A 46,478-nucleotide genomic window follows, 5' to 3' on the forward strand; every position below is an offset into this window, starting at 1 on the left:
CCCCTGCCACCGCGCCACCGCCGCAGACAGTTGCAGGGGTCGACGATCGTCACAGACGAGATCGGTCGACCGACGTCGCCCTGGGCGCTCGAGCGGGCCATCCGCACGGCCCGGGTCAAGGTCGAGGGTCTGCCGGCCGGCTTTCGGTTCCACGACCTGCGGCACTACTTCGCCTCGCTGCTGATCGCGAGCGGCGCGGACGTGAAGGTGGTCCAGCGCCGCCTCAGGCACGCGAGCGCCATGACAACGCTCAACACCTACGGCCATATGTGGCCTGATGCAGACGAGTCCGCACGCGCTGCCGTGGGAGTGGTGCTGGCAACACGCGCGGACTCGTTGACCAAAAGCCAACGACTTGCGGACTAGGTGCGGACTAAGCCGCCCCTCAGATCGCAAAAGCGCAGGTCAAACGGCATCTGACCGTCAGATGTCGTAGTACATCTCGAACTCGTGGGGGTGCGGGCGGAAGCGGATCGGGTCGACCTCGTTGAGGGTCTTCCACTCGATCCATGTCTCGATGAGGTCCGACGTGAACACGCCGCCCTCGAGCAGGTAGTCGTGGTCCTCGGCGAGCGCCTTGAGCACCTCGGGCAAGGAACCGGGGACCTGCCCGATGGCCTCGTGCTCCTCCGGCGGGAGCTCGTAGAGGTCCTTGTCCACCGGCTCCGGGGGCTCGATGCGGTTCTTGATGCCGTCGAGACCGGCCATCATCTGCGCCGCGAAGGCGAGGTAGGGGTTGCATGACGGGTCCGGCACTCGGAACTCGATGCGCTTGGCCTTGGGCGAGGTCCCGGTGATCGGGATGCGCACGCAGGCCGAGCGGTTGCGGGCGGAGTAGACGAGGTTGACCGGCGCCTCGTATCCCGGGACCAGGCGGTGGTAGGAGTTGACCGTCGGGTTGGTGAAGGCCAGCAGCGACGGGGCGTGCTTGAGCAGGCCGCCGATGTACCAGCGGGCCAGGTCCGACAGGCCGCCGTAGCCGCTCTCGTCGTAGAAGAGCGGCTTGCCGTCCTTCCAGAGCGACTGGTGGGTGTGCATGCCCGAGCCGTTGTCACCGAAGATCGGCTTGGGCATGAAGGTGGCCGTCTGGCCGCCCTGCCACACCGTGTTCTTGACGACGTACTTGAACTTCATGATGTCGTCGCCGGACTGCAGCAGGGTGTTGAACTGGTAGTTGATCTCCTGCTGACCGGCAGTGCCGACCTCGTGGTGGGAGCGCTCGACGGTGAGGCCGACGTCCTTGAGGTTGAGACAGATCTTGTCGCGGACGTCGGCGAAGTGGTCGACCGGCGGGACGGGGAAGTAACCACCCTTGTACCGCGTCTTGTAGCCGCGGTTGCCACCCTCCTCGACGCGACCGGTGTTCCAGGCCGCCTCGATGGAGTCGATGTAGTAGTAGCTGGCGTTCTGCTTGGTCTCGAAGCGGATGTCGTCGAAGACGTAGAACTCCGCCTCGGCGCCGAAGTAAGCGGTGTCGGCGATGCCTGTCGACGTCAGATAGGCCTCGGCCTTCGCCGCGACGTTGCGCGGGTCGCGGCTGTAGGGCTCGTCGGTGAAGGGGTCGACGATCGAGAAGTTCATGATGAGGGTCTTCTCGACGCGGAACGGGTCGAGGTAGGCCGACTTCGGGTCCGGGATGAGCTTCATGTCGGACTCGTGGATCGCCTGGAAGCCACGGATGGACGACCCGTCGAACATCTGGCCGTTCTGGAAGAAGTCCAGCTCGATGCTCTCGGCAGGAACGTTGAAGTGCTGCATGACGCCGGGCAGGTCGCAGAACCTGATGTCGACGAACTTGACGTCCTCGTCCTTGATGAACTTCAGGACCTCTTCGGCTTTGGTGAACATCCAACCTCCTGTGGTGTGGGCGGTCGTGGGCGGCTGCGTGCCGACGACCGCTCCTGCGCGTTCAGGTGAGAGACTAGGGGGGCGGCATTTCTCGCCCGTGACCCGTATGTTTCGCCGGTGTTACAGACCGGGCCCTCCGACACTGTCAAGGACCAGATCCCGTGGTAGACCGCAAGGACGTCGGTTCCTGGCTCCAGGGGCCCGAGGCGCAGCGCCGCGACGCGCACAGGAGCCACCCCGGACAACGACTCGGTATGCCGCGCAGCGGGCCAGGCTCGGTGGCCCGCTTCGGGCGTCGGCTGGCTGCCATCTTCATCGACTGGACGATGTGTCAGCTGCTGGCGTTCCTGCTCTTGCGCATCACCCTCGGTGAGGGCGGCCCGGGCAGTTTCGTGGTGCTCGGCATCTTCGCGGTGGAGAACCTGCTCCTGTTGGCCACGCTCGGCTCCACCTTCGGTCAGCGACTCCTCGGGATCGGGCTGGTCTCGTTGGGCGGGGGCCGCGCCACGCCGGTGCAGGTCCTCGTCCGCACGGGCCTGCTCGTGCTCGCGGTGCCGGCCCTGATCTGGGACCGCGACGGCCGGGGCCTGCACGACAAGGGCGCTGCCACCGTCCTCGTGCGACTCCGGGCGTGAGCCGGCCTTGCGTTGCCCTCGTCACCTCGAACGACCCGCGCTACGTCGACCCCGAGGTGAGCGTCGTCGCCGACGGCCTGCGCGCCGCGGGCATGGCCACCGACGTCGTCTCATGGGACGACGAGCTCGACTGGGCGGCATACGCGCTCGTCGTCGTGCGCTCGACCTGGGACTACTTCGACCGGGTCGTGGAGTTCTGCGACTGGGCGGCGGGCGTCGAGCGGGTCACCCGCCTGGTCAACCCGGCAGATGTCATCCGGTGGAACTCGCACAAGGGCTACCTGATCGAGCTCGCGGCCAAGGGGGTGGCGACGGTGCCGACCCGGCTCATCCCGGGAGGCTCCGTGGACGTCGACCTGCAGCTGAGCGAGTGCCCGTGGGAGGAGGTCGTCGTCAAGCCGGCGATCGACGGTGGCGCGAGGCAGACCCTGCGGGCCCGCCGCGACAGCGTCGAGGCGCGTCGCCACGCGGAATCGCTGGCGGCCAACGGGGACGTCGTCATCCAGCCCTTCGTCCCGGGGATCCACGCGGGTGAGCGGTCACTCATCTTCCTCGGCGGCCGGTTCTCGCACGCGGTCCGCAAGGTGCCGGCCGAGGGTGACTACCGGACCCAGTACTTCTACGGCGGCGCCGAGTTCGAGCACGAGCCGGACTCCCTCGAGCTGCGGATCGCCCTCTCGGCGATCGACAACGCGCCGGGCCGGCTGACCTACGCCCGCGTGGATCTGGTCGACTGGGAGGGGGCCCCCAGTCTCATCGAGCTCGAGGCGATCGAGCCTGACCTCTTCCTGCGGCGCTCACCGCAACGGCTCGACCGGTTCGTCGCGACGATCCGGGCCGAGCTGGGTGGCGACGTCGGCCAGGAACCGGCTCAGGCTGCTCGCTGACCCGTCGCCGCGGTCAGGCCGCCGAGACCGATGTAGGTCAGGCCGACGGCGATCCGGCCGCGCCGCACGCCCGTCACCCGCCGCGTCAGCCGCGTCCGGACGAGGCCCCCGAAGACGCCGTAGCTGACGTCGAGGACGGTCCCGATCGCGACCATGACCGCACCGAGGACGAGCACCTGGCTCGCCACCGCACCGGCCTCGGGGTGGATGAACTGAGGGAAGAACGCAAGGAAGAAGAGCGCGACCTTGGGGTTCGAGATGCCAACGAGAAACCCCTGGCGCCAGCTGCCCCAGATGCTCGGCGCCGCAGCCGGGACCGTCGGGACATCGAGGTCGCGCCGGTCGAGGATGGTGCGGACCCCGAGGACAACGAGGTATGCCGCGCCGGCATACCTCACGACGGCGAAGGCCAGCGCCGAGGCGGCGAGCACGGCGGTCAGTCCGAGAGCGGTGGCGATGACGTAGACCGTCGTCGCGGCCTCGATCCCGAGCGCCGAGAGGGCACCGACCCGTCGGCCACCGGCGACCCCCCGGGCGACGAGGAAGAGCATGGCGGGGCCGGGGAGCAGGATGAGCAGGAGCGAGCTCACCGCGAAGGCGACGAGGGTCGACGGGCTCGGCATCAGTCAGCGGCCGCGCATCGAGCGGCGGTCCATCCGTGCCTTCGTCGGGTCGACGCCCTTCGGGACGGGGGTGCGCATGCCGCCGAGGGCCTTGAGCCGCTTGTTGACCACGGAGACCTCGTCCTTGGTCAGGACCGGTTTGAGCCGCTGGACCCTGGTGGTCAGCTTGCGGATGCCGACCTCACCCTCGGCGTCGCCGTCGCCGACGCGCAGCAGGAGCACCGGGACCCCCGGCGCGACCCGCTCGACCCGCTTGCGCTCGGCGGCGAGGAGCTTCTGCGCGCGAGCGGGCGGGCCCTCGCCGATGAGGACGATGCCGGGCCGGCCGACGGCGCGGTAGACCATGGCGGCCGAGGCCATGTCGTTGGCGCGCGCGGCATCCGCGGCGACGGGCTGCTGGTCGAAGAACCACCCGCGGCGCAGTGACGACAAGGTGGCGCCGACGGCGCCGGGCTGTCCCTCGATCTGCCGGTAGGCGGCCCGTTCGGCACGCCGGCTGAGGACGATGGTCGCCGCCAGGGCCGCGAACGCGATGCCGATGATGATCGCGAAGACGAGGAAGTGGGTCAGGACCCCGATGACGACGGCGACGAGCAGGACGCCGAGAAAGGCCAGGGCCATCCACCAGCCGATCTGGGGGTCGACGGCCCTGGCCGCGGTGAACACCTGGCGGACCTGCGCCACCCGCCCGGGCTTCTTGGGGGTCGCGTCCTTGGGTGCGGGGTCCTTGGCCATACGGGTCAGGATACGGGGGTGGCGGCGCGGGCGACCAGCGTGGCCGCCTCCTGGCGGGCGGGGGAGTCGGCAGCGGCCGCAAGGTGGCTCAGGTGCTCGGGGATCGGCCGGCCCCACTTCGTCATCGCGGTCGCCCACAGGCGCCCGGCGCGGTAGGACGAGCGCACCAGCGGGCCGGCCATGACGCCCTTGAAACCGAGGTCTGAGGCGACGACGGACCAGTGGACGAACTCCTCCGGCTTGACCCAACGGTCGATCGGGTGGTGCAGCTTCGACGGGCGCAGGTACTGCGTGATCGTCAGGATGTCGCAGCCGGCGTCGTGCAGGTCGCCGATGGCCGCCTCGATCTCGTGGTCCTCCTCGCCCATCCCGAGGATGAGGTTAGACTTCGTCACCAGCTCCGCCTCGCGGGCCATGCTGAGCACCCGCAGCGACTTCTCGTAGGTGAACGCCGGTCTGATCCGCTTGAAGATCCGCGGCACCGTCTCGAGGTTGTGGGCGAAGACCTCGGGGCGGGCGTCGAAGACCCGACCCACGAGCTGCGGCACAGCTCCGAAGTCGGGCGGGAGGATCTCGACGCCGGTGGTGGGGTTGAGCAGGTGGATCTGGCGGATCGTCTCGGCGTAGAGGCCGGCGGCCCCGTCGGCCTGGTCGTCACGGGCGACACCCGTGACGGTCGAGTAGCGCAGACCCATCTGGCGCACCGACTCGGCGACCCGCCGCGGTTCGTCGAGGTCGAGGGCCTGGGGTCGCCCGGTCGCGATGTCGCAGAAGTCGCATCGCCGCGTGCAGGTGTCACCCCCGATGAGGAAGGTGGCCTCCTTGTCCTCCCAGCACTCGAAGATGTTGGGGCAGGCCGCCTCCTGGCAGACGGTGTGCAGCCCCTCGCTCTTGACCAGGGAGTGCAGCGCTGTGTATTCCGGGCCCATCCTCGCCGTCGTCCGGATCCACTCCGGCTTGCGCTCGATGGGGGTCTCCGCGTTGCGCGCCTCGACGCGCAGCATGCGACGCCCTTCGGGTGCCACGGTCACAGGGTGCTCCTCGCGTCGGTGTTCTGTAATGCTTCCAGCGTTCGTCCCGGCCCGTTCATTCCGCGGCCACGGGTCGAGGCACGGCCACCGCATCGAGGAGGTCGCCAAGGTGCTTCTCGACGTGCGGGAGGACCTCCTGCACGGAGACGTCGCGGCCGAGCTCACGGGACAGCGACGTGACGCCGGCGTCGGGGATGCCGCACGGGACGATGACGTCGGCCCAGCCGAGGTCGGGGTCGCAGTTGAGCGCGAAGCCATGCATCGTCACCTGCCGACTGACCCGGATGCCGATGGCGCCCACCTTGCGGTTGGGGCCGCGGGCGTCGGCGAGCACCCAGGTGCCGCTCTGCCCCTGGACCCGCCCGGTCTCGACGCCGAGGTCCGCGCAGACCCGGATCATCATCTCCTCCAGGCGCCGGACGTGGGCCACGACGTCGATCGGCGCAGCGAGGCGCACGATGGGGTAGCCGACGAGCTGGCCCGGTCCGTGCCAGGTGATCTTGCCGCCGCGGTCAACGTCGATGACCGGCGTGCCGTCCCAAGGGCGTTCGTGGGGCTGGGTGCGCCGGCCGGCCGTGAACACCGCGCGGTGTTCCAGGAGCAGGACGGTGTCCGGCTCCTCTCCCGTGACGACCTTGGCGTGCAGCTGGCGCTGCAGGTCCCACGCCCGCTGGTAGTCGACGAGGTCGGGATCGAACCCTAGATGGACAAAGCGCATGCCAACGAGCGTACGCGCGCCGATGCGGTGTGCCGGGCGCGGCCCGGTGTGCCGGGCGCGGTCCGGTATGCCGGCGGGCACCCGTGAGGCCGCAGTTGCGACCCGTCATGATCAGTCCATGACGCCGGTCGACCAGCACTCGGAGGGACCGCCGCGTGCGGGACGTCACCGCGCCACCCGGGCGCCCCACCGACAGCGCACTGTGCGCCTCGCGGCGCTGGGTGTCGTGTTGGCCTGGCTGGCGGTCGCGGGCGTCGGCGGGCCGCTCATCGGCCGACTCTCCGAGGTGCAGCAGAACAACAACGCCGGCTTCCTCCCGAAGTCCGCCGAGTCGACCGCGGTGAACACCTTCACCGAGAAGGCCACCGCCACCCGGGCGCTGCCCTATCTCGTCGTCATCGAGCGGCCGTCCGGCCTGCAGCCCGCGGACGCCGCGGCCGTGCAGTCCTGGGTCGCCGGCATACCGCGCCTGCCGTTGCCGGCCGACCCGACGCGCACACTCGGGGAGTTCCTCGTCAGCCCACCGCTCGGCGGGCTGCCCAGCGAGGACAAGCAGGCGGTGCTGGTGCCCGTGCAGCTCGTGGGCAGCAGGGCCTCGGAGACCATCGCCGGCACGTCCGTGCTCTTCGAGGTCGCGCAGGCCCTGCGGGCGTCGGGGGAGGCGTCCCTCGGGTCAACCGGCCTCAGCGTCCACGTCACCGGCCCCGGCGGGTTCTTCGCGGACTTCGTCACGGCCTTCGGCGGCATCGACGGGATCCTGCTGCTCGTCGCCCTCGGTGTGGTGTTCGTCATCCTCCTGGTCGTCTACCGCAGCCCCTTCCTGCCCTTCGCCGTGCTCGTCACATCGGTGTTCGGGCTGTCGACGGCGGCGCTCTTCGTCTTCCCGCTGGCCAAGAACGGCGCCATCGCCCTCAGCGGGCAGAGCCAGGGGATCCTGTTGATCCTCGTCGTGGGGGCGGCGACGGACTACGCGCTGCTGCTCGTGGCCCGCTACCGCGAGGAGCTGCACGACCGCCAGACACCGTGGCAGGCCATGAAGGTCGCCTGGCGGGCGGCCGTCGAGCCGATCGCCGCCAGTGCCGCCACCGTCATCATCGGGCTGCTCTGCCTGCGCCTGTCCGAGCTGGGGAGCACCCGGGGGCTCGGGCCGGTCGGCGCCTTCGGCATCCTCGGCGCCTTCGTCGCCGCGCTGACGTTCCTGCCCGGGGTGCTGCTGCTGGCCGGACGCCGGATCTTCTGGCCACGCATCCCGCGGGTCGACCACGTCCACGCGGAGGATGCCCTCGGTCGCTCGGGGGTCTGGGGCCGGGTCGCAGGGCTCGTCGGCACCCACCCGCGCCGGACCTGGGTCCTGACGTTCGCGGCGCTCGCGGTCTGCGCGGCCTTCGTGCCCACCTACGCCGCGAAGGGGGTCACCCAGTCGGACCTCTTCCTCACGCGCGTCGACTCGGTCACCGGTCAGGAGGTCCTGGCCAGGCACTTCCCAGCCGGGTCGGGGTCGCCGGTGCAGATCGTCACCCCGGTGGCCGAGGTGGACCGGGTCGTCGCCCTGGTGGGCACCGTCGCCGGAGTGCGTGACCCGTTCGTGGGAGAGGCCCCCGGGCAGCCGCCGAAGGTCGTCGACGGGTCGGTGCGGGTGCAGGCCACCCTCGTCGCCCCGGCCGACAGCGTCGAGGCCGAAGGGACCGTCGAGACGCTGCGCACGACGCTGGACCAGGTGGGCACGGACGTGCTCGTCGGCGGCAGCACGGCCGTCAACCTCGACGTCCGGGAGGCGAGCCAGCGCGACCTCAGGGTCATCATCCCGACGATCCTCGCCGTGATCTTCGTCGTGCTCGCGCTGCTGCTGCGCTCGCTCGTCGCCCCGGTCCTGCTGGTCGCGGCCAACGTGCTGTCCTTCGCGGCGACCATCGGGGTCGCGTCCCTGGTGTTCAACCACGTCTTCGACTTCCCGGGCTCCGACCCGGCGACGCCGCTCTACGGCTTCGTCTTCCTCGTTGCGCTCGGCATCGACTACTCGATCTTCCTGATGACCCGGGTGCGGGAGGAGACCCGGGCGCGGGGCACCAGACCGGGCATCCTCGTCGGGCTGGCCGTCACCGGAGGCGTGATCACCAGCGCCGGCATCGTGCTCGCGTCGACGTTCTCCGCGCTCGCGGTGCTGCCGATCCTCTTCCTCGTCCAGATCGCCTTCATCGTCGCCTTCGGTGTCCTGCTCGACACCATCGTCGTCCGGAGCCTGCTCGTGCCGGCCCTGGCCCACGACCTGGGCGACCTGGTGTGGTGGCCGTCGAGGCTGTGGCGCCACCCCACGACGTCGGAGCCTGAGGCCACCACGTCCTCGAGGCCCGGGGGAGGCTAGGTTGGGCGCCATGACTCGCGTCGGACTCGTCGGCTACGGGTCGTCGGGCCGGACCTTTCACGCGCCGCTCGTCGCGGCCGCCGGACTCGAGCTCGTCGCGGTGGCGACCGGCAACCCGGAGCGGGTCGCGCAGGTGGGCGCGGACAGCCCGTCCGCGCTGGTCGTCCCGGACCTGGCCGGGTTGCTCGAGGTCGCCGACCTCGACCTCGTCGTCCTCGCGTCGCCGACCGGGGTGCACGCCGCGCAGGTCGCGCAGGTGGTGGCGAGCGGCCCGGCCGTCGTGGTCGACAAGCCGTTGGCCGTCGACGCCTCGGCGGCACTGGAGGCGGTGGACGTCGCGGCCCACGAGGGCGTCCCCCTCACGGTGTTCCAGAACCGGCGCTACGACCCCGAGTTCCGCACCATGCAACGGGTCCTCGCCTCGGGCGAGCTCGGGCAGGTGCTGCGGGCCGAGCTGCGGTGGGAGCGGTGGCGACCCGTGCCCAAGGACCGGTGGCGCGAGAACGCTGCCCCGGGCGAGGGTGGCGGCATCCTGCTCGACCTCTTCAGCCACCTCGTGGACCAGGCCGTCCTGATGTTCGGCCCGGTCGGGACCGTCTACGCCGAGCTGGCGGCCCACACCACCACGGCCGAGGACACCGCCTTCCTCAGCTGCCGGCACGGGTCGGGCGTGGTCTCGCACCTCGGCGCCACGTCGGTCTCTGCCGCCCCCGGGCCGCGGGTGCGCCTCCTCGGTGACCGGGCGGCATACCTCATCGGGGCACAGCGTGACGAGGAGACCGCCTTCACCGAGTGGCAGCCCGCAGACGCCGACCACATCGGGTGGCTCGTCAGGGGGAGCGAGCGCGAGCCGGTGCGGGGGGAGCCGGGGGACCAGGCCGACTTCTACCGGGAGGTGGCTGAGGCGCTGCGGCAGGACGACCCGCAGGCGGCGATGCCCGTCGACCCCCACGACGCCGTCCACGTCCTCGCGGTCCTCGACGCGGCCCGGGTCAGCGCCACGGGGGGTCGCGTCGTGGAGGTCATCACCCCCGGGGACGCCCCGTGAGCACCCCGTGAGCGCCGCTGCCCGGATCGTCGTGACCGGCGGCGCCGGGTTCATCGGCGCCAGTGTCGTCCGACAGCTCGTCGACGGTGGCCACGACGTCAGCGTCCTCGACTCGTTGCGGCCGGACGTCCACCGGGACGGGGGAGCGGCTGCCCGTGAGCGGCTGGGCGCGCTTGCGGTGACGCTCACGCGGGCCGATGTGCGGGACCTCGACGCCGTGCTCGCCGCGGTCCGCGACGCCGACGCCGTCGTCCACCTCGCCGCCAAGGTCGGGCTCGGCGTGGACCTCGCCGACATGGACGACTACGTGTCGAGCAACGACCTCGGGACCGCCGTCGTGCTGCGGGCGGCCGGGGCCGCGGGCGTCGCGCGGTTCGTCCAGGCCAGCTCGATGGTGGTCTACGGCGAGGGGCGCTACACCTGCGCCGACCACGGGGTGGTGCCGCCGGCTCCTCGAAGGCTGGATTCGTTGCAGGACAGGCAGTTCGAGCCGCCGTGCCCCGAATGCGGTCGCGCGCTGGAGGCTGGTCTCGTCGACGAGTCCGCACCGCTCGACCCTCGCAACACGTATGCCGTGACCAAGGTCGCGCAGGAGCACCTCGCCGCCGTCTGGGCGCGCGAGACCGGTGGGGCGGCCGTCTCGCTGCGGCTGCACAACGTCTACGGCGCCGGGATGCCGAGGGACACTCCCTACGCCGGGGTCGCCGCGATCTTCTCCTCGTCGCTGGACCGGGGCGAGGCGCCCACGGTGTTCGAGGACGGTTGCCAGCGGCGCGACTTCGTGCACGTCGACGACATCGGGGCGGCCTTCAGGGCGTCGGTCGAGGCCGCCACCGTCGGGCACATCGCCCTCAACGTCGGGTCGGGGGTGGTCAGCACCGTCGGGGACATGGCCCGGGCGCTGGCCGGGGCCCGGGGTGGTCCCGAGCCGGTGGTGACCGGGGGGTTCCGGCTCGGCGACGTGCGGCACATCACCGCATCAAGCGCCCGGATCGCGTCGGAGCTGGGGTGGCGGGCGCGGGTGCCGCTGGCCGAGGGCGTACGCGGACTGACCTTCACCTGAGCCGCTGACCTTCACCTGAGCTGTTCCCCTTGACCCTGAGTCATGGTGGGCAGTTGGCGTCAGGCCTGCTGGGGCAGGACGACGTCGAACCGGCAGCCCCCGGGGACGTTGGCGACACCGATCGAGCCCGAGTGGGCCTCGACGACGCCTTTCGCGATGGCGAGTCCGAGGCCGGCGCCCGCGTCCTCGGTGCCGCGTTCGGGGGCGGCGCGCCAGCCGACGTCGAAGAGCCGCCCGAGGTCGGTCTCGGGGATGCCGCCACAGCCGTCCGTGACGGCGATGTGGATGCGGCCGTCGGGGGCACGTCGCGCCGACAAGGCCACCGTGCCGCCCGCGTCCGTGTGCCGGATCGCGTTGCCGACAAGGTTGGTCACGGCCCGGGCCAGCTCCTCGCTGTGGCCCCGCACCGCGAGCCGGTCCCCGTCGTCCGCGGCATCGAGCACGAGGGTGACCCCGCGCTGGCGCGCGTGGACGACGAGCTCGCCGACGACGTCGTGCGAGAGCTCGACAAGGCTGACCATGGCCCGCGGCTCGGGGTCGGTCGCCGGTGCTGCATGCAGGCGGGAGAGCTCGAAGAGGTCGCCGACGAGGCCGTTCATCCGGTCGACGGTCTGGCGCATCTGGCGCAGCGCTCCGGGCTCGTCGTCGATGACGCCGTCCTCGAGCCCCTCGGCGAGCGCCCGCAACCCGGCGAGCGGCGTGCGCAGGTCGTGGGACATGAAGGCGACCAGCTCGCGCCGGCTGTCCTCGAGGGCTCTCGCCCGCCGCTGGGCGGTCCCGAGGCGGTGGCGGGTGACGTCGAGCTCCTCGGCCAGGGCGGTGATCTCCGCCGGCGCCGACGAGCGGCCCGGAGCCGACGAGCGGCCAGGCGCCGGGAGGGCGCCGGGGGATGTGGACCCATGGGGGCCGGCCAGCTCCCGCAGGGCGGAGGTCAACTCGCGCGACCCCGTGCTGACCCGTCGCCCGAGGACGAAGGACAACAGCACCCCGATCACCGTGGCGCAGGCCAACGCCACGGAGACCGCCGTCGAGTCGTGGCTGGAGATGAACATCAGCTGGACGTTGAGCGCGACGGAGGCCGTCACCGCCACCAGCGGCACGAGCGCTGCGACGACGATCGACCACAGAAGTGACCGGGCCCGGACAGCCTGCAGGACCAAGGCGCCCAGCGCGGCGACCACGACACAGGTCAGGGCCGTGATGGCGATGATCTGGACCATGTCACCCATCCGACGACACGGCCCCGTCGAAGCGGTAGCCGGCCCCCCTGACCGTGACGACCAGTCGAGGGTCCGACGGGTCGGTCTCGACCTTCTCGCGCAGGCGACGGACATGCACGGTCACGGTCGAGGTGTCCCCGAAGTCCCAGCCCCACACCCGTCGCATCAGCTGCTCCTTGGTCATGGCCTCGCCGGGGTGGCCCATCAGGTAGGCGAGGAGATCGAACTCACGGTGGGTCAGCGAGACGTCCTGCCCGTCGAGGCGGGCAACCCGGCCCGCCAGGTCCAGCGCAAGAGTGCCAGATGCCAGCCGGCGGGGGAGCAGGGGCTGGGCCCCCAGTCGTTCGCCGCGGCGCAACAGGGCCTGGACCCGCCCCACCACCTCCCGGGGGCTGAACGGCTTGACCATGTAGTCGTCCGCCCCGAGGTCGAGGCCGAGGAGGCGGTCCTCCTCGTCACCGCGGGCACTGAGGATGATCACCGCGGCCCGGTCGTCGTCCGCGCGGCGCCGCTGGAGGACGTCGAGCCCGGACATGCCCGGAAGCATGAGGTCGAGGACGACGACGTCGGGTCGACGCTGCGTCCACTCCTGCAGCGCGCTCGGGCCGTCACTCGCGGTGACCGGGTCGAACCCGGCCCTGCGCAGGTAGGCCGACAGGACACTCGACACGGTGGTGTCGTCCTCGACGACGAGCACGGTGGCCACCATGGTGGCGAGCCTAAGGGCAGGACGGGCTGACGACGCCTCCCCGGCCACCGGATCGGGCGACCGTAAGGGTTTCGTCATCCGGGCCGCGGCGGGGACCCGGACCCGGTCTCCTAGGGTCTGAGGATGCCCTCAGCCGTGGACGTCGTGCTGCCCTGCCTCGACGAGGTGCTGGCGCTGCCGTGGGTGCTCGGCCGGATGCCGTCCTGGGCTCGCCCCATCGTCGTCGACAACGGCTCGATCGACGGCTCCGCGCAGGTGGCGCTCGACCTCGGCGCCACGGTCGTCACCGCCGACCAACGCGGCTACGGCGCGGCGTGCCACACCGGCGTCGAGGCGGCCACGGCTCCCCTCGTCGCGGTCATGGACGCCGACGCCAGCCTCGACCCTGCCGATCTGGCGCTCCTGCTCGCAGCTCACGAGGCCGGCGGGGACCTCGTCGTCGGACGGCGTATGCCGGTCGGCCGGGGCGCGTGGCCCTGGCACCTGCGTCTCGCCAACCGCGAAGTGGCCCGCCGGCTCAACCGGCGGACCGGGCTGCGGCTGCGGGACGTCGGGCCGATGCGCCTCTGTCACCGGGCGGACCTGCTCGACCTCGCGGTGGCCGACCGCCGGTCGGGTTACCCGCTCGAGACGGTGGTCCGGGCTGCCGAGGCCGGGTGGACGGTGGTCCAGGTGGACGTGCCCTACCGCCCCCGCGCCGGACGGTCCAAGGTGACGGGGACCCCTCTGGGCGTGGTCCGCGCGGTGCACGACATGACCAGGGTCCTGGCCGGATGACCCCCGACACCGTCGTCGTCCTCGCGAAGTCACCGGTCCCGGGCCGGGTCAAGACCCGGCTGACGCCCACCTTCACTCCCCACGAGGCTGCGGCGTTGGCCACGGCCGCGATCCGCGACACCTTGGACGCGGTCAGTCAGGCGCGACCCCGGCGCACGGTCATCGCGTGGGACGGGCCCCGGACCCGGTGGCTGCCGGAGCACGCTGTCGTGCACGCCCAGCGGGGGGCCACCCTGGACGAGCGGCTCGAGCACGTCTTCGCCGACCTGCTGGGCGCGGACGACGACCGACCCACTCTGCTGGTCGGCATGGACACCCCACAGCTGCGGGGCAGCGACCTCGACGTGGACTGGTCCGGCGTGGATGCCGTGCTGGGGCTCTCGGAGGACGGGGGCTACTGGGCGATCGGGTTCCGCCGCTACCACCGCGGTGCCATCGAGGGCGTTCCGATGTCGACGGAGCGCACGGGGGCCGAGCAGCTGGCCCGACTGCGCTCGCTGGGCCTCACCGTCCGCCTCCTGGCGCCGATGAGGGACGTCGACGAGCCCGGCGACGCCTTCGAGGTGGCTCGGCTCGCTCCACAGAGCCGGTTCGGGCGCCTGCACCGCAGGCTCGTGTCCACCCCCTGCCCGCCCACCACCCTCTTCGAAGCGGCGATCGCGGGCGGGGACGTCCACGTCCACGCCGGCGGCTCGACCCGGGTCTCCTGTCGCCCGCTCGACGTCCGTGCCTGGCTGGCCATGAGCGCGGCCGACGAGCTGCTCGTCTCGCGGTGTGAGGGGCCGGTGCTCGACATCGGGTGCGGCCCGGGTCGGTTCGTCGAGGCCCTCGCCGAGCGGGGGACGCCTGCCCTCGGGGTGGACGTCTCTGCCGGAGCCGTGGCACAGACGTCCCGGCGCGGAGCATGCGCACTGCTGCGCAATGTCATGGATCGCCTTCCCGGCGAAGGGCGTTGGGCGACAGTCCTGCTCGCTGACGGCAACATCGGCATCGGGGGTGACCCGCTCACCCTGCTGAGTCGGTGTCGCGAGCTGGTCCGCCCGGGGGCCGTCGCCCTTGTCGAGACCAGCCCGGATGACACCGTCGACCTCCGGACCACGGTGACCCTCCACGAGCCGCACGGGCGGCACTCGAGACCCATCCCGTGGGCCGTCATCGGCACGGTCCCCCTCATCCGGCTCGCTGGCCGCGCCGGCTTCGTCGCCATCGAGGACTGGCGCGTCGACGGCAGGGCGTTCGTGGCACTGCGCCACGCCGGCTGACCCGTTGCCCGTCGCGAATCGTCGAGGCCCGCCCGTGCGCGGGGTCAGAAGCGCAGCCGCCGGTGGCGAGCAGGGTGACGAGGATCAGCACGACGGTGGTGACGGCCAACAGCGACGTGCGCATCACCCGGCGACGCCGCGCCGGGGCGTTCCGGGCCAGGAACCACCCGAGGGCGATCGCCACGGGGGCGATGACGACGTCGTGGGCGGCGACCCCGCCCGCGGTCCAGAGGGCCACCCGGACCCACTGGCCGGGTGGGACGGCGGCGACGAAGGCGTAGGCGCCGACGAGAGCGAGCAGGACGCCCGTGGCGACGAGGGACGCGCGCAGCACCGGTGAGGTGGGTGTCGCCGAGGTGGTGGGCGTTGTCGCAGTGGTGCTCACGCGATCACCTCGAGGCGCTCGACCCACGTGGTCTGCAGGACCCCTGCCCGGTTGGGGGCGATGAGGCGGGCGGGGAAGCCGTGGTCGAGCGAGAGCAGCGCCCCGTTCAGCGCCAGGGCCAGCAGCGTGCCGGGATGGGCGGCATACGCCGCCGGGAGGACCGTCTGGCGGTAGCCGCCGGAACGTTCCGCGGAGTCGACCCGCAGGTCCGATCCGGAGCCGCCCACGAGGGCGAGCAGGTCCCGCACCCGCACCCCTGACCACGTCGCGCCAGCGCTCCAGCCCTCGACGCAGGAGATCGGGAGGTCAGCCGTGACCTGGGGACGGCGCGCAGCTCGGCGAGGCCGAGCGACCGGCTGCCGCCGGGGCCGCTCAGGGCCACGCGCCAGCGACCTCGTCGGTGGACGGCCCGATGCCCGCCTGCAGCGCGGTCCGGTTGACGGGCCCCCCGGGGCTCGTGCTCGGTCGTCGGGTGCGCAACAGGGACAACGACTCCAGCGGGCGGATCGTCGATCCGACGGTGAGTGCCAGGGCGCCGGCCGAGACGCCCAGAGCGCCCCGGATGAACCATCGGCGGTCTCCGCCGACCTGGCGGCTGCTCGCGGCGTCGTCGCCGGACGCGACGTCCTCCGGCGCCTCCAAGGGCGCTCAGTGCCGTCCGGATCACGGGCAGCTTGACCGCGATGTGGATGACGAGGGCATCAATGGCCACCCAGGCAAACGCGAAGTGGACCTGGGTGAAGCCGAATCCGAAGACGTACCAACCGGCTCCGTTGGCGATGCCGGTGAAGAGCAGGAGAGGGACGCTCGCGGTGCCCGCCGCGACGTGGATGCCCTGGGTGACCCGGTAGGCCCAGGACGGGTCGGGCGGCAGCACGAAGAACGGCAGCGGGTGCTGCTGGAGATGGCTGACGATCCCGGTGAGGAAGCAGATGCCGAAGGCGGCGCCGAGCCAGACGCCCAGCCGGGCCGTGACGCGAGGGCCGTGCAACGCGGACCAGAAGTCCTCCGGGAGGGGTGGTTGCCTCATGACCACGACGGTAGGACGTGGCGCCGCAGGGCGACGGCGCGAGCGCTTACGGCCGGGTGACACTTCGCGGCGCGTGGCCCACGCTCACCCCGGCCAACGGCCGGACCGGGCACAGTGGTCACCATGCGGCTCGTCCTCGGCTCCCTCGTGTGCGCCGCGGCGTATGCCGTGCTCTTCGGTCTCGGTGACACCGCCACCGGTCGACCGGTGGTCCGCGGCGGCATCTTTGCCGTGTGGGCGTTGTCCCTGGTCGTGACCTGGTGGGCAACTACGGGCGGGTTCCGTTGGCGCAGGCCAGTGCTCGCGGTCATCCTGGCAGCCACCGTCGTCCAGCTGCCAGGCGTGCTCGTCCCGCCGCGGACGAGCTCGGACGTCTACCGCTACGTGTGGGACGGTCGGGTCCAGCTCTCGGGGACGTCCCCCTACCGCTACGCCCCGCTGGACGACCGGCTCGCGGGTCTGCGCGACCCGGTCCTCTTCCCGGGGCTCGGGCCGAACGACCGGTCCGGCTACCTCACCGAGCCCCTCCCAAGCGACCGCGCCGAGCTCTCCCGCCGCGCCGCCGACGACGGCCGCACCCGGATCAACCGCCCGAGGGTGCCGACGATCTACCCCCCCGTCGCGCAGGCCTGGTTCGCCGCGGTCGCCGCGGTCACCCCCTGGTCGCTCGGCACGCTCGGTCTGCAGGTCGGCAGTGCCCTCCTCGCGATCGGTATGGCCGGAGTCCTGGCGGGGTGGCTCCGCCGCCGCGGGGGCAACCCCCTCTGCGCGCTCTGGTGGGCGTGGTGCCCGACGGTCTTCGTCGAGGCGGGCAACGGCGCCCACGTCGACATCGTCGCGACCGCCCTCGTCCTCGGCGCCGTGGCGGCCGGCGCCAGCACGGCCGGCCGGCGCCGCATGCGGTGGCTCGCCGGCCTGCTGCTCGGGCTCGCCGCCTCGGTGAAGCTCACCCCCCTGGCACTCGCCCCGGCTCTCATGCCCTTGCGACGTGAGGGCCTGCGGGCCGCACTCCCGGCCCCGGTCGCCGCCGTGGTCGCGCTTGCCGCGACCTATCTGCCGCACGCGCTCGTGGCCGGCAGCCTCGTCCTGGGCTACCTCCCCGGTTACCTGTCCGAGGAGGGTGGTGCGAGAGCGGGGGTGCTCGGGTTCGTCCTGCCCGCCAGCTGGCTGACTCCCGCGATCGTCCTCGTGCTGGGGGTCACCGCGGTCGGGGTGATGACCCGGGTGGGCTCCCGCCCGGACCCGGCCCACGCGGCGCTCGTCCTCTTCGGGGTGCTGCTCCTCACGACGACGCCCACCTACCCCTGGTACGCCCTGCCGCTCGTGGCCCTCGCCGTCCTCACGCACCGCCTCGAGTGGCTCGCCGTGGCGGTCGCGGGCCATCTCGCCTACGAGGGCGCCGGCGGCAGCCTCCCGCCGATCGGGTATGCCGTGGCCGCAGTCGTCGTCGTCTGGGTCAGCCTGTCACGCGCGGGCCGCCTGCCGGCCCGCCTTCAGAGGCGGCGGGTCTCGAGTGGCTCCTCCACTGCCGCGTCACCGTCCCGCCGCACGACATAGGCACCTTGGCCGTCCTGCTCCGTCACCGCCTCCACGAGCTCGGTGCCGTGGTAGACGAGGCCGACCCCGTCATCGGTGCAGTGCGTCTGCCCGAAAGTGCCGTCGGCGACGAGCCGGTGCACGAGGGGGCGCCGTCCCGGTTCGGAGTCGTAGTGCACGCCGTTGGCGTAGGGCAGCAGCGCCAGGCCGTTGGTCACGGCCCGCAGCTGCGGGCCGAAGGAGTCGGTCGTGCCGCCCTCATACCAGCAGATCGAGCCCGCCGAGACACCGGCCAGGACGACGCCTGCCGCCCATACGCGCCGCATGATCGCGTCGAGACCGTGCACCCGCCAGACTGCGAGGAGGTTGGCGACGGAGCCGCCGTTGACCCAGATGACGTCCTGCTCCATCAGGTGCCCCTCGATGTCCTCGACGTTGGGCATCGTGAAGAGGCGCAGGTGGCTCAGGTCCAGTCCGCGCTCACGGGCCGCCTCGGAGAGGCGGAACGAGAACTCCGCCGGGTCTCCCGAGGCCGTGCCGACGTGGCAGACCCGGGGGGTGCGGCCATGCGCACCGCTGAGCTCCACGGCATACGGGATGAGGTCGCCGAGCCCGAAGTGGAGTCGGTCGTGGGCGCGGTAGCCGCCCGAGGTGGCGAGGATGGTCGGGTGGCCAGGCATGGAGGCCAGCGTAGGGCGATCCCGGGAGCAGAGGCGCACGGCATACCCGGACCTTTTCGGCGTCCTGGTTGCGGGGTGGAGGGGTGCCGACGGAGGGGCTGCGCTCGGGCCAGGCGGGTACGAGGGCTGCCCGGATGCCTCGTCTCCTGTCTTCGAGTTCCGAAGCAGATCGACCGGGGCCCCGCCCCCCTGTGGACGAGCGAGACCGTCCCGGGGCCGACCGCGCCACCATGGACTCGTGAGCCCACCCCCGATGACCGATCCCGCCGCCGCGCTCCCCGAGGTGCCCGGGCACGTCCTGACCGAGCTCATCGGGCGCGGCGCCTCGAGCCAGGTCTGGGCGGCCCGCGCCGAGTCGTCGGGAGAGATGGTCGCCGTCAAGATCACTGTCGCGAGGGCGCAGGAGTCCTCGAACGTCGTCGACCTCGCAGCGCGCGAGCGGACCATCCTCGAGCGGGTCGACAGTGACCATGTGGTGCGCCTCCACGAGGCGCTCACCCTCGAGAACGGATCCGTCGCGCTGGTGCTCGACCTCGCCGACGGCGGCAGCCTCGAGGACCTCGTGTCGATCCGCGGAGCCCTCGACCCCGGCGAGGTCGTGACGATCTTCACGCCCGTCGCGGCAACACTGGGCGCGCTGCACGCTGCCGGGGTGATCCACTCCGACCTCTCCCCGGGCAACGTCCTCTTCACGGGTGAGGGCAAGCCGATGCTGAGTGACTACGACGGGGCACGCCTGGTGGGCGAGCAGCACCCGCACACCGTCTCCGGCACCCGCGGCTTCGTGGCTCCCGAGGTCTACCGGGGTGGGTTGCCGACCGAGGCGAGCGACGTCTGGTCCCTGGCGGCACTGGCGTGGTACGCGGTCACGGGGGGCAGCCCGCCGCACCCGGAGAACGCCGGCACGAGCGCGGAGGCCACCATCGGCCCGGACTTCGCCCCGGTGCTCGCGTCGATGCTCTCGGCGGATCCCGGTGCCAGGCCGACGGCGGCGCAGGCCGCGGTCGCCTTCTACCGGGTCGCGGTCCCCGCTCCCGTAGGGCTCGCCGGACGCAACCCCGACCTGGCGACCGCGATGACCCACCGGGTCCGGCAGGGGGTGACCGACCCTCCTGCCCACGCGGGCCATCCGTGGTCCGCGACGCCTCCGACCGGGCCGCGACGCCGAGCCGCTCGAGCAGCAGAGGCCCGCGAGCTGTCGGTCACGACGCGACTCGGACTCGTGCTCGGGGCAGCGGTGGTCTTCACGGCGGGGCTGCTGTTCCTCCTGTCCCGGCAGCACAGTGAGGCTGCCGGCTCCCCACCGCTCGCCGTCGCGACCGGCAGGGTGAGCATGGCGAGCACCACCACCGCCACCACACAGGGCGCCGCGGGCAGGGCCGTCGCGCAGCTCCGGTCCGATCCGCCGTCGACGCTCCAGACCCTGGCTGATGCGCGTGCCTTCGCGCTGGTGTCGGGCGACCCAGCTCAGCTGCTCCTGGTCGACGTCGAGGGCTCGAACGCCCAGCAGGCGGACCTCGTGATACTGGACCAGCTGAAGGGTCAGGGTCAGCGCTATGCCGACCTCGTCTTCCACGTCCGGTCGGCCGAGATCGTCGGGGTCGACGACACGAGTGCCCAGGTGCTCGCTGTCATCGACCGCGCCCCCTACACCGTCATCGGTCCCGGTGGTGCGCGTGCGCAGCCACCGGCGCAGGAGGGCCGCTCCTACCGTTACAGCCTCGCCCTGACCGGCGCCGACTGGCGCCTCACGGACATCGCCGAGGGCTAGCTCGTCCCGCCAGTCGAGGGCTGCCCGGCGGTCCCTGAGCGTCGTCTGCTTCGTTCGCGTCGCCTGTCTGGTCAGGACGGGGCCTAGACGATTGTCGCGACGGCCTCGCTCAGCGTGCCGTGGCGGTAGGTGAAACCCGTCTGCTCCAGCACCGCAGCACGGACCCGTTGGCTCCCGAGCACCTCGGTGGCGAACTCCCCGAGCACCGCCCGCAGCGCGAATGCGGGCGCGGGCAGCAGGGTGGGCCGGCCGAGCTGGGAGCCGATCTCGTGCACCACCTCCCGCTGCGGGAGCGCCTCGGGACCGACGACGTTGACCGGCCCGGTGATGTCCCGGTGGTCCACGAGATGGACGAGCGCACGGACCGTGTCGTCGAGCGAGATCCACGGCCAGTACTGCCGCCCGCTCCCGAGCGGTCCGGCGAGACCGAGCCGGCCCAGGCTCACCAGGGGCCCGAAGGCGCCCGCGCCCTGCGCCATCACCAGGCCCGTCCTGGACATGGCGACCGAGGCGCCGGCTGCGCTCGCGACCTGTGTCGCCGCCTCCCAGGCGCGGACGACGTCGGCAAGGAAGCCCTCCCCTCCGGGGCTCTCCTCGGTGAGTACCTCGTCACCGCGGTCGCTTCCGTAGAAGCCGACGGCCGAGCCGCTGACCAGCCGGATGGACGACCCGTGGGAGGCGACGGACTTCGCGACCGTTGCGGTGCCGTCGGCACGCGAGGAGAGGATCAGCTGCTTGTATGCCGGGGTCCACCGCTTGTCCGCCACGCCGGCACCGGCGAGGTGCACCACCGCGTCGATCCCCTCGAGCGAGGCTGGGTCGAGCGTGCGGTGGACCGGGTCCCAGGTGATCTCGGCGGCCGTGCGGGTCTCGCGGCGTACGAGGTGCAGGACGTCGTCCCCCCGGGCGCTGAGGAACGCCGACAGCGCCCCGCCGATGAGGCCGGAGGCCCCGGTGATGGCGATGCGGCGTGCGCTCACGTCGTGCTCCTCGGTGGTGGTGGGGGCGGGCTGCTAGAGGCCGAGCGAGGCCTCGAAGCGGCCCTCTTCCAGTCGCGTCTTCATCGTGGCGAGGAAGCGGGCGGCGTCCGCACCGTCGACGATGCGGTGGTCGTAGGACAGGGCGAGGTACATCATCGAGCGCACCGCGATCGTCTCGCCGCCGTCGACGTCCGCGACGACGACGGGACGCTTGACGAGCGCGCCCGTCCCGAGGATGGCCACCTGCGGCTGGTTGATGATCGGGGTGTCGAACAGCGCCCCCCGGCTGCCGGTGTTGGTGATGGTGAAGGTGCCACCGGCGAGGTCGTCGGGGGTGATCTTGTTGGTCCGGGTGCGGTCGGCGAGGTCGGCGATCGCCCGGGCCAGTCCGGCGATGTTGAGGTCCCCGGCGTTCTTGACCACCGGGACGATGAGGCCCTTCTCGGTGTCGACGGCGATGGAGAGGTTCTCCTGCGCGTGGTAGGTGATCTCGTCACCGGTGACGCTTGCGTTGACGTTGGGGTGGGCCTTGAGCGCCTCGACGCTGGCGAGCGCGAGGAACGGCAGGTAGCTCAGCTTGGTGCCCTCCCGCGCCGCGAAGTCCTTCTTGGCCCGCTCGCGCAGCCGGGCCACCTTGGTCAGGTCGACCTCGATGACCGTCGTCAGCTGCGCCGAGACCTGGAGCGACTCGAGCATCCGCTGCGCGATGACCTTGCGCAACCGGGACATCTTCTCGGTCGTGCCACGCTTCGCGGAGACCGACGCAGGCGCGGCCGCGCTGGACGCCGCCTGGTCCGAGGCGCCAGCAGGAGCAGGAGCAGCAGCGGTGGGTGGCTGGGCCGGGGCCTTGGCCTTCTCGGCCGCGTCGAGGACATCCTGCTTGCGGATCCGGCCACCGATCCCGGTGCCGGCCAGGCTGGCGAGGTCGACGCCGTGCTGGGCCGCCAGCTTGCGCACGAGCGGGGTCACGTATGCCGCGGTGTCCCCTCCGCCGTTGGACTCCGGGGCGCTCGGCGCGGCAGGGGGCGCAGGTGCGGCAGCGGCGGGTGCGGCAGGCGCGGGCTGAGCAGGCGCAGGCACGGCAGGTGCAGGTGCGGCAGGCGCAGGCGCAGCAGGTGCAGGCTCGGGGGCCTTCGCCGGCGCCGCCGGCGCCTCAGGCACCGTTCCGCCGGGCTCGCCACCGATGACGGCCAGGTCGCCGCCGACGGGCACGGTGTCGTCCTCGGCCACGAGGATCTTGGTGAGGATGCCGGCGACCGGGGACGGGATCTCGGTGTCGACCTTGTCGGTGGAGACCTCGAGCAGGGGCTCGTCGACCTCCACGGGGTCACCCTCGGCCTTGAGCCAGCGGGTGACGGTGCCCTCGGTGACGGACTCACCCAGGGCTGGCATGGTCACCGTCTGGCCCCCGCTGGAGCCACCGGAGCCTTCGGCGGCGCCACCCGAGCCACCGGAGTCGTTGGCGGGAGCCGAGCCACTCGCCTGGGGTGCAGTCTCGGGTGACGAGGGGTCGGTCGCCCCGCCCGTCTCAGCCTCGGGCTCGGAGTTCTCCTCGTCGACGGGCTGGTCGGTGGACGGGGTCGCCGGCTCGGGATCCGGGTCCTCGGCGGGCGCGTCCGCGGACTGGGCGGAGGACTCGCTCGAGCTGCCGTCAGCGTTGCCCGAAGCGCCGGGACCGTCGCCGATGACGGCAAGGTCCGCGCCCACCGGCACCGTGTCGTCCTCCTGGGCGAGGATCTCCTGCAGGGTCCCGGCGACCGGGGACGGAATCTCGGTGTCGACCTTGTCCGTCGAGACCTCGAGCAGCGGCTCGTCCACCGCCACCTCGTCGCCGACGTTCTTGAGCCAGCGGGTGACCGTCCCCTCGGTGACGGATTCACCCAGGGCCGGCATGGTCACGCGTTCGGACATGAGGTTGTCTCCTTCTGGGCGTTTCTCGGGCGTCAGGCGTGGGCGTGGAGGGGCTTCCCGGCGAGGGCCAGGTGCGCCTCTCCGAGAGCTTCGTTCTGGGTCGGGTGGGCGTGAACCAGGCTGGCGACGTCGGTGGGCAGCGCTTCCCAGTTGTAGATCAGCTGGGCCTCGCCGACCTGCTCACCCATGCGGGCCCCGATCATGTGGACGCCCACGACGGGGCCGTGCTTCTCGCGGACAAGCTTGACGAAGCCCTGGGTCTGGAGGATCTGCGACTTGCCATTGCCCCCGAGGTTGTACTCGTAGGTCTCGATCTCGCCGAACTTCTCCCGGGCCTGCGACTCGGTGAGTCCTACCGAGGCGATCTCGGGGTCGCAGTAGGTGACCCGGGGGATGCCCGTCTCGTCGATGGGAGCTGGGTCGAGCCCGGCGATGTCCTCGGCCACGAAGATGCCCTGGGCGAACCCGCGGTGCGCGAGCTGCAGGCCGGGGACGATGTCTCCCACGGCATACACGCCCTCGACGTTGGTGCGCAGGCGCTCGTCGGTCGGCACGAAGCCCCGGTCGAGCCTGATGCCGGCCTCCGCGTAGCCGAGGCCGTCGGTGACCGGGCCACGGCCGACGGCGACGAGCAGCAGGTCGGCCTCGAGGGTGTCGCCGCCCTCGAGCTGCACCGTGACGACGTCGCCGTCCTGGCTGGCACCGGCGAACGCCGCCCCGGTCCGCAGGGCGATCTTGCGCTTGCGGAACGTGCGCTCGAGCTGCTTGGAGACCGCCTCGTCCTCGGCGGCGACAAGGCGGGGCAGGGCCTCGACGATGGTCACCTCGGAGCCGAAGGAGCGGAACACCGACGCGAACTCGACGCCGATGACCCCGCCACCGAGGACGACCACCCGCGGCGGGACGGTGTCGAGCGACAGGGCCTGCTCGCTGGTCATGATCCGGCCCGTGATCTCGAGACCGGGCAGCGACCTCGCGACGGAGCCGGTGGCCAGGACGAGGTGTCGCCCGGTCAGCCGACGACCGTCGACCTCGACGGTGTCGGCGGCGACGAGCCGACCCTCGCCCTCGACGTAGTCGATGTTCCGTGACGACACCAGACCTTGCAGGCCCTTGTAGAGACGGGCGACGACACCGTCCTTGTAGGCGTTGACACCGCCCATGTCGACCGACTCGAAGGTCGTCCTCACCCCGAACCTCTCACTGTCCCGGGCGGCGTCCGCGACTTCGGCGGCGTGGAGAAGGGCCTTGGTCGGGATGCAGCCCTGGTGGAGGCAGGTCCCGCCGAGCTTGCTCTTCTCGACAAGGGCGACCGCCAGGCCCAGCTGCGCGGCGCGCAGGGCGCAGGCGTAGCCACCGCTGCCGCCTCCGAGGATGACGAGGTCGAAGGCCGTCTCGGCGCCAGCCGCCATGTGTGCGCTCCCTTGTGCAGGATCGTGTCCTCCGCGGGCGACGACGGATCGCGCCTCCGCCCGGAACGTTCACTGCGCATCCTGTCACTGATCGGCTCATAGGTCGCACACCGGTGCCGCATCGCGCGCTGGGCAGGCGGCGACCCGGGGGACCCGTTCGCGGCCGGAGGTGAGCCTGATGTCACCGGAAAAACGGCGCTCGCGCGATAATGTTGACGCATGGGTCTGTTGAACAGGTTTCGCCGCAAGACGTCTGGTGACGGCCGTCGCACGGACGGCCCCGCCATGGGCGTCGACCACGCCGCCGTCCGGGATCACCTCAGGAGTTTCGCCGAGACGCGACGTGGGGTGGAGGCCTTCGTCGAGCCCGCCACCAACGTCAGCGCCGAGAGTCTCATCCTCATCGCTACGGACGGCGAGTGGACCCGGCGTGCGGTGGGCTCGCGCAAGACCGCGTTCGACCTCGCCAAGGCGCTGGAGATTCCCGTCTACGACGTACTCTTGACCGGCTATCCGAGCCGGATGCGGCAGTGGAACTCCCAGCAACGCCGACGCGAGGGGCGCTGACGACCCCTTCGGACCGGGTCCGTGTGGCGGGTCCACGGCGTGGGTGACAGGGTGGCCCCGGCACCCCATGACTACCCCCCGCAGCCGCGGGGACACAGGAGGACGACATGTCAGGCAAGGCGAAGAAGACCGGTCCGTCCGAGGAGATGAAGGCGAAGTTTCGCGAGGCCCTCGACAAGAAGCAGGCCCACTCCGGCCGGGACGTCGCGGACGACGCCGAGCAGTCCAAGGTGCACGACGCCCACGGCCCGGCCAAGGCCCAGCAGATGTTCCGTCGCAAGTCCGGGGGCTGACGTGAGGGCGACTCAGGCGCGGGCGTAGCCCTCGACGAGGCTGAGCATGGTGCGCACGCCGTAGCCGGTGCCGCCCTTGGGGGTGTACCCGTAGGCACCCGCGTCGTTGTACGACGGGCCGGCGATGTCGAGGTGCGCCCACGGGATCGGCGTGTCGGCGTCCCCGCGCTGCGACCCGACGAACTCGCGCAGGAACAGCCCGGCAGTGAGCATGCCCCCCATCCGGTCGCCCTTGTGGGAGAGGTCCGCGACCTGGGAGTCGAGGTTGGGGCGCATCTCCTCCGGCAGCGGCATCGGCCACAGCTGCTCGCCGGCACTGTCGGCCGCGCTCTGCAGGGCGCCGCGCAGGTCCTCGTCGTTGGCCATGACTGCCGCGATCCGGTGGCCGAGCGACAGGACCTGGGCGCCGGTCAGGGTCGCGATGTCGACGATGGCGTCGGGGTACTTCTCGCTGGCGAGGGCCAGCGCATCGCCGAGGACCATCCGGCCCTCGGCGTCGGTGTCGATGATCTCGACGGTGCGGCCCCCGCGCATCGTCACGACGTCCCCCGGGCGCTGGGCGTTGCTGCCCGGCATGTTCTCGGCCAACGCGAGGTAGCCAGTGACGGCGACGGGCAGGCGCAGCTCGGCCACCGCGAGGACGCCCGCGGCGACGGCGGCAGCGCCGGCCATGTCGGACTTCATCGTCAGCATCGAGGCCGGAGGCTTGAGGCACAGACCACCCGAGTCGAAGGTGATGCCCTTGCCCACCAACGCGATCGAGGCCTTCGCGCCCGCTGGGGCGTAGGTCAGTGTCGCCAGCCGGGGCGGCCGCGCGGACCCCTGCCCGACACCGACGATGCCCCCGAAGCCGCCCCTGGCCAGGGCGCTCTCGTCGAGCACCCGCACCCGGACACCGGAGCCCTTGGCCCGGTCACGGACCTGCTCGACGAACGTCTCGGGGTAGAGCAGGTTCGGCGGGGCGTTGACGAGGTCGCGGCACCATGCCGTCGCGACACCGATCGTCGTGGCCCGCTTGACAGCCCGGCGGACCGCGGCGTCGCGAGCGCCCGTGGTGAGCAGCGTGACGGACTGGACCGGTACGGCAGCCGAGCCGACCCCACGGGGCCCGGTGACGGCATACCCACCGAGCGCCGCGCCCTCGGCGGCAGCGGCGACCAGCGCGACCGACCCAGCCGGCACGCAGACCGCAGCCTTCTTGACGGACGTGAGGCTGCGCACAGCCGAGCCGACCGCACGACGCAGCTGCTCCGGCCCGAGGTCGGAGCCGGCCCGGTCGCCGAGCCCGACGAGGACCACCCTGGCGGCTCGCACACCGGGGACACCGGCGACGGACACGAGCTCGTCGGGGGCGCCCTTGACCCCGAGTCCGGTGATGGTCGCCTCGAGCTGGGCCACCGCCTCGCGGGGGAGTCCATGACTGGCGGCGAGGGCGGGAGCGGGGCCGCTGCGGCTGACGCAGACGACGAGGACGTCGACGTTGGCGGTCGCCGCGGCTCGGTCTGAGACGGTGAGGGTCGGGGTGGTCAGGGGCACGAGGATGGTGTCCTTCGGGTGGGGGATCTGAGGTGGGACCGGCGTTTCGAGCATATCCACCGGTCCGCAGGAGGTGACCGCTGGCGCTAGCGTTGGTCGCATGAGCACCGGCGCGAGGACCTCACCCCTGCATGAACGCCACGTCGCCCTCGGCGCGAAGATGGCCGACTTCGGTGGGTGGGACATGCCCATCGAGTACCCCGGCGGCGGCGTCGTCGCCGAGCACACCGCGGTCCGTGAGCGGGTCGGGCTCTTCGACGTCAGCCACCTCGGCAAGGCGACGGTGCGCGGCGCCGGGGCGTTCGACCTCGTCAACTCCTGCTTCACCAACGACCTGGGTCGCATCGCCCCGGGTCAGGCGCAGTACACCCTCTGCTGCGACGCGTCCGGTGGCGTCGTCGACGACCTCATCCAGTACGTCCTGGCCGAGGACGACATCTTCCTCATCCCCAATGCCGCCAACACGGCCGAGATCGTGCGTCGGGTGAAGGCCGTTGCGCCAGAGGGCATCTCGGTGGAGGACCGCCACGAGTCCTACGGCGTCATCGCCGTGCAGGGACCGCGCTCCGACGAGGTGCTCGAGTCGCTGGGTCTGCCGACCGGGCACGACTACATGTCCTTCGTGCAGGCACAGTTCGGGGCGCCCGGCCACGACGTGATCGTCTGCCGGACGGGTTACACGGGGGAGCGCGGCTACGAGCTGGTCCCGCGGTGGGACGACGCGACGGCTCTCTGGGACGCCCTCGTCGAGGCGATGAAACCCCTCGGGGGTATGCCGTGCGGGCTCGGCGCTCGCGACACGTTGCGCACCGAGATGGGCTATCCCCTGCACGGCCAGGACCTCTCGCTCGACATCTCCCCGGTCCAGGCCCGGGCCGGCTGGGCCGTCGGCTGGAAGAAGGAGGCGTTCTGGGGTCGCGACGCCCTGGTCGCCGAGAAGGCGGCCGGTCCGCGGCGGCTCTCGTGGGGTCTGCTCGTCAGGGGCCGCGGCATCCCGCGCGCCCACTGCGCCGTCCTCGTCGACGGCGAGGTCGTCGGTGAGGTCACCTCGGGGACGTTCTCGCCGACGAGGAAGCAGGGCATCGCGCTGGCGCTGCTCGCCCCGACCGTGGGCCTGGGCGACGAGGTCGTCATCGACGTCCGGGGCCGCCAGGTCGCCGCGACCGTCGTCAGGCCCCCGTTCGTTCAGGTCCAGGTCCGCGAGTAGCCGGCGACCCGGTCGGGTTGGGAGCGAACTCCGGCGCCGCGTCGAAGTTGGCACGGCGGACGGCGCGGCGCAGTGTCGCCAGCACCCGGCCCCCCACCAGTAGGACCAGGGTCGCGGTGAGGAGGGCCCTCGGCAGGTCGTAGCCGAGGGACGTGGCGAGGTAGAACACCGCGTAGTGGCGCAGGTTGGCCGAGACCGGGTCGCCGGGCACGAAGCCGGCCCCCGTCGGGGCGCTCGCGACGTCGAGGAACGGCCAGAACCAGAGGTTCATCACCGCGCCGTAGGCCAGCCCCGCCACGGCGCCGTAGCCGGCGAGCAGCAGGCGTTCGGCCCACCCGCCGAGCCGCGGCAGCAGGGCCGCGCCGAGGGCGACCCACCCGGCGGCGAACATCTGGAACGGCACCCATGGCCCCACGCCGCCGGTGAGGAACGCCCCGGTGAGCAGGGCCAGCGCGCCGAGCAGGAACCCCTTGCTCGCGCCGAGCGCCCGGCCGCCGAGCAGGATGAGGAAGAACATCGGCTCCAGCCCCGCGGTCCCCGCCGACAGGACGCGCAACGCGCCGCCCATGGCCGCGAGGACGCCGAGCACGGCCACCGCCTTGGCATCGAACCCGTATGCCGTCATCTCGGCGAGCAGGACGAGCGCCAGGAGCCCGAGGAGCACCGCGAACAACCACGGGGCGTCGTGGCCGTGCTCCTCACCGATCGTCGGGTCGGCGAGAAACGGCCAGCCGAAGGCGACCAGCCCGACGACGGTCACCAGGGCCAGGGCGAGCACGGCGGGGGGTCGGAACCTCATGACAGGCACCTCATGACGCGGCCCCGAGCCCGGTGACGACGTCCGCGACGGTGAGGTAGGGCAGGGGGTGGAGGATCTTGGCCACCTGGGGTGCGAAGGCCGGTGACCCGGACAGCACCGCACGCACGGGTCCGTCGGCGACGACGTCACCGTCCGCCAGGACGACGACCCGGTCGGCGACGTCGGCGGCGAGCTCCACGTCGTGCGTCGCGAGCACGACCGCGTGGCCGTCGCGCGCGAGCTCGTGAAGCACCTCGACGAGCCGCGCCTTGGCGGGGTAGTCAAGACCGCGGGTCGGCTCGTCGAGCAGGACGAGGGAGGGCGCTCCGCCGAGGATCACGCTGAGGGCCAGGCACAGGCGCTGGCCCTCGGAGAGGTCGCGGGGGTGGGCGTCGGGCTCGAGGTCGCCGCCGATGCGGCGCAGCAGGGCCGCGGTCGTGCCTGCCGTCAGCCCGAAGTCGGCGTCGGCGCTCGCGCACTCCCCGGCCACCGTGTCGTCGTAGAGGAGCAGACCGGGATCCTGGGGGACCAACCCCACGGCAGCCACGAGGCGCGACGGCGGCGTGCCCGCGGGATCAAGCCCCCCGACCCGCACCGTCCCGGACGAGGGCTTGAGCTGGCCGACGAGGGCGGCGAGCAGCGTCGACTTGCCCGCGCCGTTGCGACCCATGACCGCCACGACCGAGCCCCGGTGGACCTCGAGGGTGGTGTTGCGCAGTGCCGTCGACACGCCCCGTCGCACGGTGACCCCCCGCACCGAGGCCGCGAGCGGGCCTGGCGCTGCTGCCGGGGCCGTCGGTGGCGACGTCGGCGGGGGCGTGCCGCTCAGCCGACCGCGCAGGTCCACGGCCCGGCGCCGGGCGTCGCGGATCGACAGCGGGAGCGGGCTCCACCCCATCCGGCGACCGAGCTCGATCACCGGCGGGTGGACGACGGAGCGCGACATCGCATCGGCGGGGTCGGTCAGCGGCGCGACCCGTCCGTCCTCGACGACGAGCACCCGGTCGGCGTGGTGGATGACCCGCTCGAGCCGGTGCTCGGCGAGGACGACGGTGATGCCGAGGTCGTGCACGAGTCGGTGCAGCGCCGCGAGGACGTCCTCGGCCGCCACGGGGTCGAGGGCAGAGGTCGGTTCGTCGAGGACGAGCACGCGCGGTCCGGCCGCCAGCACCGCACCGATGGCGACACGTTGCTGCTGTCCGCCGGACAGCTCGGTGAGCGAGCGGTCGCGCACGTCGGCCAGACCGAGCAGGTCCAGGGTCTCCTCGACCCGCCGCCGCATGGCGGCCGGCTCGACGCCGAGGGTCTCCATGCCGTAGGCGAGCTCGTCCTCGACCGAGTCGGTGACGAACGACGCCAGCGGGTCCTGGCCGACGAATCCGACCACGTCCGCCAGGTCGCGTGGCCGGTGGTCACGGGTGTCGCGGCCAGCAACCCGGACGCGGCCGGACAGGGTGCCGCCGGAGAAGTGGGGGACGAGGCCGTTGATGCAGCGCAACAGGGTCGACTTGCCGCTCCCGGTGGGGCCGACGACGAGGACGAGCTCCCCCTCCTCGACGGTGAAGGTCACGCCGGTCAGCGCTGGGCGAGCACCGACGGCGTGGTCGTGCAGGACCCCGACGTCCGCGAACTCGATCACGGCATGTCCTCGAGCTCGATCACGGCATGGCCCCCCTGGGCCGGGGCGGAACCCGGTCGGGCGCCCTGAGGGCGGCCAACCTCGGCGGCACCGGCGTGAGTACGGCAGCCAGGCCGGGCACGACGAGAGCGAGAACCAGGGTGACGGGCAGGGCGGGCACCGTGAGCGGCACCTGGTCGACGGTGACGCCGACCCACCCGTGGGCCTGCGCCCAGAGCAGCGCGGCTGCCGGCACGACGCCGAGCGCGACGACGAGCCACTCGGACCAGGACCAGGGGTCGCGTCGGTAGCTCGACCGGCTGTCCCCTCGGGTGCCGACGACGAGGGTCAGCGCGGTGACGAGGGCGCCGGCGAGGAGCAACGGCATCCCGAGCGCCCCCGTGACCGATCCGTCGAGCACGCCGTAGAGCCCGGCGACGACGCCCATCAGCCCGAGCAGGGTGAGCCCGCTGGCGAGGCGCCGCCCCCGCGCCGACCGGACCGGCGCACGGCCGTAGCCACGGGACTCCATCGAGGCGGCCAGCTCGAGGGACCGCTCGAGCGATCCCTCGAGCACCGGGGCGGCGAGCCGGCCGAGCTCGAGCAGCCCCCGGCCCGAGTGCCCGCGCAGCCGGCGCGCCGCACGGACCCGCCCGGCGTGAACCACCATCTGCGGGGCGTAGGTGAGGGCGACGACGACGGCCGTGCCGATGTCGTAGAGCGTGGCGGGCACATAGCGCAGCAGCCGCTTCGGACTCGCGAGCGCGTTGGCCGCGCCCAGGCAGGCGAGCGTGGCAGCGAGCCTCAGCCCGTCGACGGCCGACGCGACGAGGGACTCCAGCGTGACCGGGCCGCCGAGCCGGACCCCCGCCGCCCACTCGGGCAGCGGCACCTGGGGCAGCCGGACCAGGACGATGCGCCCCTGGATCCCGTTGCCCAGCACCGCGGTGAGGACCACGCGGACACCGATCGCGACCAGGCCGAGGACGAGGAACGGGACGAAGGCGTTGCTGGCCCCGACCTCCCGCCGCTCGGTGACGACCCATCCGGCCACGACGATCACGAGGACGAGCAGGATCGGGTTCGTCGTGTGGGCGGCTGCCGTGGCCAGTCCGATTCCCCACAGCCACCAGGCCACCGGGTGGAGCATCCGGTGGCCGGTGGCTGGCGGTGAGGGAAACGGCATACGGCGGCGTCGGTGTCTCAGGCCGCGGTCCGACGCCGGCGCAGCGCGCCCCACACGAGGGCTGCCACCACGAGGAGGACGGCGACGAGTCCGACCACGACGCCGCCCGGGAACCCGGACGACGCCGACGCCGCGGGCGCGGTGGCGGGGGCCGCCGCCGCGGACGGGCCCGGGGCGGCGCTCGCCGACGGGGTGGGGGTGGCGATGGTCACCGGGGTGTCGGCGGCCTTCTGCGCGTCGGTCAGGGTCGCGACCTCCGCGCCACAGCCGCTGGTGGGATAGCCGCCCAGCGCGCAGACCAACCCGCCGGACCCGGCGCGGACCTGCGAGACGGCGGCAATGACCTCGGCGCCGGTGGCGGCCGACGCGACGGACGCGCACTTCGCGACCGGCTTCGGCGGGGGCGTGGTCCCGTCGCCGTCCGCGGTGCGGCCGGGGTCGATGACGACGGCGACCCGCTTCTTGCCGGTCTCGGCGGGCGTCGCGTCGCAGACGGCGGCAAAGGTCGGCAGCGCGCGGGGCAGGCGCGGGGTCGTGCCGGTGCCGTCGTCGACGGCGAAGCGCCAGCCCTCGGTGGCCCCGTCGGCGGGGGTCGACTTGTCGGGGCCGACGTCGGAGAAGGTCCAGGCGCCGCCGGCGACCTTGTAGTAACCCCAGTACTGGTAGTTCGCGGCGTGGGCAGCCTGCGCCGGCAGGACGAGGGCCGCCACGGCCGCAACGGCAGCGAGCACGGTCAGTCTCACGCGCTGGGCATGCGGATGGTGGGGGGGTGCTGTGGTCATGAGAAAGCCTCCTCACGGCCGGGTGGGAGGCTTCCCGGGAGACCCGGGAGCTCTGACTCCGGTCCGCTTTCCGCGACGGACGTGAATGGTGGAGCCGGAATCGGCGACAGGCCTTCCGACTTGCCCCCGAGGGGGTTCACGGTTGCGGGACAGCGCCGGACTTGCACCGGCTTTCCCTGCACGTCGACTAACGGTGAGCCGACGGTCCCACGACCGGGTCGGCGCTGTCAAAGCCGCCTCCCGCCACCCCCGGTAGAGTGCGGACATGAGCCAAGAATGGACGTGGGAGCTGCTGGACGCGCAGGGCGCCGTGCTGGACACCGACCTCGGTTCGTCGGCCTTCCCCACGCAGAGCGAGGCGGAGTCGTGGCTGGGGGAGGAGTGGCGCACGCTGCTCGACTCCGGTGTCGACGCGGTCAACCTCAAGGAGGGCGACTCCCAGGTCTACGGCCCGATGAGCCTCCAGCCGGCGGAGTGAGCACCCCTGCCACTGAACTGTCCACGCGACTGCGGCGCACCCTCGAGGCGAGGGTGGTTGAGGCGCAACGGTCGTGGCGCACGCCCGGCCTCTCGGTGGGCGTCGTCCTCGGCGGCCAGCTGGTCTGGTCGCACCACGTCGGCGCAGCCCGACTCGACCCGGTGACACCGGCCGACGACGACACCCAGTTCATGATCGGATCGATCACCAAGACGTTCACCGCCGTGCTGATCATGCAGCTGCGCGATGCCGGACGGCTCAGCCTCGACGACCCGATCGGCACCTGGCTGCCCGACACGAGGCACGCTGCCGTCACCGTCCGTCAGCTCCTGGCCCACTCGTCCGGGCTGGCTCGCGAGCCGGTCGGTCACCTCTGGGAGAGCCTTTCGGCGCCGGACACGGACGCGTTCCTGACCGGGCTCGAGCAGGCCGACCAGGTCCTGCCGCCACACTTCGTCTTCCACTACTCCAACCTCGCATACGCCCTCCTGGGCCAGGTCGTCGAACGGCTCGGCGCCAACTGGGAGAGCGCGGTCACGACACGGATCCTCGAGCCGCTCGGCATGACGCGCACCGGGCTCGCCCCCGCTGCCGACCGCGCCGTCGGCTATCAGGTCGACCCCTTCGCGGGGACGGCGACCGAGGAGCCGGTCCTCGTCCTCAGGGCCACGGCGCCGTTCGGCGGTCTCTGGTCCACGGTCGCCGACATGGCCCGGTATGCCGCGTTCGTCGCCGAGCCCGACCCGGCTGTCCTCGCCAAGGACTCGCTCGACGAGATGTGCCGGCCCCTCGTCATGGTCGACCCCGACGGGTGGACCGGCGCCTACGGGCTCGGGTTCGGGATGGCCCGCCGCGGCGAACGCATCCACGTCGGCCACGGGGGAGCGATGCCCGGCTTCCTGACCGGGCTTCGCGTCCGTCGACCCGACAGGGTGGGTGTCATCGCCTTCGCCAACAGCACGTCCCGGGCGCTGAGCGTCACGTTGGCGGCCGACCTGCTCGATGCCGTCCTCGACGACGCCCCGACCGTGGCGAGGGCGTGGGTCCCGGAGCAGCGCCACCCGGACCTGGAGGAGCTGCTGGGACCGTGGTGGAGCGAGGGCGAGGAGGTCGTCCTCGAGATCCGCTCCGGTGAGCTGTGGATGCGGGTGCCGGCCGGGTCGGCCAACGACGAGACGCGGTTCACTCGGGAGTCGGCCACGACCTTCCGGGCGGTCGAGGGGCGCGAACGCGGGGAGGTCCTCGAGCTGGTCCCCAGCGACGACGGCCCGGTGCAGAAGCTCTATTTCGCGACCTACGCGCTCACCCGCAGGCCGTTGGCGTTCGCCGACCTCGGCGGCTGACCTTCTCAGGAGCATCCGCCTGGGGGGCCGGAGCGCCCGCCACGGCGGGTCCTATGCGTTGAAGCGACACGTGTCTCGACAGACCGCTCAGCACGACGCTCTCCGGTGATGGCGCCTGCGTGCGGGACCTGAGACACCCTGTCGCACCAACGCACAGCACGCGACAGAGGAGCCACAGCGCCCGAGAGGGCCACCGTGCCCGACGGAGGGGACGCACGCGTCAGCTCGGTGAACCCAGGTGGGGAAGACCCGGGCGTGGGAACTCAGGCGGGGAAGCTGCCGCGCTTGACCTGGGGCTTGGGCATCCGGGTGGGCCGGATCTGGAAGGCGCGCATCACGGCATACATGGCTCCACCCGCGGGCACCTTCGTCGGGCCGAACTTGGCGGCGATCTTGGCCTTGACGCGGCGCCACATCAGCACGGCGTCGATGACGGCGACGATGATCAGCCCGTAGACGAGGACGAAGACCGTCGTGAGCGCCCACGTCGTCCTGACGAGCGAGAGCAGCAGGACCAGGAGCATGACCGGGAGCATGATCTCGCCGACGCTCCAGCGGGCATCGACGTAGTCGCGCAGGTAACGGCGCTCCGGGCCCTTGTCGCGCGCCGGCAGGTGGGCGTCGTCGCCGGTCACCATGGCCTCGCGCTGCCTGGCCAGGGCCTCCTTGCGGCGTACCTTGTCGGTGCCACGGGCGGCCTTGCGGTCGGCGACGACCAGCGGGCGCTTGTTGGCGGCCTCCTGGTCGCGACGCCGGGGGGTCGGCCGGTTCTTGGCGCCCGGCCTCGCGTCCGAGGACGCCGCGGCAGGGTGGCCTTGGTCGAGGGACTTCTTCTTGCTCCAGAACACAGGCGCAAGGGTATGCCGTGCCGCCGGGTTTGCCCGCATCGGTAGAGTCGCCGCCGTGACCGACGACGTGCTGACCCGAGACCAGATCACCGCCATCAAGGAGCGCGTGACGGGGTTGATGCCCCAGGTGCGCGCCGACCTCGAGGCCCTGACCCGCATCCCGAGCGTCTCGCTCGACAGCTTCGACCAACAGCACGTCGAGGACAGTGCGAACGCGGTGGCGCATCTGCTGCGTGCCGAGGGCCTCGACGTCGAGATCGTCCGCGAGGGTGGTCGCCCGGCGGTCATCGGCCACCTCGCCGGACCCGAGGGCTCACCGACGGTGACGCTCTACGCCCACCACGACGTGCAGCCCCCCGGCGACGCCGTTGACTGGGACTCCCCGCCGTTCGAGCCGACCGAGCGCGACGGGCGGCTCTACGGGCGTGGGGCCGCCGACGACAAGGCCGGGGTGATGGCCCACGTCGCCGCCCTGCGGGCCCACCACGGTGCGCTTCCCGTCGGCGTGACGATCTTCGTCGAGGGCGAGGAGGAGATCGGCAGCGAGTCGCTCCTGACCATCCTCGAGACGCACGGCGAGCGGCTGCGTGCCGACGCGATCGTGCTGGCCGACTCCGGCAACTGGGACATCGGGGAGCCGGCCCTCACGACGACGCTGCGCGGCATGATCCGGGTCATCGCCACCGTGTCGACGCTCGACCACGGCATCCACTCGGGGATGTTCGGCGGCGCCGTCCCCGACGCCGTCACCGTCCTGGTCCGCCTCCTCGCGACACTGCACGACGAGGACGGCAACGTCACCGTGCAGGGGCTGAAGTCGGGGCAGGCCTCCGACCTCGACTACTCCGAGGAGCGGCTGCGCGCCGAGTCGGGGCTGCTCGACGGCGTCTCGGTGATTGGCTCCGACTCGCTGCTGACCCGGATGTGGAACAAGCCGTCGATCACGACCATCGGCATCAACGCGCCGAGCGTCGAGACGGCGTCCAACACCCTCGTGCCGACGGCGTCGGCGAAGGTCTCCATGCGGATCGCCCCCGACGAGGACCCCAGCGAGGCCTACGCGCTGCTGACCACCCACCTGCACCAGCACGTCGCGTGGGGGGCCAGGCTCGAGGTCACCCTGGACGACGAGGGGCCGGGGTTCGCAGCCGACGCGGACGGTCCGGTCTACGACCAGGCCCGCGCCGCGTTCGCCGACGCGTGGGGCGTCGAGCCGGTCGACATCGGGGTGGGTGGGTCGATCCCGTTCGTGGCACGGTTCGCCGAGAAGTTCCCCGACGCGGGGATCCTCGTCACCGGTGTCGAGGACCCGGACGCCCGGGCCCACGGGGCCAACGAGTCGCTGCACCTCGGCGAGTTCGAGAAGGTCTGCCAGGCCGAGGCCCTGCTCCTTGCCCGCCTCGGCGCGATGCCCCGCTGAGGTTCACCTGATGGCCTCCCGCACCAACCCACCCCGGCGCGAGCACGACATCGTCGTCTACGGCGCGACCGGTTTCGTCGGCCGGCTGCTGGTCGACCACCTCGCCGCCCACGCCCCCGACGGCGCTCGGATCGCCCTGGGCGGACGGTCCCGGGAGCGCCTCGAGCGGCTGCGTGAGTCGCTGACCGGGACGGCACGTGACTGGCCGGTGGTCGTCGCCGACGCCGCCGACCCCGACGAGCTCGGGGCGCTCGCTCGCTCGACCAGGGTCATCGCGACCACCGTGGGGCCGTATGCGCGCTACGGGCTCCCGCTCGCGACGGCCTGCGCCGAGGCCGGCACCCACTACGCCGACCTGACCGGTGAGGTCCTCTACGTGCGTGACGTCATCGACGCCTGCCACGAGACCGCGACCCGCACCGGCGCCCGCCTCGTCACCGCGTGCGGGTTCGACTCCGTCCCCTCCGACCTCGGCGTGCTCATGCTGCACCGACAGGCGCAGGCCGACGGCGCGGGCGGCCTCGGCGACACGACCCTGCTCGTCACCCGGATGCGCGGTGGGGTCAGCGGCGGCACGGTCGACTCGATGCGTGCCCAGCTCGAGGCGCTCGACGCGGACCCGTCGAGGCGCCGGACCGTCCTCGACCCCTTTGCCCTCAGCCCCGACCGGAGCGCGGAGGGCGACGACTCTGCCGAGGGCGACGTCGTCCGGCCCTCCCGCGACGACCTGACCGGGCAGTGGACCGCGCCGTTCGTCATGGCCCCCTTCAACACCCGGATCGTGCGGCGCAGCAACGCGCTGCTCGCTCACGCCTACGGCCCAAGGTTCCGCTACCGCGAGGCGATGGGGTTCGGCACCGACCTCAGGGCTCGCGCGACCGCGCTGGCGGTCACGGTGGGGCTCGGTGTGGCGATGGCGGCGATGTCCAACCCGCTGACCCGGCCGCTCGCCGACCGGGTCGCCCCGGCCCCGGGTCAGGGGCCGGACGAGCAGGCCCGCGCCAACGGCCGGTTCCGGATGGAGGTGCGCACGGTGACCGACACCGGGCGCCGCTACGTCGCCGTCGTCGCGGCCCGCGGCGACCCGGGCTACGCCGCCACCGCAGTGATGCTCGGGGAGTCGGCGCTCTGCCTCGCCTTCGACGAGGGCGAGCAGCACGAGGGTGAGCCGCACGGCGGGGGAGTGCTCACCCCTGCCGTGGCAATGGGTGGGGCGCTCGTGGACCGGCTGCGGGCCCAGGGCTTCACGATGACCGCCGACCCGGAGTGACCGGCTTCGGCGGTCAGTCGTCCGCCGCCGCGGGCCTCTGGACGCCGCGACCGATATCGCGACCGACACCGCGCCAGACGCCGCGGTAGAGGCCGTCGCGCAGCTCCACGGCATACTCCTCCAGCTCGGGCATGCCGCGTTCGGTGGCCACCGCGATCTCCGCCTCGACGTCGTAGGGCACCCGCACGAAGCCGATCCCGAACGGCGCTGGCGCCTGCGACCCGACGACGCCCTCGAGGACGACGTAGGCGGCGGTGGGCTCGTCGAGGGCGTTGCCGACGCTGCCGACGTTGAAGAGGGTGCGCCCGTCGCGCACCTCGAGGTAGGTGTCGTGGATGTCGCCGTAGCCGACGACCGTCGGGCGTGGCCCGTCACCGGTGAGGTCCGTGTTGGCGAACATCCCGTCGAACTCGGCGCTGGTGTGCGAGTGGCGGACCCGGGTGTGCACGCTGGACGCCGACGCGTGGAAGAGGCGCACCCAGCGCCCGCTCATGAGCAGGTCGTGGCTGAGCGGCAGGGTGGCGAGCCACGGCAGCTGTTCGGGCTTGAGCTCGTCACGCCACCAGCGCGAGGACTCCGAGAGGCTCGCGGGATCTCCGGGGATGAAGTCGTCCCAGTTGCCCCGGACGTTCACCTCGCAGCGGTCCCGGGACAGCTCGATGACGTCGGCTCCCCGTGGGCCCTTGCCGATGAAGTCGCCGAGGTTGAGGATGCGGGTGATCCCGCGTGCGTCGATGTCGGCGAGCACTGCCTCGTATGCCGTGAGGTTGCCGTGCACGTCGGAGACGACGGCGATGCGGTCCACGAGTTTCCTTGCGGTAACAGGACGGTCGTCAGTCCTTGGAGGTCACACCGGGCAGGGCCAGCATCTGGTCAAGGGCGACGCGGGCCCAGTGCGCGACGTCAGGGTCGACCTTGATGGCGTTGACGACCCGCCCCTCGACGAGCGACTCCAGCGTCCACACCAGGTGCGGGAGGTCGATGCGGTTCATCGTCGAGCAGTAGCAGACCGATCGTTCGAGGAAGGCGATCTGCTGCGCCGGGAACATCTGCGAGAGGCGCTGCACCAGGTTGAGCTCGGTGCCGACGACCCAGGACGTGCCGTCCGGGGCGGCCGCGATCGTCTGGATGATCCGCTCGGTCGAGCCGATCTCGTCGGCGGCCTCGCACACCTCGTACTGGCACTCCGGGTGGACGATGACCTTGACGCCCGGGATGTCGCGCCGGGCCTGCTCGACGGCCTCGACGGAGAACCGGCCGTGGACCGAGCAGTGGCCGCGCCACAGGATCATCCGGGCAGCCTGCAGCTGCTCGCGGGTCAGCCCGCCGTGCGGCCGGTGGGGGTCGAAGACGACGCACTCCTCCAGCGAGAGCCCCAGGTCGCGGACGGCGGTGTTGCGGCCGAGGTGCTGGTCGGGCAGGAAGAGGACCTTGCCCGTGCCCCCGACCCCGCCGGTCTGCCCGAACGCCCACTCCAGCGCGGTCGCGGCGTTGGACGAGGTGCAGATCGTGCCGCCGTGCCGGCCGGTGAAGGCCTTGATCGCGGCCGAGGAGTTCATGTAGGTCACGGGGATGACGGCATCGGCGATGCCGGCGTCGACCAGGTCGTCCCACGCGTCGTCGACCTGCGCGATCGCGGCCATGTCGGCCATCGAGCAGCCGGCGGCGAGGTCGGGCAGGATCACCGTCTGTGCGTCCCCGGTGAGGATGTCGGCGGACTCGGCCATGAAGTGCACACCGCAGAACACGATCCACGGCGCGTCCGGTCGCGCGGCGGCCTGCTGCGCCAGCTTGAAGCTGTCGCCGGTCACGTCCGCGAACTCGATGACCTCGTCGCGCTGGTAGTGGTGGCCGAGGACGAAGACCTGCTGGCCCAGCGTCGCCTTCGCGGCCCGGGCGCGCGCCACCAGGTCGGGATCGGACGGCGCGGGCAGGTCGCCCGGGCACTCCACCCCGCGCTCGGAGGCGAGGTCGCGCCCCTGGCCGAGGACCAGCAGGGGCATGAGGGAGGGCCGGGGGTGCGTGCCGCTGTCGACAGGGGTGCTCACTGCTCGATCGTATGCCGGTGGGCTCCTGCGGCCGTCGTCGGCCTGAGACGATGACGTCGTGCGCGTCATCCTCGCCCCCGACCGGTTCGCCGGGACCCTCACCGCGCCCGAGGCGGCCGAGGCGATGGCTGCCGGATGGCGCCGGCGCGCCCCCCGCGACGAGCTCGTGCTCCTGCCGATGTCCGACGGCGGCATGGGTTTCCTCGACGTCCTCGCCCCGAGCGTTGGCGGCGAGACCCTCGCCGCGACCGTGTCCGACCCGCTGGGTCGGCCGGTGCCCGCGGCGGTCCTCGTGGCGGACCGCGGTGGGGTGCTCACGGCATACCTCGACGCCGGGCAGGCCTGCGGCCCCCAGCTGCTCACCGGCGACGAGCGGGACCCCACCCGCACGACCTCCGTGGGGGTGGGGGAGCTGCTCGCCACCGCCCTGGAGGCGGGCGCCCGCCGGATCGTCGTCGGCGTGGGCGCCGTTGCCACCCATGACGCCGGGGCCGGGCTGCTCGCGGCCTTCGGCGTCGGCAGCCGGGGGCGACTCGCCCGGGGTGGCCTCGCGCTCGCCGACCTCACCACCGGCGACCTCGACAGGCTCGATGCCGCCGTCGACCGGTTCCGCGACATCGAGCTGGTCCTCGCCACCGCCCACGCCCTGCCGCTGCTGGGGCTGCAGGGCACCAGCGCGGTCGATGCGGAGGGCCGTGGCGCAACTGCACGCCAGGCCCAGGACCTCGAGTCCGCACTGGGCCACTTCGCCGACCTCGTCCGGCGGGTACGTCCCGAGCGCGCCGACCTGCTGACAACCAGACCGCGGCGCCTCGACAAGGAGCCCGGAGCAGGAGCCGGCGGGGGACTGGGACACGCGCTGCTCGTTCTCGGCGGCCGCCGCCGCAGCGGTGTCGACGTCGTGAGTGAAGCCGTGGGGCTGCGCGAGGCGATCGAGGGCGCGGACCTCGTCGTGACCGGAGAGGGGACCTTTGACTGGCAGAGCCTGCACGACCGGGTCGTGGCGGGGGTGGCGCAGCTGGCCCTGGAGAGCGGTGTCCCGTCGATCGTTGTCGCCGGACAGGTCTCGGTCGGGCGCCGCGAGACCATGGCCGCAGGACTCTCGGGCACGTATGCCGTGGCGGAGCGCCCCCCGCAGGTGGCCGCCGCGCTCGCTGACCCGGTCGCCACCCTGGGCGCGCGGGTGGCGCGGGTGGCCGCCACCTGGTCCCCCGCCGGCTGAGGGACGGCGTACCCTGATCGGGTGAGGGGAACAGATCCCCCGCGACCGGGGTTGACGCCTACGCACAGCCCCACCGAAAAGTCACAGCCCCACTGCACGTCACAGCCTCACTCGCAAGCCAAAGGACGATACCTATGAGCGTTCAGGACCAGACCCAGACCGAAGCCCCCAAGGCCGAGACCGAGACCCACGGCATCGAGCTCACGGACGTGGCAGCAGCCAAGGTCAAGAGCCTCCTGGAGCAGGAAGGCCGCGACGACCTGCGACTGCGCGTCGGCGTGCAGCCGGGCGGGTGCTCCGGCCTGATCTACCAGCTCTACTTCGACGAGCGCTCGCTCGACGGTGACCTGGTGCGCGACTTCGGCGGTGTCGAGGTCGTCGTCGACCGGATGAGTGCCCCCTACCTCGGCGGCGCCACGGTCGACTTCGCCGACACGATCGAGAAGCAGGGCTTCACCATCGACAACCCCAACGCGGGCGGGTCCTGCGCCTGCGGCGAGTCCTTCCACTAGCAGCTCCGACGGCGCCGGCCCCACGAGGGGACCGGCGCCGTCGGCGTTCCCTACAGCAGCGCGCGCGTCGCCCGCCACAGCTCGGCGTACGCCATCGCCGCCGGTGAGGCCGGCGCGGACGCCACGACGGGCGCCCTGCGGACAGCCATCTGCTCGACGACCGAGGCGGACGGTACGGCGACGGCGCCGCTGATGGACGCCACGGTCGTCAGGTGCAGGGTCTTGCGCCGGTCGACCATCGAGAAGAACGGCACGACCGTCGGGCCTTTGCCGGGTGTCTCGGCGAGCTGGGCCTTGAGCTGGTCGAAGGTGCGCAGCGACAGCGGGCTCGGGATCAGCGGCACCAGCAGCAGGTCGGCGGCGCGCAGCACCCCGTCGGTCACGAGCGACGAGCTGGGCGGGCAGTCCAGGACCACGACGTCGTACGCCTTGCGGACGCCCTCGAGCACCTTGCCGATGCGGCGGGTGGGGTCCTTGGTGTCGTCGAGCGCCAGCTCCAGGTCGCGGTAGGACGCATCAGCGGGCAGCACGTCGAGCCCCGCTCGGCCGGTGTGGCGGACGAGGTCGGCGGCATCGCTCTTGCCCTGGACGAGCCGACCTGCGCCGCCCTTCACCTTCTCCTTGACGCCGAGCAGCCACGTGGCGGCGGCCTGCGGGTCCAGGTCCCACAGCAGCGTGCGGTGGTCGGCGGCGGCCAGCCAGGCCAGGTTGACGGCGGCCGAGGTCTTCCCGACCCCGCCCTTGCTGGTGTAGACGGCGACGACCTTCACGTGGGCTCCCTGGGGTTAGGGTCCCAGCATGGCTGAGGCGTATCTCGTTGGTGGAGTCCGGACCCCTGTCGGCCGCTACGGCGGGGCGCTGTCGGGCGTGCGTGCCGACGACCTGGCGGCACTGGTCGTGGGGGAGGTCGTCCGCCGGGCCGGGCTGGACCCGGCCGTCGTCGACGAGGTGGTGCTCGGTGCGGCCAACCAGGCCGGCGACGACAACCGCAACGTCGCTCGGATGGCGGCGCTGCTGGCGGGGCTGCCGGTGACGGTTGCGGCCTACACCGTCAACCGGCTGTGCGCCTCGGGGCTGACGGCGATCGCCAACGCCGCGCTGGCGGTCAAGGCAGGTGAGGCCGACGTCGTGGTGGCCGGTGGGGTCGAGTCGATGACCCGGGCGCCGTGGGTGATGGCCAAGCCCGGCACGCCGTGGGCCAAGCCCGGTGACGTCTTCGACACCGCGTTGGGGTGGCGGTTCGTCAACTCCCGCCACGACCCGGAGCACACCATCACGCTGGGCGAGACCGCCGAGCGGGTGGCAGCGCTGGACAAGATCACGCGGGAGGAGTCCGACGCGTACGGCCTGCAGAGCCAGGATCGGGCCGCCAAGGCGATCGCGAACGGCGCTTTTGACGCTGAGCTCGTCGCGGTGCCGACCGCCAAGGGCGACGTCGTCGCCGACGAGACGCCGCGGGCCACCACGATGGACCGGCTGGCCGCGCTCAAGCCGGCCTTCGCCAAGGACGGTGTCGTGACGGCCGGGTCGAGCAGTCCGCTGTCGGACGGGGCGTCAGCCGTCCTGGTCGTGAGCGAGGCCGCGCTGGCCCGCTACGGCCTGACGCCCCGCGCGCGGGTCGTCACCGCAGCGGCCGCGGGCGTCGAGCCGTCGCTGATGGGTCTCGGGCCGGTCCCGGCGACCGAGAAGGCGCTCGCGCGGGTGGGCTGGTCGGTCGCCGACCTCGACGCGGTCGAGCTCAACGAGGCCTTCGCCGTGCAGGTCATCGCCAGTGCCAGGCGCCTCGGGCTGGACGAGGCGACGCTCAATGCCGACGGTGGCGCGATCGCCCTCGGCCACCCGCTGGGCTCCAGCGGCGCGCGGCTGGTGGTCACGCTGCTCGGTCGGCTCGAGCGCGAGCAGGGTCGCCGGGGCCTGGCCACGATGTGCGTCGGCGTGGGACAGGGCGCGAGCCTGCTGGTGGAGCGGCTCTAGCTGTCGTAGTCCTCGTAGCCTGCCAGGCTCAGCGCCGTCAGGGCGCTGATGTCGACCGGTCCCGCACCGCGGGTGTCGGCCACACGGGCCGCTGGGACGAACGAGCCCAGCACCCCGGAGATCTCCCGGCAGTCATGCACCAGGTCGATGATCGAGTCGGCCTCGACGTCGGCCGGTACGTGCGTGTGAGTGGTCATGCCTGTGACGGTAGGCAGTTACCAGCGGGTACCCAAGCCCTACGCGCCGGTAGTGTTCGCGCCCATGCGCATCGCCGTTGCCGGGTCCATCGCGACCGACCACCTGTTCACCTTCGAGGGGCGTTTCGCCGACTCGCTGCTGGTCGAGCAGCTGTCGAAGATCTCGCTGTCGTTCCTGGCCAGCGACCTGCAGGTACGGCGCGGGGGCACCGGCGCCAACATCGCCTTCGGCATGGGTGTGCTCGGCCACCGGCCGCTGCTGGTCGGGGCCGTCGGCAAGGACGCCGGCGACTACCTGAGCTGGCTGCAGGAGCACGGCGTGGACACCCAGGCCGTCCGCCTGTCCGAGGACAAGGCGACGGCCCGCTTCACCTGCACCACCGACGACGACCAGGCCCAGCTCGCGACGTTCTACCCGGGCGCGATGGCGGAGGCGGCCGAGATCGACATCGCCGCGCTCGGCGCGTTCGACCTGGTGGTCATCGCCCCGGACGACCCGGGCGCGATGCTGCGCCACTCGGCGAGCTGTCGGGACCGCGGCGTGGCGTTCGCCGCCGACCCCTCGCAGCAGCTGGCCTTCATGGACGGCGCTTCGATCCGCGGCCTCGTCGAGGGCGCGAGCTACCTGTTCACCAACGCCTACGAGGCAGAGCTGGTGCACGACAAGACCGGCTGGAGCGCGGACGACGTGCTGGACCGGGTCGGGGTCCGCGTCATCACGCACGGCGCCGACGGGATCGTCATCTCGCGCAAGGGCGAGGACGACATCACCGTGCCCGTGGCGCCCGCGCGCCAGATCGCCGAGCCGACGGGTGTGGGTGACGCCTTCCGCGCCGGCTTCCTCACGGCTACGGCCTGGGGGCTGTCGCTGGAGCGCGCCGCCCAGGTCGGCGCGCTGCTCGCGACGCACGTCGTGGAGACGGTCGGCACCCAGGAGTACGCCTTCACCAAGGCCGACTTCCTCAGCCGCTTCACCGAGGCGTACGGCGAGGCTGCCTGCGCCGACATCTCGACGCACATCGGCACCGACCACTAGCCCCACCGGGGCCTGCCACCGCCAAGACCTGCGCCATCACCAGCAGTCCGGTGCTGTGGACTGCACCTGTCCTGCCCAGGGAGACGACTGCGTCAGACGTGCTGCTCCGCCAGCACCCGGGGCAGCACGGCAACGAAGCGATCAACATCGGCGTCGGTGGTGTCGGCCCCCAGCGAGACCCGCAGGTTGCCGTGGGTGAGCAGCCCCATCGCGGCCAGGACGTGGCTGGGCTCGAGCGTCGAGGCCGAGCAGCTCGAGCCGCTGCTGACCGCGAAGCCCTCCCGGTCCAGGGCCCGTGTGAGCGCCTCTCCGTCGGCGTACGGGAACGACAGCGTCACCAGGTGCGGCAGCCGGCTGTCGGGGTCCCCGACGACCTCGACGTCCGGGACCGTGAGCGGGACCTCGGTGCGGATCCGCGCCACGAGGGGACGCAGCCGGGCGTCCTCCGCGGCGGCCTGTCCGACCGCCGCCTGCAGGCCGACCGCCGCGGCCAGCACCTGTGGCAGCCCGACGGCGTAGGGGCCGGCCTCCGGCAGCGGCGAGCGCCAGCGCACACCCGTCCGGACAGCAAGGACCCCGACGCCGGGGGGTCCGCCCCACTTGTGGGCGCTCGCGGTCAGCAACGACCAGCCGGCAGGGACCGCCGTACGCCCCACGCTCTGGGCGGCGTCGACCAGCAGCGGGACGTCGCCGAGCCGTTCGGCGACCGCCTCCACCGGTTGCAGGGTCCCGACCTCGTGGCTGGCCGAGATCAGGCAGGCCAGCGTCGTGTGGGGCTGCGGGACGTACGCCGCGGCGTCGGCGCCTCCGAGCCGGTCGACCGCGACGGCGGTGGCGGGGGCGCCGCTGTGCGCCACGGCGGACAGAACGCAGGAGTGCTCGATGGTCGAGTGCAGGACGTGACCAGGCCGGGCGGCCAGCCGGCCCAGGACCGCCAGCTGGGCGGCGGCCGTGCCCGAGGAGGTGAAGCTGACCTCGTCGGGGCGGGCGCCGAGGACGTCGGCGACGGCCTCGCGGGCGCCCTCGAGCAGACGCCGGGCGCGCCCGGCCGCGCCGTACAGCTTGGTGGGGTCGGCCCAGCCGTCCTGCAGCGCCGCCACCAGGGCCTCGTGAGCGACCGGGGACAGCGGCAGTCCAGAGGCGGTGTCCAGGAAACCGCTCATGACGCCGAACGCTACGTCGACCCGCCCCGGCAGGAGAGTTGCCGGACGCTGGGATACGCTCGGCGCCGCGGGATCAGGGGCCTTCCACGGGCCTTTCTGGCCCCATGTCCCTCACGTCAGGAAGGTCCGAGCGGTTGAGCCCCACCTCTCCACCGGTACGACGCAGCCGCCTGCGCCAGCGTTCCCGGCTCGCAGCCGTGCTGGCGCCCGCCGTGCTGCTCGCCTCCGGCTGCAGCGCACGTGACGCGTACGAGAACACCTTCTCCCTCGGGTTCCCCGACCCGGTCACCAAGGAGGCGGAGCGGATCTACGACCTGTGGCTCGGCTCCGTCGCCGCGGCCGCCGTGGTGGGAGCG

At 72.4% G+C, this 46,478-nt stretch carries 46 protein-coding genes, 1 pseudogene and 1 riboswitch; of the genes and pseudogenes, 22 read left to right on the top strand and 25 right to left on the bottom strand.

The window, feature by feature from the left end; translation table 11 throughout:
- Window positions 1-366, top strand: a 366-nt coding sequence (locus tag ACLL9L_RS09405; protein WP_411284388.1) for a tyrosine-type recombinase/integrase, incomplete at its 5' end; no start/stop codon positions are given.
- 57 nt (window positions 367-423) lie between these two features.
- Here ACLL9L_RS09405 and glnA read toward each other — a convergent pair.
- On the bottom strand, window positions 424-1,848 hold the full coding sequence (gene glnA, locus ACLL9L_RS09410) for a type I glutamate--ammonia ligase (protein WP_411284389.1): 1,425 nt from the start codon (window positions 1,846-1,848) through the stop codon (window positions 424-426).
- A gap of 161 nt (window positions 1,849-2,009) precedes the next feature.
- On the opposite strand from glnA, the gene ACLL9L_RS09415 reads away from it, so the two are divergent.
- Both ACLL9L_RS09415 and ACLL9L_RS09420 read left to right on the top strand, forming a co-directional pair.
- On the top strand, window positions 2,010-2,483 hold the full coding sequence (locus tag ACLL9L_RS09415; RefSeq protein WP_411284390.1) for an RDD family protein: 474 nt from the start codon (window positions 2,010-2,012) through the stop codon (window positions 2,481-2,483).
- Entirely contained in the window at window positions 2,480-3,370 is an 891-nt protein-coding gene (locus tag ACLL9L_RS09420; protein WP_411284391.1) for a RimK family alpha-L-glutamate ligase, read from the top strand. The genes ACLL9L_RS09415 and ACLL9L_RS09420 overlap by 4 nt, the downstream gene beginning before the upstream one ends.
- Here the strand turns inward: ACLL9L_RS09420 and ACLL9L_RS09425 are convergent.
- From ACLL9L_RS09425 to lipB, 4 genes are read right to left on the bottom strand one after another with little or no spacing between them, the layout of a single operon-like run.
- A complete protein-coding gene (locus ACLL9L_RS09425; RefSeq protein ID WP_411284392.1) occupies window positions 3,355-3,993 on the bottom strand; it encodes a LysE family translocator in 639 nt (212 codons plus the stop codon). The genes ACLL9L_RS09420 and ACLL9L_RS09425 overlap by 16 nt on opposite strands.
- A 3-nt stretch (window positions 3,994-3,996) precedes the next feature.
- On the bottom strand, window positions 3,997-4,728 hold the full coding sequence (locus ACLL9L_RS09430; protein WP_411284393.1) for a DUF4191 domain-containing protein: 732 nt from the start codon (window positions 4,726-4,728) through the stop codon (window positions 3,997-3,999).
- A gap of 5 nt (window positions 4,729-4,733) precedes the next feature.
- Window positions 4,734-5,759 (bottom strand): lipoyl synthase, encoded by a 1,026-nt coding sequence (gene lipA, locus ACLL9L_RS09435; RefSeq protein WP_411284394.1) that lies wholly within the window; start codon window positions 5,757-5,759, stop codon window positions 4,734-4,736.
- Between the two features lie 55 nt (window positions 5,760-5,814).
- Window positions 5,815-6,477 (bottom strand): lipoyl(octanoyl) transferase LipB, encoded by a 663-nt coding sequence (lipB, locus tag ACLL9L_RS09440; RefSeq protein WP_411284395.1) that lies wholly within the window; start codon window positions 6,475-6,477, stop codon window positions 5,815-5,817.
- Between the two features lie 118 nt (window positions 6,478-6,595).
- Here lipB and ACLL9L_RS09445 point away from each other — a divergent pair, with 118 nt between their 5' ends.
- The 3 genes from ACLL9L_RS09445 to ACLL9L_RS09455 are packed head-to-tail and all read left to right on the top strand — an operon-like array spanning window position 6,596 to window position 10,950.
- Window positions 6,596-8,839, top strand: coding sequence for an MMPL family transporter (locus ACLL9L_RS09445; RefSeq protein ID WP_411284396.1), 2,244 nt, complete (start codon window positions 6,596-6,598; stop codon window positions 8,837-8,839).
- Window positions 8,840-8,849: 10 nt separating this feature from the next.
- A complete protein-coding gene (locus tag ACLL9L_RS09450) occupies window positions 8,850-9,887 on the top strand; it encodes a Gfo/Idh/MocA family oxidoreductase (RefSeq protein ID WP_411284397.1) in 1,038 nt (345 codons plus the stop codon).
- Between the two features lie 7 nt (window positions 9,888-9,894).
- Window positions 9,895-10,950, top strand: coding sequence for an NAD-dependent epimerase/dehydratase family protein (locus ACLL9L_RS09455; RefSeq protein WP_411284398.1), 1,056 nt, complete (start codon window positions 9,895-9,897; stop codon window positions 10,948-10,950).
- A 59-nt stretch (window positions 10,951-11,009) separates the two neighbouring features.
- Here ACLL9L_RS09455 and ACLL9L_RS09460 read toward each other — a convergent pair whose 3' ends face one another.
- Complete coding sequence (locus ACLL9L_RS09460) at window positions 11,010-12,170, bottom strand: sensor histidine kinase (protein WP_411284399.1); 1,161 nt, start codon at window positions 12,168-12,170, stop codon at window positions 11,010-11,012.
- Window position 12,171: 1 nt separating this feature from the next.
- Window positions 12,172-12,879: a response regulator transcription factor gene (locus ACLL9L_RS09465; RefSeq protein WP_411284400.1), complete on the bottom strand. Its 708-nt coding sequence runs from the start codon at window positions 12,877-12,879 to the stop codon at window positions 12,172-12,174.
- Window positions 12,880-13,002: 123 nt separating this feature from the next.
- On the opposite strand from ACLL9L_RS09465, the gene ACLL9L_RS09470 reads away from it, so the two are divergent.
- Together ACLL9L_RS09470 and ACLL9L_RS09475 are read left to right on the top strand one after the other, a co-directional pair.
- Complete coding sequence (locus ACLL9L_RS09470) at window positions 13,003-13,656, top strand: glycosyltransferase family 2 protein (RefSeq protein ID WP_411284401.1); 654 nt, start codon at window positions 13,003-13,005, stop codon at window positions 13,654-13,656.
- Window positions 13,653-14,918, top strand: a complete 1,266-nt coding sequence (locus ACLL9L_RS09475; RefSeq protein ID WP_411284402.1) for a DUF2064 domain-containing protein — start codon at window positions 13,653-13,655, stop codon at window positions 14,916-14,918. The genes ACLL9L_RS09470 and ACLL9L_RS09475 overlap by 4 nt, the downstream gene beginning before the upstream one ends.
- Here the strand turns inward: ACLL9L_RS09475 and ACLL9L_RS09480 are convergent.
- Genes ACLL9L_RS09480 through ACLL9L_RS09490 form a run of 3 tightly spaced genes read right to left on the bottom strand, consistent with a single transcriptional unit; the run spans window position 14,827 to window position 15,945 of the window.
- Complete coding sequence (locus ACLL9L_RS09480) at window positions 14,827-15,303, bottom strand: hypothetical protein (RefSeq protein ID WP_411284403.1); 477 nt, start codon at window positions 15,301-15,303, stop codon at window positions 14,827-14,829. The two genes, ACLL9L_RS09475 and ACLL9L_RS09480, sit on opposite strands and share 92 nt — an antisense overlap.
- On the bottom strand, window positions 15,300-15,692 hold the full coding sequence (locus ACLL9L_RS09485; protein WP_411284432.1) for a molybdopterin-dependent oxidoreductase: 393 nt from the start codon (window positions 15,690-15,692) through the stop codon (window positions 15,300-15,302). Before ACLL9L_RS09485 ends, ACLL9L_RS09480 begins: the two co-directional genes overlap by 4 nt.
- Complete coding sequence (locus tag ACLL9L_RS09490; RefSeq protein WP_411284404.1) at window positions 15,676-15,945, bottom strand: hypothetical protein; 270 nt, start codon at window positions 15,943-15,945, stop codon at window positions 15,676-15,678. Before ACLL9L_RS09490 ends, ACLL9L_RS09485 begins: the two co-directional genes overlap by 17 nt.
- Before the next feature lie 511 nt (window positions 15,946-16,456).
- Between ACLL9L_RS09490 and ACLL9L_RS09495 the strand changes: the two genes are divergently transcribed.
- Window positions 16,457-17,890 (top strand): glycosyltransferase 87 family protein, encoded by a 1,434-nt coding sequence (locus tag ACLL9L_RS09495; RefSeq protein ID WP_411284405.1) that lies wholly within the window; start codon window positions 16,457-16,459, stop codon window positions 17,888-17,890.
- On the opposite strand, the gene ACLL9L_RS09500 is transcribed toward ACLL9L_RS09495, so the two are convergent.
- Complete coding sequence (locus ACLL9L_RS09500; RefSeq protein ID WP_411284406.1) at window positions 17,827-18,549, bottom strand: Type 1 glutamine amidotransferase-like domain-containing protein; 723 nt, start codon at window positions 18,547-18,549, stop codon at window positions 17,827-17,829. The two genes, ACLL9L_RS09495 and ACLL9L_RS09500, sit on opposite strands and share 64 nt — an antisense overlap.
- Before the next feature lie 238 nt (window positions 18,550-18,787).
- Between ACLL9L_RS09500 and ACLL9L_RS09505 the strand changes: the two genes are divergently transcribed.
- Window positions 18,788-20,320, top strand: a complete 1,533-nt coding sequence (locus tag ACLL9L_RS09505) for a serine/threonine-protein kinase (protein WP_411284407.1) — start codon at window positions 18,788-18,790, stop codon at window positions 20,318-20,320.
- 83 nt (window positions 20,321-20,403) lie between these two features.
- Here ACLL9L_RS09505 and ACLL9L_RS09510 read toward each other — a convergent pair whose 3' ends face one another.
- Genes ACLL9L_RS09510 through lpdA form a run of 3 tightly spaced genes read right to left on the bottom strand, consistent with a single transcriptional unit; the run spans window position 20,404 to window position 24,623 of the window.
- Window positions 20,404-21,300, bottom strand: a complete 897-nt coding sequence (locus ACLL9L_RS09510) for a TIGR01777 family oxidoreductase (protein WP_411284408.1) — start codon at window positions 21,298-21,300, stop codon at window positions 20,404-20,406.
- A gap of 33 nt (window positions 21,301-21,333) precedes the next feature.
- The gene (gene sucB / locus ACLL9L_RS09515; RefSeq protein WP_411284409.1) at window positions 21,334-23,211 is read right to left on the bottom strand and encodes a 2-oxoglutarate dehydrogenase, E2 component, dihydrolipoamide succinyltransferase; all 1,878 of its coding nucleotides are present in this window, start codon (window positions 23,209-23,211) and stop codon (window positions 21,334-21,336) included.
- A gap of 32 nt (window positions 23,212-23,243) precedes the next feature.
- Window positions 23,244-24,623, bottom strand: coding sequence for a dihydrolipoyl dehydrogenase (gene lpdA / locus ACLL9L_RS09520; RefSeq protein WP_411284410.1), 1,380 nt, complete (start codon window positions 24,621-24,623; stop codon window positions 23,244-23,246).
- A 219-nt stretch (window positions 24,624-24,842) separates the two neighbouring features.
- Between lpdA and ACLL9L_RS09525 the strand changes: the two genes are divergently transcribed.
- Window positions 24,843-25,190 carry a hypothetical protein gene (locus ACLL9L_RS09525; RefSeq protein WP_411284411.1) on the top strand — a complete coding sequence of 116 codons (348 nt, stop codon included), beginning with the start codon at window positions 24,843-24,845 and terminating at the stop codon, window positions 25,188-25,190.
- A 107-nt stretch (window positions 25,191-25,297) separates the two neighbouring features.
- The gene (locus ACLL9L_RS09530) at window positions 25,298-25,483 is read left to right on the top strand and encodes a DUF5302 domain-containing protein (protein ID WP_411284412.1); all 186 of its coding nucleotides are present in this window, start codon (window positions 25,298-25,300) and stop codon (window positions 25,481-25,483) included.
- 12 nt (window positions 25,484-25,495) lie between these two features.
- Here ACLL9L_RS09530 and ACLL9L_RS09535 read toward each other — a convergent pair whose 3' ends face one another.
- Complete coding sequence (locus ACLL9L_RS09535) at window positions 25,496-27,019, bottom strand: leucyl aminopeptidase (RefSeq protein WP_411284413.1); 1,524 nt, start codon at window positions 27,017-27,019, stop codon at window positions 25,496-25,498.
- Window positions 27,020-27,119: 100 nt separating this feature from the next.
- On the opposite strand from ACLL9L_RS09535, the gene gcvT reads away from it, so the two are divergent.
- On the top strand, window positions 27,120-28,226 hold the full coding sequence (gene gcvT / locus ACLL9L_RS09540; protein WP_411284414.1) for a glycine cleavage system aminomethyltransferase GcvT: 1,107 nt from the start codon (window positions 27,120-27,122) through the stop codon (window positions 28,224-28,226).
- On the opposite strand, the gene ACLL9L_RS09545 is transcribed toward gcvT, so the two are convergent.
- Genes ACLL9L_RS09545 through ACLL9L_RS09560 form a run of 4 tightly spaced genes read right to left on the bottom strand, consistent with a single transcriptional unit; the run spans window position 28,189 to window position 32,611 of the window.
- The gene (locus tag ACLL9L_RS09545) at window positions 28,189-29,025 is read right to left on the bottom strand and encodes an ECF transporter S component (protein WP_411284415.1); all 837 of its coding nucleotides are present in this window, start codon (window positions 29,023-29,025) and stop codon (window positions 28,189-28,191) included. The two genes, gcvT and ACLL9L_RS09545, sit on opposite strands and share 38 nt — an antisense overlap.
- A 10-nt stretch (window positions 29,026-29,035) precedes the next feature.
- On the bottom strand, window positions 29,036-30,664 hold the full coding sequence (locus ACLL9L_RS09550; protein ID WP_411284416.1) for an ABC transporter ATP-binding protein: 1,629 nt from the start codon (window positions 30,662-30,664) through the stop codon (window positions 29,036-29,038).
- Window positions 30,665-30,683: 19 nt separating this feature from the next.
- A complete protein-coding gene (locus tag ACLL9L_RS09555; protein ID WP_411284417.1) occupies window positions 30,684-31,793 on the bottom strand; it encodes an energy-coupling factor transporter transmembrane component T in 1,110 nt (369 codons plus the stop codon).
- A 53-nt stretch (window positions 31,794-31,846) separates the two neighbouring features.
- Window positions 31,847-32,611 carry an SCO2322 family protein gene (locus ACLL9L_RS09560; protein ID WP_411284418.1) on the bottom strand — a complete coding sequence of 255 codons (765 nt, stop codon included), beginning with the start codon at window positions 32,609-32,611 and terminating at the stop codon, window positions 31,847-31,849.
- A gap of 87 nt (window positions 32,612-32,698) precedes the next feature.
- Window positions 32,699-32,829: riboswitch (cobalamin riboswitch) on the bottom strand.
- A 47-nt stretch (window positions 32,830-32,876) separates the two neighbouring features.
- Between ACLL9L_RS09560 and ACLL9L_RS09565 the strand changes: the two genes are divergently transcribed.
- Both ACLL9L_RS09565 and ACLL9L_RS09570 read left to right on the top strand, forming a co-directional pair.
- Window positions 32,877-33,089 (top strand): hypothetical protein, encoded by a 213-nt coding sequence (locus ACLL9L_RS09565; protein ID WP_411284419.1) that lies wholly within the window; start codon window positions 32,877-32,879, stop codon window positions 33,087-33,089.
- On the top strand, window positions 33,086-34,432 hold the full coding sequence (locus ACLL9L_RS09570; protein ID WP_411284420.1) for a serine hydrolase domain-containing protein: 1,347 nt from the start codon (window positions 33,086-33,088) through the stop codon (window positions 34,430-34,432). The genes ACLL9L_RS09565 and ACLL9L_RS09570 overlap by 4 nt, the downstream gene beginning before the upstream one ends.
- Window positions 34,433-34,695: 263 nt before the next feature.
- On the opposite strand, the gene ACLL9L_RS09575 is transcribed toward ACLL9L_RS09570, so the two are convergent.
- Window positions 34,696-35,280, bottom strand: coding sequence for a DUF3043 domain-containing protein (locus ACLL9L_RS09575; RefSeq protein ID WP_411284421.1), 585 nt, complete (start codon window positions 35,278-35,280; stop codon window positions 34,696-34,698).
- A gap of 55 nt (window positions 35,281-35,335) precedes the next feature.
- Between ACLL9L_RS09575 and ACLL9L_RS09580 the strand changes: the two genes are divergently transcribed.
- Both ACLL9L_RS09580 and ACLL9L_RS09585 read left to right on the top strand, forming a co-directional pair.
- Window positions 35,336-36,700, top strand: coding sequence for a dipeptidase (locus ACLL9L_RS09580; RefSeq protein ID WP_411284422.1), 1,365 nt, complete (start codon window positions 35,336-35,338; stop codon window positions 36,698-36,700).
- Between the two features lie 10 nt (window positions 36,701-36,710).
- Window positions 36,711-37,970 (top strand): saccharopine dehydrogenase family protein, encoded by a 1,260-nt coding sequence (locus tag ACLL9L_RS09585; protein ID WP_411284423.1) that lies wholly within the window; start codon window positions 36,711-36,713, stop codon window positions 37,968-37,970.
- 13 nt (window positions 37,971-37,983) lie between these two features.
- On the opposite strand, the gene ACLL9L_RS09590 is transcribed toward ACLL9L_RS09585, so the two are convergent.
- Window positions 37,984-38,775, bottom strand: a complete 792-nt coding sequence (locus ACLL9L_RS09590) for a metallophosphoesterase family protein (protein WP_411284424.1) — start codon at window positions 38,773-38,775, stop codon at window positions 37,984-37,986.
- Window positions 38,776-38,803: 28 nt separating this feature from the next.
- Complete coding sequence (gene nadA, locus ACLL9L_RS09595; protein ID WP_411284433.1) at window positions 38,804-39,973, bottom strand: quinolinate synthase NadA; 1,170 nt, start codon at window positions 39,971-39,973, stop codon at window positions 38,804-38,806.
- A 103-nt stretch (window positions 39,974-40,076) separates the two neighbouring features.
- Here nadA and ACLL9L_RS09600 point away from each other — a divergent pair, with 103 nt between their 5' ends.
- Together ACLL9L_RS09600 and ACLL9L_RS09605 are read left to right on the top strand one after the other, a co-directional pair.
- On the top strand, window positions 40,077-41,240 hold the full coding sequence (locus tag ACLL9L_RS09600) for a glycerate kinase (protein ID WP_411284425.1): 1,164 nt from the start codon (window positions 40,077-40,079) through the stop codon (window positions 41,238-41,240).
- A 134-nt stretch (window positions 41,241-41,374) separates the two neighbouring features.
- Window positions 41,375-41,752: a HesB/IscA family protein gene (locus ACLL9L_RS09605; protein WP_411284426.1), complete on the top strand. Its 378-nt coding sequence runs from the start codon at window positions 41,375-41,377 to the stop codon at window positions 41,750-41,752.
- Window positions 41,753-41,802: 50 nt separating this feature from the next.
- Here ACLL9L_RS09605 and ACLL9L_RS09610 read toward each other — a convergent pair whose 3' ends face one another.
- The gene (locus ACLL9L_RS09610; RefSeq protein WP_411284427.1) at window positions 41,803-42,522 is read right to left on the bottom strand and encodes a ParA family protein; all 720 of its coding nucleotides are present in this window, start codon (window positions 42,520-42,522) and stop codon (window positions 41,803-41,805) included.
- 28 nt (window positions 42,523-42,550) lie between these two features.
- On the opposite strand from ACLL9L_RS09610, the gene ACLL9L_RS09615 reads away from it, so the two are divergent.
- Window positions 42,551-43,726: a thiolase family protein gene (locus tag ACLL9L_RS09615; protein WP_411284428.1), complete on the top strand. Its 1,176-nt coding sequence runs from the start codon at window positions 42,551-42,553 to the stop codon at window positions 43,724-43,726.
- Here the strand turns inward: ACLL9L_RS09615 and ACLL9L_RS09620 are convergent.
- Complete coding sequence (locus ACLL9L_RS09620; RefSeq protein WP_411284429.1) at window positions 43,723-43,923, bottom strand: hypothetical protein; 201 nt, start codon at window positions 43,921-43,923, stop codon at window positions 43,723-43,725. The two genes, ACLL9L_RS09615 and ACLL9L_RS09620, sit on opposite strands and share 4 nt — an antisense overlap.
- Before the next feature lie 64 nt (window positions 43,924-43,987).
- Between ACLL9L_RS09620 and ACLL9L_RS09625 the strand changes: the two genes are divergently transcribed.
- On the top strand, window positions 43,988-44,959 hold the full coding sequence (locus tag ACLL9L_RS09625; protein ID WP_411284430.1) for a carbohydrate kinase family protein: 972 nt from the start codon (window positions 43,988-43,990) through the stop codon (window positions 44,957-44,959).
- 92 nt (window positions 44,960-45,051) lie between these two features.
- Here the strand turns inward: ACLL9L_RS09625 and ACLL9L_RS09630 are convergent, their stop codons facing one another.
- The gene (locus ACLL9L_RS09630) at window positions 45,052-46,122 is read right to left on the bottom strand and encodes a cysteine desulfurase family protein (RefSeq protein ID WP_411284431.1); all 1,071 of its coding nucleotides are present in this window, start codon (window positions 46,120-46,122) and stop codon (window positions 45,052-45,054) included.
- Between the two features lie 134 nt (window positions 46,123-46,256).
- Here ACLL9L_RS09630 and ACLL9L_RS09635 point away from each other — a divergent pair.
- A pseudogene (locus ACLL9L_RS09635) lies at window positions 46,257-46,478 on the top strand (hypothetical protein); the annotation flags it as partial.

It is taken from the genome of Lapillicoccus sp. (assembly GCF_046595215.1).
Classification (GTDB): Bacteria; Actinomycetota; Actinomycetes; order Actinomycetales; family Dermatophilaceae; genus Lapillicoccus.

Bases quoted from the DNA above. Each gene is read 5' to 3' on its own strand.
- glnA (WP_411284389.1), bottom strand. From the start codon at position 1,848: ATGTTCACCAAAGCCGAAGAGGTCCTGAAGTTCATCAAGGACGAGGAC.
- ACLL9L_RS09425 (WP_411284392.1), bottom strand. From the start codon at position 3,993: ATGCCGAGCCCGTCGACCCTCGTCGCCTTCGCGGTGAGCTCGCTCCTG.
- ACLL9L_RS09430 (WP_411284393.1), bottom strand. From the start codon at position 4,728: ATGGCCAAGGACCCCGCACCCAAGGACGCGACCCCCAAGAAGCCCGGG.
- lipB (WP_411284395.1), bottom strand. From the start codon at position 6,477: ATGCGCTTTGTCCATCTAGGGTTCGATCCCGACCTCGTCGACTACCAG.
- ACLL9L_RS09445 (WP_411284396.1), top strand. From the start codon at position 6,596: ATGACGCCGGTCGACCAGCACTCGGAGGGACCGCCGCGTGCGGGACGT.
- ACLL9L_RS09450 (WP_411284397.1), top strand. From the start codon at position 8,850: ATGACTCGCGTCGGACTCGTCGGCTACGGGTCGTCGGGCCGGACCTTT.
- ACLL9L_RS09460 (WP_411284399.1), bottom strand. From the start codon at position 12,170: ATGGTCCAGATCATCGCCATCACGGCCCTGACCTGTGTCGTGGTCGCC.
- ACLL9L_RS09465 (WP_411284400.1), bottom strand. From the start codon at position 12,879: ATGGTGGCCACCGTGCTCGTCGTCGAGGACGACACCACCGTGTCGAGT.
- ACLL9L_RS09470 (WP_411284401.1), top strand. From the start codon at position 13,003: ATGCCCTCAGCCGTGGACGTCGTGCTGCCCTGCCTCGACGAGGTGCTG.
- ACLL9L_RS09475 (WP_411284402.1), top strand. From the start codon at position 13,653: ATGACCCCCGACACCGTCGTCGTCCTCGCGAAGTCACCGGTCCCGGGC.
- ACLL9L_RS09495 (WP_411284405.1), top strand. From the start codon at position 16,457: ATGCGGCTCGTCCTCGGCTCCCTCGTGTGCGCCGCGGCGTATGCCGTG.
- ACLL9L_RS09500 (WP_411284406.1), bottom strand. From the start codon at position 18,549: ATGCCTGGCCACCCGACCATCCTCGCCACCTCGGGCGGCTACCGCGCC.
- sucB (WP_411284409.1), bottom strand. From the start codon at position 23,211: ATGTCCGAACGCGTGACCATGCCGGCCCTGGGTGAATCCGTCACCGAG.
- lpdA (WP_411284410.1), bottom strand. From the start codon at position 24,623: ATGGCGGCTGGCGCCGAGACGGCCTTCGACCTCGTCATCCTCGGAGGC.
- ACLL9L_RS09525 (WP_411284411.1), top strand. From the start codon at position 24,843: ATGGGTCTGTTGAACAGGTTTCGCCGCAAGACGTCTGGTGACGGCCGT.
- ACLL9L_RS09530 (WP_411284412.1), top strand. From the start codon at position 25,298: ATGTCAGGCAAGGCGAAGAAGACCGGTCCGTCCGAGGAGATGAAGGCG.
- gcvT (WP_411284414.1), top strand. From the start codon at position 27,120: ATGAGCACCGGCGCGAGGACCTCACCCCTGCATGAACGCCACGTCGCC.
- ACLL9L_RS09545 (WP_411284415.1), bottom strand. From the start codon at position 29,025: ATGAGGTTCCGACCCCCCGCCGTGCTCGCCCTGGCCCTGGTGACCGTC.
- ACLL9L_RS09555 (WP_411284417.1), bottom strand. From the start codon at position 31,793: ATGCTCCACCCGGTGGCCTGGTGGCTGTGGGGAATCGGACTGGCCACG.
- ACLL9L_RS09560 (WP_411284418.1), bottom strand. From the start codon at position 32,611: ATGACCACAGCACCCCCCCACCATCCGCATGCCCAGCGCGTGAGACTG.
- ACLL9L_RS09565 (WP_411284419.1), top strand. From the start codon at position 32,877: ATGAGCCAAGAATGGACGTGGGAGCTGCTGGACGCGCAGGGCGCCGTG.
- ACLL9L_RS09585 (WP_411284423.1), top strand. From the start codon at position 36,711: ATGGCCTCCCGCACCAACCCACCCCGGCGCGAGCACGACATCGTCGTC.
- nadA (WP_411284433.1), bottom strand. From the start codon at position 39,973: ATGCCCCTGCTGGTCCTCGGCCAGGGGCGCGACCTCGCCTCCGAGCGC.
- ACLL9L_RS09605 (WP_411284426.1), top strand. From the start codon at position 41,375: ATGAGCGTTCAGGACCAGACCCAGACCGAAGCCCCCAAGGCCGAGACC.
- ACLL9L_RS09615 (WP_411284428.1), top strand. From the start codon at position 42,551: ATGGCTGAGGCGTATCTCGTTGGTGGAGTCCGGACCCCTGTCGGCCGC.
- ACLL9L_RS09620 (WP_411284429.1), bottom strand. From the start codon at position 43,923: ATGACCACTCACACGCACGTACCGGCCGACGTCGAGGCCGACTCGATC.
- ACLL9L_RS09625 (WP_411284430.1), top strand. From the start codon at position 43,988: ATGCGCATCGCCGTTGCCGGGTCCATCGCGACCGACCACCTGTTCACC.
- ACLL9L_RS09630 (WP_411284431.1), bottom strand. From the start codon at position 46,122: ATGAGCGGTTTCCTGGACACCGCCTCTGGACTGCCGCTGTCCCCGGTC.